Genomic DNA, 55,353 nt, shown 5'->3' on the forward strand with positions numbered 1-55,353 from the left:
GAGCCAGGATCAAACTCTCCGAAAAAGTACAAAACCGAAGTTTTGTTTTTCGTCAGCGTTTGACTGACTACCTATGAAGTATCATAGGATTTTTTTATAAAAACTCGAATTAACAGGTACGTTTTGTCTTGTTTAGTTTTCAAAGATCATCTTCGCCGTTCTTAGCGGCTTTAATAATATAACATTTCGCTTCATCTTATGTCAACAACTTTTTTCAAGTTTATTTCCCGAAGCGTTTGTGTTTGTCACTGTGTGTCAGCGACGATTAATAATATATCACGAAAACATTCTATTGGTCAACGCCTTTTCAGAACTTTTTTTAAAATAGTTTTATTGTGCATGTTAAACCCTTGTCCTGCATACAATCAAGTAACAATCTTGGACAAGGCAGGAGTGTTTGAATTGAGTCGATTATATGTGTTGCCTATTAAACGGCTGAAGCAAGTAGTCATTATTCTTGTAGCAGCCCTTGCAGCTGCAACCTTTTTTTATGTACAAAAGGCACCGCCGCTGTCTGTATTTAAAACAGAACAAGGACCCCGAGCGATTTATAAAGGAGAGACCTCATCAAAACATGCATCCCTTACGTTTAATATTGGCTGGGGAGATGAGAAGGCTGTTCCTATTTTAAATGTCCTCCGAGAGTACGATATAAAGAACGCCACTTTCTTTCTGTCTGCTTCTTGGGCTGAGCGTCACCCGGATATTGTGAAAAGGATTAAAGAGGATGGCCATCAAATTGGCAGCCTTGGCTATGCATATAAAAATTATAGCCAGCTTGAAGAAAACGAAATTAAGCGAGATCTTGTCCGTGCACAAAATACATTCCAAAAGCTTGGACTGGAAGACATTCAATTATTAAGACCGCCAACTGGGCAATTTAATGAAACGGTATTGAAAATTGCAACACAGTATGGCTATACCGTTGTCCATTACAGCATCAATTCTCAAGATTGGCTGAACCCGGGCGTCGACCAGATTGTTCATAATGTAAATGATCGAATGAAAAGCGGAGACATTATTCTCCTTCACGCCTCAGATTCAGCCACCCAAACCGCTCAAGCCTTACCAGCCATTTTAAAACACTTAAAAGACAAAAATTTAAGAAACGTCACGGTTGGCGAGCTTATCTCTAATACAAAAACAAAGTCAACTGAGGTTAAGTAGCTTTTGCTTTTGAAAACCGCGGCATAGCTAATAACTGAAACGCATTACAACCTAATAGCGGGAATAGCATTAAATACAGCCAGTCCTCTTCATTGACTCTAAGCGCCGGAAACCATTCTAACGACGTGATGACGACCATGAGAAACATTGCAGAAATAAATGTTTTCTTAGAGGACTGCTGCTGTTTAAAATAAGACACGATCAATGCAAACACACCGATAAAAACAGGCAGCCACAAGTATGGAAGAAATGATTCATTCTCCCCGAAAAACAAAAACCGCAAATAAGCTAAATCAAACAGCACGAAAATCACAAGGAATAACTGAATTGTATTCCATAAAGAATGCGACCTGAAAATCTCCAGCGCAAACCGGTGCACTGTCAAAAAGACAACAAACCCCATCTGACTGATTACACTAAAGATCATCCCCACACCAATAAACCAAAATAACACTGACGCAATCTCTAAAATCTCAAACGATACAAACAGCTTCTGATATTTCCCCCACTCCAGCGCAAAACCTACCACGCTTGTAATGACCGCTCCAACAGCCAGCACAGAGAAGAAAAAACGAACTAAATCCCGACTTTTCATTGAATTGACCCAACCCCTATTTTTGTTATGTATAAATTCACGTGAAACATTCATATTAAAAGTAAGACATGTAATGAAAGGAGCCACAGTATGTCAAAAGGCATCTTGCGTATAATGAGCTGTTTTCTTCTTTTATCTCTAACAGCTTGTGCTCCCAAAACCCAATCCTCATCTAATATGGACTATGACGAAACGAAAAAAATGGTCGTCGATATTTTGAAAACAGATGACGGTAAAAAGGCCATTCAACAGTTATTAAATGACGAGGCAATGAATGAAGCTTTGGTAATGGATGAACAAACTGTGAAAAAAACAATAGAGAAAACACTAACTTCTGATAAAGGCAAAGAGTTCTGGAAGAAGGTCTTTGAGGATTCTAAATTTGCCGAGACTTTCGCAAAATCCATGCAGCAACAGCATGAAAAGATGTTAAAACAATTGATGAAGGACCCTGACTATCAACAGATGATGATGGATATTCTCAAGGATCCTGAAATGGAAAAGAAATACGGTGAACTGGTCAAAAGCAAAGAGTTCAGAAAGCACTTAGAGAAAGTCATCACAGAAACATTAAGCAGCCCTCTCTATAAGAAGAAATTCGAAGATGAGCTAAAAAAAGCAGTCTCTGAAAGCAGCAATGATTCCGGTTCACAAGGAAGCGGCAGTTAAACATCACCCGAGTGGCACAAGGTCCACTCGGGATTTCATTATGCTTTTACTGCTAATTGTTCAATGACTTTATTGGCAATGCGTTGATACACTTCCCCTGTCGGATGACTCGCATCATAGACGGAAGGTGCAAAATCGTCCTCATTCCAATCAGGCTGTCTTAAAGGGATTTGACCAAGGACTGATACTCGCAGCTCCTCCGCCAGCTTGTCCCCGCCGCCCTTTCCAAAGACATATTCCTTCTCACCTGTTTTTTTGCTTTCATAGTAACTCATATTCTCAACGACCCCTAGCACCTCGTGATCTGTTTGCAGTGCCATTGCACCTGCTCTAGCAGCAACGAAAGCCGCTGTTGGATGCGGTGTCGTCACAATGATTTCTTTACAGCTCGGAAGCATCGTATGAATATCAAGTGCCACATCACCTGTTCCAGGCGGAAGGTCTAATAGTAAGTAATCTAATTCTCCCCACTCTACTTCGTGGAAGAAGTTATTTAGCATTTTACCAAGCATCGGTCCTCTCCAAATGACCGGTGCGTTTTCTTCAACAAAAAAGCCCATTGAAATCACTTTGACGCCAAAGCGTTCCACAGGAATAATCTTTTCCCCTTTAACTGTCGGTCTGACGGTGATTCCCATCATATCCGGTACACTAAAGCCGTAAATATCAGCATCGATCAGTCCCACTTTTTTCCCTAGACGAGCCAGTGCCACAGCCAGGTTAACGGAAACAGTTGATTTCCCAACGCCGCCTTTTCCACTCGCAATCGCTAAGAACACAGGCGGATTTTTAGAGTTGAGCAAATTTTCTTCCTCATCCTGTGACGGCATAAACTTTTCAAGCGTTTCTTGAGGCAGTTCTTCAAAACGAAGTCCTACAGTGTTCGCGCCGGCTGCTTTTAAAGCTTGTACGATGTCTTGCTGCAGCTTCATCTGCTCAGCAGTGCCTGTCTTGGCAATCGCCACTTTTAAGCTCACATGTTCTTTTTCAGGCTTTAGGCTGATTTCCTTGATGGCATCCAGCTCACCAAGCGGTATATGAAGGAAAGGTTCGTCCATCTTCCCAACTAGTTTTCTCACATCATCTTGTCCGATCATAGCAGAACCTCACCCTTTATTGAATTCGTTTACAATCCAAGTATATCATACATATCCTTACAATGTCTGTCCTCTTTGCCTGCGATAAACAGGAAAAAGCCCCTTATTCAGGCGGCTCTTTTTGCTCTGTTAAATATCTGAGAATGCCTTTATAAATCGAAGCAGCAATTTGATCCTGATATTTAGGAGTCGCCAGCTGACCAGCCTCTTTTGGATTCGATAAAAATCCGATTTCGACAAGCGCTCCTGGCTTCGTGACATTTTGCATTAAATAAATCCCATTGATTCGCTTCGCCTTGCGATCTGTGTTTTCAAGGTTGTTGCGCAATTCATCTTGAATGAACTTCGCTGCTTTTTCATTCTCTTCATACTTTCCGTAAAAGAACGTCTGTGCCCCGCTCCATTTGTTCGATGGAATCGCATTTAAATGAATGCTTAAATAGAGATCCGCTTCAGATTCATTGATGACTTTCACACGGTTTCTCAAATCCTCCGCTTTCTTTCGGGCATAACCCTTTGTATTCTTTGATGATAAATCAGAGTCATCCTCCCGGGTCATGAGAACAAGCGCTCCCTGCTCCTGCAAATAGTCTCTTATCTTCATGGACACATCTAGTGCAATCTCTTTTTCGAGCAGCTCTCCTCCTACAGCCCCGCCATCTGGACCGCCGTGCCCCGGATCTAAATAGATGATCTTGCCGCTCAAAGGCAAGTTCCACGATTTCCACGAATCATCATTTAGAAACTGAAATCTGAATAAGAATAAGAGGACAATAAACCCGATTAAAAACCCTGTCCATTTCAGCTTTCTTTTCATCCCTGTCCCTCCCATACACCATTATTTTATAGATATGGGACAAGGGCTGGAAATATGCTTAGTGCAGTCGAAGCTTATGCCTTTTTTCTGATTCCCGAAAGCCTTCCTGCCACCATTTACTTAAAAATTCCTTCGCAAATGGATACAGACACGACATCTTACGCTCCATTCGGAACATATTCCCCCACGATTGCAAACACCCTGCTAGCTCCTCAACCAGCTCATCTTCTTCATGAACTGACCGCTTTTTTATATCATCGAATGATTCACCATACTTACTCGACTCACCGTATCTCCCACCTGCTAAAAAAGCCTCAATGGCGAAATCAATACAGCCATCACTCATAATCCCAGCTGGATCATCTGCAAATGGGAACAGCTTCTTCGTGAATTTCTCGGAAGCGACCGTCACCTGTTGAAGAGACAATGTACGCAACAGCTTCTTTTCAAGCGTGACATCTCGTTTTGTTTTCAATTGATAAAATGAAAGAACTTCTGCCATGGACTGAACTCCTTTTTTTCTTTGTATTGTTCGTTGGTTTGAACAAAACATGCAGTTCAGTAAATGGAAATCAGTGAGCTAACGGATTGGAAAATTGTGATAAAATGAACATATATATAGAAAGAATAGAAAAGGGGCAAAATTCATGAAGAAATGGATGTATATCCTATTGCTACTAACAGTCGTCTTGTCTGGTTGCAACAGTCAAGCAACCGAGCAAAAGAGCGACATAAAAGAAATAGAAGACATATCATTAAAACAGCTTTCCAAACACAAAAATTCTTATATTGGAGACAATGGAGCAGTCGGCGCTATTTTATCAGATCTTCCAGGTAACGTGATTCGCGAGTATGAAATCGTAGATGAAAAAGCGCTAAAAGTGACATACGGTGTGAAAGAAAATACCAATGATACAGAAGAACAATTTGATTCATTTTGGTTTGATAAGAAGGATACCATTGAAAAAAACTACTTATATAATGCATTGGCACTTTTTATTCTTATCGATAACGTGGAGCAAGTGACACTCAAGATGAACGCTAAAGACGAGCCATCCGTCACGTTTAAAAGAAAACAGCTACAAAAAAAGCTGCCTCAGTCTTTTAAAGTGTACAAAGACGATACAGCGCTTTGGCAAAAGGAACTGGTTGATGGAGTTGTGAAGTCAAAAGATAAACGTCTAGATGTATACAATGCGTTTCCCATCAAGAAATAATAAAAACAGAGGGCGTCACCCTCTGTTTTTTGATAATTATGTAGTAAAAGCTTGAATCAATCGTTGTCGAAAGTTTTGATCTGCTACTACGGTAAGTATAAATTCATCGAACACTTCCCCCATCCAGTGAGAATTCTCCGCTTTCAGGTCATTGATGAATAGAGAAATCGATATAGTTGATGTATCCGTTTTTCGATATAAAGCAGCAGTGACAACAAACAACGTCGATCCACCTTTATACCAAATATATTGATCTGTTTCCGTCTTCAATATTTCTCCCAGCACAATTTGGCTAAAAAGACGCTTTTCTTCTGTTGTTAACAGCTCATCCTGTAGACGTTTCATAAAATGTGCATATTGATTCGTTGTAGACCTTGTCATCTTTTGCGTCAGTAAAGATTGAATACGCAAGCTTAACAAGTTCTTTTTCATCAATGTTTCTTCTAACGCCTTTTTATGCTCCGGGTCATTTTTCATGATATGAAAAATCTCAATCATCAGAGATTTGTATTGTTCATCAGTTACATCGCTTATTTGCTTTAATGCATCCTGCTCATGATCAGATACATAGGCTGGCCACAAAACCTTGGGTGTCAGCGGCATGAGTTCATCATGTTCTGTAAGACCTGCTTGTTTCATCTGATTATTGATCTTCTCTAAGCCCAGCAGGTCAATCAAATAATCAGTACAAGCATTCGAACTGAATTGCATCATCCCTTTGGCAACATCTAATAAAGTTGCATGCTCAGAAAAATCGTTGACCTCCAGCCAGTATGTGTGAGCACCGCCATCGGTTCTATCAATATAAAACCGCTCTATATCAGACAATGTCACTTTTTCATCTAGCTTGATGTCATCGCTGGATACAGCTTTAACAAAATGAAACAAAACCATTAATTTCATCGTACTTGCAAGTGGTGTTTTTTGATTACCATTCCATTCTAATACCACATCTTCATTTTCAATAATTGTTACTGATACGTTCTTTTTGTTTTTCCTGACAAATGTCAAAAGATCCTCTTTTGTTTTCTTCAAATGTTTCTCCTTTCCAAACCACTATAGATTCTCGTCTCCAATATAACAAAAATTTGAAACAAAGGCACAAAAAAGCAAAGGGTTGTGAATACCTTTGCTTCTTGGTGTGTTTATTTACGAAGAAGCTGCAGCTTCATCCCATCATGCGTAGCTTCAAATCCCAACTTTTCGTAAAAACGGCGTGCTTCTGGCCTCTGTTTGTCAGTTGTCAGCTGGATCATATGACACCCGCTGTCACTTGCTCGTTGAATGGCCCGTTTGATCAACAATGTGCCAATTCCTTTCCCTCTATGAGTCGAGGCTGTACGAACTCCTTCTATTGAAGCTCTCCATCCTCCTTGATACGTTAGAAATGGAGTCATTGTTAATTGGAGAACCCCGACTACCTCTTCCCGATCACAAGCCACGATTAGTTCAATATTGGGATCCGCTTCGATCGAATGAAAGGCATTGAGATAGCTTTCTAATAATGGACGAGTGTAGCGTTCTCTCTTTTGGCCTAATTTGTCATCTGAAAGCATCAAAACGATGTTGTCGAGGTCTCCTTGGACGGCTTCTCTAAATGTCAATTGATTCAGATTCAATGAACACACCTCCTATCACGGAATGGAAGCCTTTATTCATTTGCCAAAATACCAATTGATCGCGTTCTCATATAAAATTTTATCCACCGCTTCCTCATCAAACATCCGTTGAATCAACTCAACATCACCGTATTCAAATGGACGTTTCGCCCTTGTAGATGGAAGGTCTGTACCAAACATCAATGCATCAGGATTCGTTTGATAAATGGACGTCAATGCATGTTCCACGTTTAAATCGACTCGCCCAAAACCAGTTGCTTTTACCCGAACCCCTTTATCAACCAGCTTGAGCAAATGCGGCAAACCTTCTTCAGATAAGCCTAAATGATCAATCGAAATAGCCGGTAGCTGTTCAAGCGTAGGTGAGATGTCAGGGAGATGCTTAGCGTCTATGTAGAGCTCACTATGCCAGCCCACCAGCTCATACACCCTTCTCGCAAAATAGTCGAGCTTTGAAATATCCTCCGAACCGCCCCGCTTCACATTAAAACGTAAAGCTTTGACCCCATGTTGATCCAAATGAACAATCTCATCGTCAGTTGCTGTAAAAGGTAATTGTGTCACACCGCAAAAAGTCGGTCCCATTTCATCTAGTGCTTTCAACAAATAGCCTTGATCAAAACCCTGAAATGACCCTGACACAATCGCTCCACCTACAATCCCCAAATCAGCCGTCTCTCTCCTATAATCATTCACCACATAACTCGGCGGTGTATATCCTTGGTTTTCTTGAATGGGAAAATTAAAATCAATGATATGGAAATGTGCATCAAAGATCCTCATGCCCGCGCCCCTCTTCTGCTTATTTGACCTGATTATATCAATAGAGAAAGCCAAGGGATATTTGGAATGACGAATTACTTCATATCATGAAAACTTATCAAGTTTTCCATTCCTCTCGTAAGATGGCATAATAAAACTCATCCCACCACTCATTTCCTTGTGGTATACATTTTTTAAAATATCCCTCTCTCCTCATACCCATTTTCTCCATCACTCTCCATGACGGCACATTTTCAGGCTGACAAGTGGCAATGATTCGATGTAAATTCATTGTGTGAAAACCATGATGTAGGACAGCAAATGCAGCTTCTGATGCATAGCCTTTGTTTTGATATGCAGAGTTGAAGACCCAGCCAATTTCATATGTGTGCTCACCAAAGTAAGGATGAAACACGATATGCCCGATGCATGTATGATCTTCTTTTAATAGAACAGCAAAATTCTTGGCCGTCTTAAGACGATTATTTTTGACAAATTCCTGCGCCTCTTCTCTAGAAAAAACACCTTCTGGCATATACTTCATCACCGCTAGATCAGATGTATATGCATAGACATCCTGCCAATCATCCTCAATAAACGGTCGAATGAGACATCTTTCTGTTGTTAGATTCATAAATGCCATCCCCCTTTAACATCATTTGTTAAACAGAAACCTGACTATGATCCTATTTTATATGTTTCCAGACAGAAAAAAACACAAATAAAAAAGCACCAGCAGGATGCTGATGCTTTTCATATAGGGTTTGTCTGTACAAACCTTTGTAAAACGTCCATACAATATAAAATTGATTAACGTTTTGAGAACTGAGGTGCGCGACGTGCGCCTTTAAGACCGTATTTCTTACGCTCTTTCATACGAGAGTCACGAGTAAGAAGTCCAGCACGTTTAAGTGGTGTACGGTACTCAGGATCTACTTCTAGAAGAGCACGAGAGATACCGTGACGAATTGCTCCAGCTTGACCAGAGAATCCACCACCGTGAACATTTACAAGAACATCGTAGCTGTTAGCTGTTTCTGTGATGTTCAAAGGCTGTTTCACGTCTTCGATTAAAGCAGCGAATGGAATGTATTCAGTAATTTCACGATTATTAACGACGATACGGCCTTCACCTGGAACTAAGCGAACGCGCGCTACAGAACTTTTACGACGACCTGTACCGTAATATTGAACCTGTGCCAAATTGTTAACCTCCCTTATAATTAACCGCGAAGTTCGTAAACTTCAGGTTGTTGTGCTTGATGTGGATGCTCAGAACCACGGTACACATTTAATTTTTTGAACATTTGACGACCTAGTGGACCCTTTGGAAGCATACCTTTGATAGCAAGCTCCAACATTTTTTCAGGGTAGTTTGTACGCATCTCAAGAGCAGTTCTTTGTTTCAAACCACCTGGGTGCATCGTATGACGGTAGTAAATTTTGTCCGTCAATTTCTTACCTGTTAATTCAATTTTCTCAGCATTGATGATGATCACGTGATCACCTGTGTCAACGTGTGGTGTATAAGTTGGTTTGTGCTTACCGCGCAAAAGTGATGCTACTTCAGTAGAAAGACGACCTAGAGTCTTACCTGCCGCATCAACCACTAGCCATTTGCGCTCAATTGTGCTTGCGTTCGCCATTGGTGTTGTACGCATGAGTTTCCCTCCTAAATAAATCAATGAATTTTCCTGAATCAAATGCTACGTTCTATTTCAAAACACAGATAAGTCTTCCGGGGCTTATTTGTGGGGTTGAAATACATACCATATGATATCTTATAACTTTCTGCTTCCTGTGTCAAGAACATGTTACACCTGGTTTAGTTGTCATAGAAAACTTCCCATAAATACAGTCCGTGACTGGGCGCAGTCTTGCCTGCCGCTTCGCGATTTCGGGCGGCAAGCATGGCTTTTATCTCCTCAGGGTGAAATTTACCAGAACCAATGTCAAGTAACGTGCCGGCTATAATTCGCACCATGTTGTATAAAAAGCCATTCCCTCTCACACGCATTTCAAGCCCGTCTGAGACGTTTTTCCACTCAAGGGCGTAAATCTCCCTCACCTTGTCTTGAACCTCTGTATTGGCCGCACAAAAGCTTGTGAAATCGTGTGTGCCAATGAGGTGCCCAGCAGCTTCTCTCATTTTGTCGACATCCAGCGGATAAGGATAGTGACAGGCATACTGTCTCGTAAACACATTTTGGTGCGTTTCCGTTGAGACCCTATAACGGTACTCCTTCGACACAACACCAAATCTGGCATGAAACGACTCATCCACTTCTTCAGCCTTTAGAACACGAATGTCATCTGGCAGCAAGCTGTTGAGGGCAAACGGCCATCTCTCCATCGGGATGGCAAGCGGGGTGTCAAAATGGATGACCTGCCCCTTTGCGTGAACGCCACTGTCTGTCCGGCCAGAAGCCACAATCGGAATCAGTTCGTCTTGTTTATGCATTCTAGCAAGGGCAGATTCAATCTCCGTCTGAATGGTTCGCTGTCCTGGTTGCACTTGATACCCTTTAAAATGTGTCCCATCGTATGATACGGTACATTTTACTTTCATCTAGGCATCACCTAATTTCTAAGCAGCACAAGGAGTGCTGTTAACAGGATGAATAAAAGCAACGTGAACGTGTCTTTCATGCCCCAGACAAGCTGACGGTATTTCGTACGCCCTTCTCCCCCGCGGTAGCCTCTCGCTTCCATAGCGGTCGCCAATTCCTCCGCACGCTTAAACGCACTGACGAAAAGCGGGACAAGCAATGGAACAATCGCTTTTAAACGATCTTTCACGGGTCCGCTTGTAAAATCAACACCTCTTGCCATTTGTGCTTTCATGATTTTGTCTGTTTCTTCGAGTAAAGTCGGAATAAATCGAAGAGAGATAGACATCATAAGAGCAAGTTCATGAACAGGTAGCTTGATTTTACGGAAAGGATGCAGCAGCTTCTCCATACCGTCTGTCACTTCAATAGGTGTTGTGGTCAACGTCAGAAGTGTTGTCATCATGATGAGATAGACAAAACGGAGTGAAATGAAAATCCCCTGTTTTAGACCTTCTTCATAAATATTCAGAAAACCAAAGTGAAAGAGCAAAGCGCCATCCTTTGTCATGAAGATATGCAGAATAAAGGTAAACAGAACAATCCAAAGGATGGGTTTCATTCCTTTGAGAATAAAGTACAGCGGCACCTGAGACACCATCACCACAAGAATAGTGAAGACACCTAAAAGCCCGTAAGTGATGTAGTTATTCGCAAAAAAGACAATAAAGACAAAAAAGAAAATTGATAACAGCTTTGTCCTTGGATCAAGACGATGGACAAAAGATGTACCCGGCACATATTTGCCGATAATCATACTATCCATCATGATGTCGTGTCCTCCTGATATAAAGCTGTTAAGGCTTCTGCCATTTCATCCATGGTCAGAAGCGGTCTTGGAAACGTCATCCCAAGCTTTTCTTCGACAGCCTGCTGGAATTTGATCGTTTCCGGGAGGTCCAGTCCGAAAGAAGACATGTCTGTACGATTGGCAAATAGCTCCCTCGGCGTACCTGTCGCCTTCACTGTTCCTTTGTGCATCACAATCATTTGATCCGCATAATGAGCGGCATCTTCCATACTGTGTGTCACAAGGATCGTCGTCAGGTTGGCTTTTTGATGAAGCTCATAGAACATGTCCATGATTTCTTTACGTCCGCGTGGATCTAATCCCGCAGTCGGCTCATCAAGCACAAGCACTTCTGGCTCCATCGCTAGAACACCTGCAATCGCCACACGTCTCATTTGACCACCGCTTAATTCAAAGGGTGATCGAGATAACAAGGATTCAGGAAGGCCTACAAGCTTCAGCATCTCTTTAGCCTTGGCTTCTGCCTTTTCTTTTAGAACGCCGAAATTCATCGGACCAAAACAGATATCCTTCAGAATCGTCTCCTCAAAGAGCTGATGTTCAGGAAACTGAAACACGATACCTACCTTTTTGCGAAGAGATTTCAGTTCCTTCTGCTTTTTATTGGCTTGTAAGACTGTATCTCCAAGCGCAATGCTCCCCTTTGTTGGTTTGAGCAGTCCATTTAAATGTTGCAGCAATGTCGACTTGCCAGAACCCGTATGACCGATGACAGCAACATAGCTGCCTTCTTTGATGGAAGCATTGACATCATACAAAGCGAGACGCTCAAACGGCGTTTTCATTTGATAACGATGCTCTAATTCTTTGATCGTAATGTCCATAGCTCTTTCACCAATCCTTCTTGTGTCAAATGGGCATTTGCAAGCGGCACACCTTGCTGCTTCAATTGCTTACTCAACCGGTAGGAAAATGGCAGATCAAGTCCAATCTGAACCAGCTGTTCATCTAGTTCAAATACTTCCTCTGGTGTTCCCTCGGCAAATTTCTTCCCGCCATTCATCACAATGACACGGTCTGCCTTCGCAGCCTCGTCTAAATCATGTGTGATGGAAATGACCGTGACCGTTCCTTGTTCCTTCAGTAGTCTGACGGTTTCTAACACTTCTTCACGGCCAATCGGATCAAGCATTGATGTTGCTTCATCCAAGATCATGATGTCAGGGCTTGCGGCAAGTACACCAGCGATCGCTACTCTCTGCTTTTGCCCGCCTGATAGATGGTGCGGCTCTTGATCAAGAAACTCCTGCATATTGACCTGTTTGACAGCCCAATCTACACGCTCTATCATCAATTCCCGCTCAACCCCGTTATTTTCTAAACCAAAAGCCACATCATCACGAACCGTTGAGCCAACGAATTGGTTGTCTGGGTTTTGAAAGACCATGCCGACCTTTTTGCGAATATCCCAAACACTTTCTTCTTTCAGCTCAATCTCACCAACCTTGACCGTTCCTGCATCCGGTAAAATGAGCCCATTCAGTACACGGGCAAGTGTGGATTTACCTGAACCGTTGTGGCCAACAATGGCAAGCCATTCATTTTGATTCACATGCAATGACACTTGGTCTAAAGCGGGCTTGTCCGCATCTTTGTGATAACGAAATACAATGTCTTTTACGTCAATTAATGTCTTCTCCATCTCTACCGGACCTCCTCTCAGCTCAACCTCTACTTTGCCTATTGCTAAAAAGCCGTAGTATCTAAAAAAGGGCATAGATCCAGTTATGAACTGTCCCGCCCTTTCTTAGATACACGATATGTGATTAAACTAATTCAATGACAGCCATTGGTGCGCCATCGCCGCGACGAGGTCCAAGCTTCATGATACGAGTGTATCCACCTTGGCGATCTTCGTAGCGAGTTGCAACGTCAGCGAATAATTTTTGAAGTGCATCTTGGTTTGTTTCAGCGTTAGCTACTTCGTTACGAATGTAAGCTGCAGCTTGACGGCGAGCATGAAGATCTCCGCGTTTGCCAAGAGTGATCATTTTTTCAACTACAGAGCGAAGTTCTTTCGCACGTGTTTCAGTTGTTTCGATGCGTTCGTTGATGATCAAATCAGTCGTTAGGTCACGAAGCATTGCTTTACGTTGTGCACTAGTGCGTCCTAGCTTTCTGTATGCCATGTGATGTCCCCTCCTTAATTAGAGATGCTGTATGAATAAAAAACACACGAAAATCCTAGTTCACAATGAAACTAGTCAATCGTCCTTACGAAGACCCAGTCCAAGTTCTTCTAGTTTCGCTTTCACTTCTTCAAGAGATTTACGTCCAAGGTTACGAACTTTCATCATATCCTCTTCTGTCTTGTTAGCAAGCTCTTGAACAGTGTTAATACCCGCACGCTTCAAACAGTTGTAAGAACGAACAGAAAGATCAAGCTCTTCAATTGTCATTTCAAGCACTTTTTCTTTTTGGTCTTCTTCTTTTTCAACCATGATTTCTGCATGCTGAGCTTCGTCAGTTAACCCAACGAAAATATTTAGGTGTTCAGTTAAAATCTTAGAACCTAGAGCGATCGCTTCTTTCGGTCCTGTGCTTCCATCAGTCCATACATCTAGTGTTAATTTATCATAGTTTGTGATTTGCCCAACACGGGTGTTCTCCACTTGATAAGTTACACGAGATACAGGTGTATAGATTGAGTCGATCGGAATCACGCCGATAGGCTGATCGTCTCTTTTGTTTGCATCAGCAGGATTATACCCGCGACCTCTTTGTGCAGTCAAACGAACACGGAAGCTCGCATTTTTGCCAAGAGTTGCGATGTGAAGATCTGGATTTAAGATTTCAATATCGCTGTCGTGTGTAATATCAGCAGCTGTTACAGTTCCTTCATCTTGTACATCAATTTCAAGCGTCTTCTCTTCTTCAGAGTAGATTTTGAGTGCAAGCTTTTTAATGTTTAAGATAATCGTTGTAACATCTTCAACCACGCCTTCGATCGTTGAGAATTCGTGTAAGACACCATCTATCTGGATCGATGTTACAGCTGCACCAGGAAGTGAGGATAAAAGGATACGACGAAGGGAGTTCCCTAAAGTGGTACCATATCCACGCTCAAGTGGCTCTACGACAAACTTGCCATACTTGGCATCGTCGCTGATTTCAACCGTTTCGATTTTTGGTTTTTCAATTTCGATCATCTAATAAAACCCTCCTTCAAAACGTCGAAACCTCGAATAGAATCATATGAGATTCCATCCGAAATTCCTCATTGTTTAGTCCCGTATGTGCTCAGGCAACGAGTCGTGTATTCGTCTCATAAATAACTGTATCATAACCCATTATTGACAGGGACACAAAATCTATACAAACAAATTACACGCGGCGACGTTTTGGTGGACGGCATCCGTTATGAGGAACTGGAGTTACGTCTCTGATTGCAGTAACTTCAAGACCTGCAGCTTGAAGCGCACGAATTGCAGCTTCACGACCAGAACCAGGACCTTTAACAGTTACTTCAAGTGTTTTAAGACCATGTTCGATAGAACCTTTAGCAGCAGTTTCAGCAGCCATTTGTGCAGCGAAAGGAGTAGATTTACGAGAACCTCTGAATCCTAATGCACCAGCACTTGACCAAGAAATTGCGTTTCCATGAACATCAGTAATCGTTACAATCGTGTTGTTGAAAGTGGAACGGATATGAGCGATTCCAGCTTCAATATTCTTTTTCACGCGACGTTTACGCGTATTTTGTTTACGAGCAGCAGCCATTCTTTAACTACCTCCTTTACTTATTTTTTCTTGTTAGCTACAGTACGACGCGGACCTTTACGAGTGCGCGCGTTGTTTTTTGTGTTTTGTCCACGAACAGGAAGTCCTCTACGATGACGGATTCCGCGGTAGCTTCCGATTTCAATTAGACGCTTAATGTTAAGTGAAACTTCACGACGAAGGTCACCTTCTACTTTAAGTTTGTCAATGATATCACGGATTTTACCTAGTTCGTCTTCAGTTAGATCGCGAACGCGAGTGTCTTCAGAAACACCTGCTTCTTTAAGGACTTGTTGAGCCGTCGTACGACCAATTCCAAAAACATATGTTAAAGAAATGACAACACGCTTATCACGTGGAATATCTACACCAGCAATACGAGCCATGATTTGGGCACCTCCTTGTTATTAGCCTTGTTTTTGTTTATGTTTTGGGTTTTCACAGATCACCATTACTTTTCCTTTTCTGCGAATCACTTTACATTTTTCACAGATAGGTTTAACAGATGGTCTCACTTTCATGTGTTTCCAACCTCCTTCTTCCGGAGTTGCTTTATTTGTAACGGTACGTAATTCTACCACGAGTTAAGTCATATGGAGATAATTCTACCGTAACTTTGTCTCCAGGTAAAATGCGAATGAAGTGCATACGGATTTTTCCTGATACATGAGCCAAAACTGTATGACCATTCTCTAGTTCAACTTTGAACATTGCATTTGGCAAAGTTTCTGCTACAGTACCTTCCACTTCAATTACATCGTCTTTCGCCATTCAAGTGTTCTCCCTTCTTCAAATCAGTAACTTGCTCTCTGATAAATGTCCAAATGAGATGTTCTCAATTGTCCATCTATCACCCGACCTGTTTTGAATATACTGTTCTGAACTTCCGGAGATACGCAATCATAAAAGGTTAAATGATTGATATTTTTTCTTAGGAGAATGAATTTACGCTTTTCTCCGTCTGCGATTAGTACATGGCAGCCATCGAACACGCCGATGACAACTGTATACTGATCTTGTTCTTTCCTTGGACTATACAGACAACCTGCCCGATTTGGGCCTGAAAGGCTTCAGTGAAGACCTAAATCTTAGTCAGTATATCAAAACCTGTATCTGTAATCGCAATCGTATGCTCAAAGTGAGCACACTTTTTCCCATCAACCGTTACAACCGTCCAGTTATCAGCCAGTGTTTTCACATATCGGCTGCCTGCGTTCACCATCGGTTCGATGGCCAACACCATTCCAGGTTTGAGCCGTGGGCCTTTGTTCGGCGGACCATAATGAGGAATTTGAGGGTCCTCATGAAGATCCTGTCCGACCCCATGTCCAACATATTCTCTAACAACTGAGAAATTCTCACCTTCAACATACGTTTGTATGGCATGGGAAATGTTTGACAGACGTTCACCTGGCTTTGCTTCCTGTAAGCCCTTATATAGAGATTCCTCTGTGACTTCCAGTAGTTTGCGGTCCTCATCACTGATTACCCCAACTGGATAAGTCCAAGCAGAGTCACCATGATAGCCATTTAACTTTGCGCCGATATCGATACTAATGATGTCTCCATCACGTAAAACCCGTTTACCAGGAATACCGTGAACGAGTTCTTCATTCACCGAAACGCAAATGCTCCCGCGAAAACCATTATACCCTTTAAAAGATGGGATTGCACCCTGCTTTGTAATAAAACGTTCGGCAATTTGATCCAATTCTTTTGTCGAAATACCTGGTTTTATGTGTTTCTTCAGCTCTTCATGAGTCAGTGCGACAATGCGTCCAGCTTCTCTCATAATCTCAAGCTCGCGAGGAGTTTTACAGATAATCATTTATTTAATCCCCCAAGCAGGTCCTTGATATCAGCGTAAACATCGTTAATGTGCTTCGCACCATCAATGTTTGCAAGATATCCTTTTTCTGAATAGAAGTTCAGTAAAGGTTCAGTCTGCTTTAAGTTCACTTCAAGTCTTGTCGAAACGGTTTCTGCATTATCATCTGCACGTTGATAAAGCTCGCCTCCACACTTGTCACAAACATTTTCTTTAGCAGGTGGATTGAATACTAAATGATATGTTGCTCCGCAATCTTTGCAAATTCTTCGGCCAGTCAGACGCTCCATCAAAGCATCTTTATCGACTTTAATATTAATGACATAATCAATCGTTCTGCCAAGGTCCTTTAGAATGTCTTCTAAAGCTTCAGCCTGAGCGACTGTTCGCGGAAATCCGTCCAGAAGAAAACCTTGTTCACAATCATTCTTGCCAAGTCTTTCTCTAACAATACCGATTGTGACCTCATCAGGAACAAGCTCTCCTTTATCGATAAAGGATTTTGCTTCGAGCCCAAGTTGTGTCTCCTCTTTCATAGCAGCACGGAACATATCTCCTGTTGAGATATGAGGGATCCCATAATCATCAACAATTCGTTCTGCCTGAGTGCCTTTACCAGCACCCGGAAGCCCCATTAAGACTAAGTTCATTTCGGATTTCCCCTTCCTTACTTAGAGAGGTTGGGCAGGAGCCCAGCCCTCTGTTTTATTTCATAAATCCACGGTAGTTTCGTTTCACTAATTGGCTTTCAAGCTGTTTCATTGTTTCAAGTGCAACACCTACAACAATGAGAAGACTTGTGCCGCCAATTTGTGCAGCGGAAGGTAATCCAGCGAATTGAATGAAAAAGATAGGAAGTATTGAAATCACGGCTAAGAAAATGGCGCCCACAAACGTGAGTCGGTACAAAATGCTCGTAATTCTATCTTGAGTCATTTTCCCTGGACGAACTCCCGGGATATAGCCACCCTGCTTTTGCAGATTTTCAGCCATTTGTTCAGGGTTTACTTGGACAAAGGCATAAAAATATGTGAAAGCAACAATCAGTGCTACATAAATCGTCATACCGATTGGCTTAGTATAGTCAAAGTTGTTAGTTATCCAGGTTGTCACATTATTTGTTCCGAAGAACGATGCGATCGTCTGCGGAGTAATAATGAACGAAACGGCAAAGATGACTGGAATCACCCCTGCTGGATTCACTTTCAATGGAAGGTGCGTTGCTTGACTAGCAGACATTTGTGCACGGCCAGTTCCTTTTGAATACTGAATCGCAATCTTTCTCACTGCCATTTGAATGTAAATAACACCGATAACAATGACAAGAATAGCAATCACAATAAGGGCAATTTTCAGGATTTGCATGAACAGCTGTCCATCTCCACCTACAAATTGCTGAGCGTACACTTGCTTTAATGTTTGAGGGATACCTGCGATGATACCGGCAAAGATAATAATCGAAATACCGTTACCAACACCGTGAGCAGTAATCTGCTCTCCCAGCCACATTAAAAATGCTGTTCCCGCAGTGAGTACGACCGCAATTAAGAGATACGTTGAAACACCTGGGTTTTCAATCAGCATGCCTCCTGCCATATTGTTAAATCCATATGACATTCCTAACGCCTGGATAAATCCTAGAACAATTGTAAAATACCTTGTGAATTGTGCTAATTTTCGGCGGCCAACCTCTCCTTGCTTTGACCACTCAGTAAACTTCGGTACAACATCCATCTGCAAGAGCTGGATGATGATCGAAGCAGTGATATACGGCATAATCCCCATTGCAAGAATGGAGAATTGGAAAAGTGCCCCGCCCCCAAACGTGTTGAGGATTCCGAAAACACTCATTTGATCCTGTGCCTGGAGAACTTCGGCGTTCACATTAGGCACAGGGATGAAAGCACCTATACGAAAGACGACTAACATTAAAAGTGTAAATATAATCTTATTCCGTATATCTTTCACACGCATAAAATTGGAGATTGTCTTAAACAAGTTAGATCACCTCGGCTGTACCGCCAGCAGCTTCAATCGCTTCTTTAGCAGAAGCAGAGAATTTATTGGCTTTTACAGTTAATTTTTTTTCTAATTTACCGTTGCCAAGAATTTTTACTCCTGCTTTTAACTTGCTTATTGCACCAGTCTCTAGAAGAAGTTCAGGAGTGACTTCCGTTCCTTCGTCAAAACTGTTTAATCTGTCTAAGTTGATTACCGCGTAATCTTTACGGTTGATGTTTGTAAAACCACGTTTTGGAAGGCGTTGGAATAAAGGCATTTGACCACCTTCGAATCCAGGGCGTACACCGCCGCCAGAACGAGCGTTTTGACCTTTATGACCTTTACCAGAAGTTTTACCGTTACCTGATCCAATACCACGACCAACACGGTTGCGTACTTTACGTGAACCTTCTGAAGGCTTCAATTCATGAAGTTTCATTTGGGCACCTCCTTATCGATTAAAAATGTTTTATTGTTCTTTAACAGAAACTAAATGAGACACCTTGTTAATCATGCCGCGGATCGCTGCATTGTCTTCATGTACGACTGTTTGGTTTGTTTTCTTTAGACCAAGAGTACGAACAGTGACACGCTGATCTTCCGGGCGACCGATTACACTGCGTTTGAGGGTAATTTCTAATTTATTTGCCATTATTGTTCCCTCCTTATCCTAACAGGTCTTCTACAGATTTTCCACGAAGCTTCGCTACATCTTCAGCACGTTTAAGTTCACTTAAACCTTGAAGTGTTGCGCGGATCATGTTGATCGGTGTATTAGAACCTAGAGATTTAGAAAGGATATCAGCTAGACCAGCAAGCTCAAGTACCGCACGCACTGGGCCTCCAGCGATAACTCCTGTACCTTCTGAAGCAGGCTTCAATAGAACGTTTCCTGCACCGAATCGACCGATGATTTCATGTGGAATTGTAGTTCCAACCATTGGTACTTCAATTAAATTCTTTTTCGCGTCTTCAACAGCTTTGCGGATCGCTTCTGGTACTTCTTGTGCTTTACCAGTACCGAATCCTACATGACCGTTTTTGTCACCGACAACAACTAAAGCTGCAAAACGGAAACGACGTCCACCTTTAACAACTTTCGCTACCCGGTTAACCGTAACTAAGCGTTCTTCTAACTCTAATTTGCTTGGGTCAATACGACTCATTCGGATGTGTCCCTCCTTCTTTTATTAAAATTTAAGTCCAGCCTCACGAGCAGCTTCAGCTAGAGCTTTTACACGTCCATGATATAAGTATCCTCCGCGGTCAAATACCACGTTAGAGATGCCTTTTTCAACAGCACGTTTTGCAACAAGTTCGCCAACTTTAGTAGCAGCTGCAGCGTCAGAACTATTCTCGATCTTTAACTCTTTATCAAGAGTAGAAGCACTTACAAGTGTTACACCGTTAACATCATCAATTACTTGAGCGTAGATGTTCTTGTTAGAACGGAAAACGTTAAGGCGAGGTCTTTCAGCAGTACCTGAAAGTTTCGCACGAACACGAGCGTGTCTTTTAAGACGAGTAGCGTTTTTGCTAGTTTTCGTAATCATCCGAGTCACTCCTTTCTTCACATTAAGCGATCTTACTTACCAGTTTTTCCTTCTTTACGGCGAACGAATTCACCTTCGTAACGAATTCCTTTACCTTTGTAAGGCTCTGGAGCACGGACAGCGCGGATGTTAGAAGCTAGAGCTCCTACACGCTCTTTATCGATACCTTTAACGATTACTTTCGTTTGAGATGGAACTTCTACTTCAACTCCAGCCTCAGGAACGATTTCAACTGGGTGAGAGTATCCAACGTTAAGAACAAGTTTGTTTCCAGATTTAGCTGCACGGTAACCGACACCGATTAGTTCTAAACCTCTTTCGAAACCTTTAGATACACCTTCAACCATGTTTGCAATTAAGCTACGTGTTGTACCATGTAATGCACGGTGTTCTTTATTTTCAGACGGACGGCTTACAGTTAAGACGTTGTCCTCAATTTTAATTTCCATATCAGGGTGAAATGCACGAGTTAGTTCACCTTTTGGTCCCTTTACTGTCACTGTGTTATCGTTGTTTGTCACAGTTACTCCTGAAGGGATCTCGATTAGCTTTTTACCTATACGAGACATACCAAGCACCTCCATTCATCTTAAACTTTTTTTACCATACGTAAGCAAGTACTTCTCCACCAGCTTGTTTAGCACGGGCTTCTTTGTCCGATAAAACACCTTGTGATGTAGAAATAATTGCGATTCCAAGTCCGTTAAGTACACGTGGTACTTCATTTGATTTCGCATATACGCGTAAACCAGGTTTACTGATTCTTTTAAGACCAGTGATAACACGTTCGTTGTTTTGGCCGTATTTAAGGAACAAACGGATAATTCCTTGTTTGCTGTCTTCGACGTACTCAACGTCACGGATAAAACCTTCACGCTTTAAGATTTCAGCAATTTCTCTTTTGATTTTTGAAGCCGGTACTTCTAGCTTCTCATGACGTACCATGTTCGCATTGCGAATACGAGTCAGCAAATCTGCAATCGGATCTGTCATAACCATTATTTAATAACCTCCTTCCCATTTATGGGGATTACCAGCTGGCTTTTTTAACGCCAGGAATTTGTCCTTTATATGCAAGTTCGCGGAAACAAATACGGCAAAGTTTAAACTTGCGAATTACTGAATGTGGACGTCCACAACGTTCGCAGCGCGTATACTCTTGAACTTTAAACTTTTGTTTGCGTTGTTGTTTCGCAATCATAGACTTTTTAGCCACGATTTCGCCTCCCTTTCATTGATTATTTCTGGAACGGCATACCTACTTGAGTTAATAACTCACGTGCTTCTTCGTCCGTGTTGGCAGTCGTAACGATAACGATATCCATACCGCGGACTTTTGTTACTTTATCGTAATCAATTTCTGGGAAGATTAACTGTTCTTTAATACCAAGCGTGTAGTTTCCACGACCGTCGAAAGATTTCTTAGAAATCCCGCGGAAGTCACGTACACGTGGTAAAGATACAGAAATAAGTTTATCAAGGAAATCGTACATGCGCTCTCCGCGAAGTGTTACTTTCGCACCGATTGGCATTCCTTCACGTAGACGGAATCCAGCAATAGACTTCTTCGCACGAGTAACGACAGGTTTTTGACCAGCGATAAACGTTAATTCTTCAACAGCAGTATCGATTGCTTTAGCGTTTTGAACGGCGTCACCAACACCCATGTTGATCACGATTTTTTCGATTTTTGGCACTTGCATTACTGATTTGTATTCAAACTTAGAAACTAATGCAGGTGTAATTTCTTTTACATACTTTTCTTTAAGGCGGTTCATGAGAAAGACCTCCCTTCCTTATTTACTATTTATCTAGAACTTGCCCAGATTTTTTCGCTACACGGACTTTCTTTCCGTCCTCAACTTTATATCCAATACGTGTCACTTCACCCGTTTTAGGATCAAGCGGCATTACGTTTGATACGTGGATCGGCGCTTCTTGTTCAGAAATTCCGCCTTGAGGGTTAGCTTGGGTTGGTTTAGAGTGTTTTTTCACAAGGTTAATACCTTCTACTAAAACACGGTCCTTTTTAGGGAAAGCAGCAAGGATGACACCTTGTTTACCTTTATCTTTACCAGAGATAACCACTACTTTATCGCCCTTTTTAACATGCATTTAATCGCACCTCCTTGAGTCGCGGATTGTATTCATTAAAGTACTTCTGGTGCTAAAGAAACAATTTTCATATAGTTATTTTCACGAAGTTCACGTGCTACTGGTCCGAAGATACGAGTTCCACGTGGGCTCTTGTCGTCACGGATGATGACACATGCATTTTCATCAAAACTGATGTAAGATCCATCGTTTCTGCGAGCTCCGCTCTTAGTACGAACGATAACTGCTTTCACAACTTCACCTTTTTTGACAACGCCTCCTGGTGTTGCTTGTTTAACCGTACAAACAATGACATCACCGATGTTAGCCGTTTTACGTCCAGAGCCACCAAGAACTTTAATCGTTAGTACTTCGCGTGCGCCAGAGTTGTCAGCTACTTTTAAACGAGTCTCCTGTTGAATCATTAATGTTACCTCCCTTCGGAAAAAGAAATCCGAACTTTATTAGATAATAACAGCTTCTTCGACAACTTCAACTAGACGAAAGCGTTTAGTCGCAGATAATGGACGAGTTTCCATGACCTTTACGATGTCTCCGATTTTTGCTTGGTTGTTTTCATCATGTGCTTTGAACTTTTTAGAGTATCTTACACGTTTGCCATAAAGTGAATGCTTTTTGTATGTTTCAACTACAACAGTGATGGTTTTATCCATTTTGTCAGAAACAACACGACCTTGATACACTTTACGTTGGTTACGTTCGCTCATGTTTGCGGGGCCTCCCCTCTAATTATTATTTATTAGCAGCGATTTCTCTTTGACGAATCACAGTTTTCATGCGTGCGATTGATTTACGCACTTCACGAATGCGAGCAGTGTTTTCAAGCTGCCCAGTCGCTAATTGGAAACGAAGATTGAAAAGTTCTTCTTTAAGAGACTTTACTTTTTGTTCAATTTCAGCAGTGGTAAGGTCACGAATTTCATTAGCTTTCATTTGATTCACCACCAATTTCTTCACGTTTTACGAACTTCGTTTTAATTGGCAATTTGTGAGATGCAAGACGAAGAGCTTCACGAGCAACTTCTTCAGACACACCAGAAATTTCAAATAAAACTTTGCCCGGTTTTACTACAGCTACCCAGCCTTCTGGAGCACCTTTACCGGAACCCATGCGGACCTCTAGAGGTTTAGCTGTGTATGGCTTAGAAGGGAAAATTTTGATCCAAACTTTACCGCCACGTTTCATGTAACGAGTCATAGCAATACGAGCAGCTTCGATTTGACGGTTAGTGATCCAAGAAGCTTCAAGAGCTTGGATACCGAACTCACCGAAATGTACTTCAGTACCGCCTTTTGCACGACCACGCATTTTTCCACGATGTTCTCTGCGATACTTCACGCGTTTTGGCAATAACATATTATTTTCCTCCTTCCGCAGTATTCTTCTTAGTTGGAAGGACTTCTCCACGATAGATCCATACTTTTACGCCAAGCTTACCATAAGTAGTATCAGCTTCAGCAGTAGCATAGTCGATGTCAGCACGAAGTGTGTGCAATGGAACAGTACCTTCACTGTAATATTCAGAACGAGCAATATCTGCACCGCCAAGACGACCAGAAACCATTGTTTTGATTCCTTGTGCTCCAGCACGCATTGTGCGTTGGATTGTTTGTTTTTGTGCACGACGGAATGAAATACGATTTTCAAGTTGACGAGCGATGTTTTCAGCAACTAGCTGAGCATCAAGATCTGCTCTCTTGATTTCAAGAATGTTGATGTGTACACGTTTGCCAGTTAGGCTGTTAAGAGCTTTACGAAGTGCTTCAACTTCAGATCCGCCTTTACCAATTACCATACCTGGTTTAGCCGTGTGGATTGTGATATTTACGCGGTTTGCAGCACGTTCGATTTCTACTTTAGAAACAGACGCGTCAGACAAACGCTTGCTGATGAATTCACGGATTTTCAAGTCTTCATGTAAGAAGTCAGCGTAATCTTTTCCTGCGAACCATTTAGATTCCCAATCACGAATGACGCCAATACGAAGACCTACTGGATTTACCTTTTGACCCACGGATTATCCCTCCTTCTTTTCTGATACAACGATTGTAATGTGGCTAGTACGTTTGTTAATTGCGCTCGCACGACCCATAGCACGTGGACGGAATCTCTTAAGTGTTGGACCTTCGTCAACGAATGCTTGAGTAATCACTAGGCTGTTAGCGTCCAACTCGTAGTTGTGCTCAGCATTTGCGATAGCAGATTTTAATACTTTTTCAATAATTGGTGAAGCAGCCTTAGGTGTAAGGTTTAAGATAGAAACTGCTTCTCCTACTTGCTTACCTCGGATCAGGTCCATTACTAGACGTGCTTTACGAGGAGCAATACGGACTGTTCTTGCGACAGCTTTAGCTTGCATTTAAAAGCCTCCTCTCATTAGCGTCTTGTTTTTTTATCGTCACTAGCATGACCTTTGTAAGTACGGCTTGGTGCGAATTCGCCCAATTTGTGACCTACCATATCTTCAGAAATGAAAACAGGTACATGTTTGCGTCCGTCATAGACAGCGATTGTGTGACCGATGAATTGTGGGAAAATTGTAGAACGACGAGACCAAGTTTTTACGACTTGCTTTTTGTCAGTTTCATTCAATTTCTCGACTTTAGCCATCAAATGATCATCAACAAATGGTCCTTTTTTTAAGCTGCGAGCCATTGTGGAACCTCCCTTCGTGATTGAACTACGGTCCTAAATGAACCGTAGACAACCCCGTTACTTGTTTTTACGACGACGTACAATGAATTTATCAGACTTGTTGGTTTTCTTACGAGTCTTGAATCCAAGAGTCGGTTTACCCCATGGAGACATTGGTGATTTACGTCCGATTGGAGCGCGTCCTTCACCACCGCCGTGTGGGTGATCGTTAGGGTTCATTACAGAACCACGAACTGTTGGGCGTACGCCTTTCCAGCGAGAACGTCCAGCTTTACCGATGTTGATTAGTTCGTGTTGTTCGTTTCCAACTTGACCGATAGTCGCACGGCAAGCAGAAAGGATCATGCGTACTTCACCAGAGTTCAAACGTACAAGAACGTATTTACCTTCTTTACCTAGAACTTGAGCAGAAGTACCAGCAGAACGAACTAATTGTCCACCTTTACCTGGTTTTAATTCAATGTTATGCACAACTGTACCAACTGGGATGTTGATAAGTGGAAGAGCATTACCTGGTTTGATGTCAGCTTCTGGTCCAGAAGTAACTTCAGTACCAACTTGGATTCCTTTCGGAGCAAGAATGTAACGTTTCTCACCATCTGCATAGTTTACAAGAGCGATGTTCGCTGAACGGTTTGGATCATACTCGATTGTAGCAACGCGTCCAGGTATACCGTCTTTATCACGCTTAAAGTCGATGATACGGTATTGACGTTTGTGACCGCCACCTTGATGACGAACAGTCAATCTACCTTGGTTGTTACGTCCGCCTTTTCTGTGAAGCGGTGCAAGCAACGATTTTTCTGGTTTGTCAGTCGTGATTTCAGCAAAATCTGAAGTAGTCATGCCACGACGACCATTACTGGTTGGTTTATACTTTTTAATCGCCATTTTGAATTTCCCTCCTTCTTTTTAAGATTTACGCTTCAAAAATTTCGATTTCTTTGCTGTCAGCAGTTAATTTCACGATCGCTTTTCTGCGACGGCTAGTCATACCAGTGTAGCGTCCAACGCGTTTTGATTTACCTTTGTAGTTTTGAACGTTGACTTTCTCAACTTTCACTCCAAAGATTTCTTCAACAGCGTCTTTCACTTCTGTCTTGTTAGCTCTGACATCAACTTCGAACGTATACTTCTTCTCTGTCATTAGATCAGCAGAACGTTCAGTAATGATAGGGCGCTTTAGAACATCACGAGGATCTTTCATTATGCAAGTCCCTCCTCTACTTTTTCAACCGCTGCTTTAGTGATCAGAAGTTTGTCGTGGTTGACAACGTCAAGAACGTTGATACCGTTAGCTTCAACAACTGTTACTCCAGGGATGTTACGAGCAGATAAAGCAACTGTTTCGTTTGCATCCGCAGTGACGATCAACGCTTTCTTCTCAACAGATAACCCTTTAAGGATGCCTGCGAATTCTTTCGTTTTCACTGCATCAAGAGTAAGATCTTCAAGAACGATGATGTTGTTGTCGATTACTTTAGAAGACAATACTGACTTGATAGCCAAGCGGCGAACTTTTTTAGGTAATTTATAAGAATAGCTGCGTGGTGTTGGACCGAATACGATACCGCCTCCGCGCCATTGTGGTGAACGGATAGAACCTTGACGAGCACGACCTGTACCCTTCTGTCTCCAAGGTTTACGACCTCCGCCACGTACTTCAGAACGAGTTTTTACTTTGTGAGTTCCTTGACGTAAGGAAGCTCTTTGCATAAGAATAGCATCGAATACTACGCTTTCGTTTGGCTCAATTCCAAACACAGAAGCGTTTAATTCGATTTCACCGTTAGTAGAACCGTTTTGGTTAAATAATGCTACTTTTGGCATGACTTGTTTCCTCCTTTCCTAAGAGAGTTATTTAGTTTTAACTGCACTCTTTACAGTTACTAGAGATTTTTTAGCTCCTGGTACGTTACCTTTGATCAAAAGAAGATTGCGTTCTGCATCAACTTTAACGATCTCAAGATTTTGGACAGTGATTTGCTCTCCGCCCATACGTCCTGGAAGAAGTTTACCTTTGAATACTCGGTTTGGATCAACAGGTCCCATTGAACCAGGACGACGGTGGTAACGTGAACCGTGAGTCATTGGTCCGCGTGATTGTCCGTGGCGTTTGATAGCCCCTTGGAATCCTTTACCTTTTGATGTTCCTGTTACATCTACGATATCTCCATTTGCGAAAATATCAACTTTGACTTCCTGACCAACTTCATACGCATCTAACTCCACACCGCGTAATTCTTTTACGAAGCGCTTAGGAGCAGTTTCCGCTTTAGCAACGTGGCCTTTCTCTGGTTTGTTAGAAAGCTTCTCACGTTTGTCGTCAAAACCGATTTGGATTGCTTCATAGCCATCCGTGTCAGTAGTCTTCTTCTGAAGAACAACGTTAGCAGCAGCCTCAACAACAGTTACAGGGATAAGATCACCGTTTTCTGCGAATACTTGCGTCATACCAATTTTTCTACCTAAGATTCCTTTGGTCATTCGTCACACCTCCTATAATATGTGTTTTCTATTTGAATTAAAGTTTGATTTCGATATCTACACCGGATGGTAAATCTAAACGCATAAGTGCATCAACTGTTTGCGGAGTTGGATTCACGATGTCGATTAGACGTTTGTGAGTACGCATCTCGAATTGCTCACGAGAATCTTTGTACTTATGCACCGCACGAAGGATTGTGTAAACTGATTTTTCAGTTGGAAGCGGAATTGGACCAGATACACTAGCACCAGAACGCTTAGCCGTTTCAACAATCTTCTCAGCAGATTGATCAAGAATTCTATGATCATATGCTTTTAAACGAATACGAATTTTTTGTTTTGCCATTATTTTCCCTCCTTTTCGCCTACTTACGTTAGACAGTTCTCCGTGAGAAAAACCTGATCACCTTGCCATGGCAAAGCGGCCGGGTGTGTCAGCAACCTCTCACTTCATCGCAGTCAAAGACCAACATGCACTATTGTACCAAATTGGCCTGCGTGTTGCAATAATAAATCGGATAAATTTATGATTTGCACACTTTTCATATTATACAGGGGTTCAGCCTATAAATCAAGCTTTCCCTGAAGATGATGTGTAGCTGTCTTCCTGACGATACGAATAAATTCTTCTGGCTCTTCAATATGCGGAGAATGCGCAGATTTTTTAAAAGTAAACCACTCTTTTATTGGTGCTGTAAGTTGATCAACATATGGTTTTGATACAGCAGCTGGTGTAATCATGTCATGTTCCCCAATGATAAAGTAGCAAGGTATTAATATAGAAGAAACTCGGTATTGAATGCTTTCGTTCATCAGCTCATCCCACAGCATATCTTGGCTATACTTCTGTCCCATAAGGAATTTCCACTTATCTTTTAGCTGATAATGCTTACTAACGAGAAATGCATACAGCATTTGAAAAATGGGCTTCCACCTATGCGTGAGCCCTACTTTTGCGAACTCTTTATATAGTGAGAACAAAGCATGAGCAGAGGTGCGTTTCCAAGGGGGTGGTGTCAGCAATCTTAGACATCGAGTGAAGAAATGCTTGCCTTGATATTTTTTTAGAAGAAGTTCGTACGATACAATATCCTCTTTTAATACATCAACCACCTGACTAATTCCATAATAGGCATGATACAAATCTGGGCGTTTATGTACAGCTTGTATGGCGATTAATGATCCCCATGAATAACCTGCAATGTATATTTTCGCTTGATCAGTATAGGAAAGTAGTTTTTCTGTAAGCTCAATCGTATCCTCTACGAATTGCCCAATGGTCATAGAAGACTCAGGAATGTTTTTTTGATAAGACAGTCCTGCACCACGCTGGTCCCAATGGACAACAGTGAAGTCTTGATCAAGTTCCTTATGAAAGGAATCGATATAACTCATTTGAGCTGAGCCTGGGCCACCGTGTAAAAATAATAAAACAGGTTTTGTTTTTTCCGCTTGATCTTCTTTTATCATAATCCATTGATCAAGCCCGCCAATCAGCCATTTTTTCAACATTGTCTTCGCCATTCCAGTGATCCTCTCGGTTCCATTTAGATTCTATAGCTTATAGTAGCCGTTATGCACTGGAAAAGCAAAAAAAGAGACCCTTTTGCAAGGAGTCTCTTTTAACAGTTATTACTTAATGATAGTAGAAACGACACCAGAACCTACAGTACGTCCACCCTCACGGATAGAGAAACGAGTTCCTTCTTCGATAGCGATAGTAGAGATAAGTTCAACTTCCATCTCAGTGTTATCGCCAGGCATTACCATTTCAGTACCTTCTGGAAGATGTACGATACCAGTTACGTCAGTTGTACGGAAGTAGAACTGCGGACGGTAGTTAGTGAAGAATGGAGTATGACGTCCACCCTCTTCTTTAGAAAGTACATAAACTTCAGCTTTGAAACGGCTATGTGGAGTGATTGTACCTGGTTTAGCAAGTACTTGACCACGTTGGATATCTTCACGAGATACACCACGAAGTAGTGCACCGATGTTGTCACCAGCTTCAGCATAGTCAAGAAGTTTACGGAACATTTCAACACCTGTAACAGTTGTTTTACCGTTTTCTTCTTGAAGACCGATGATTTCAACTTCGTCACCGACTTTAACTTGTCCACGCTCAACACGACCAGTAGCAACTGTTCCACGACCAGTGATTGAGAATACGTCCTCAACTGGCATCATGAATGGCTTCTCAGTGTCACGCTCTGGAGTTGGGATGTACTCATCAACCGCATCCATAAGTTCGAAGATTTTTGCTTCGTAATCAGCATCACCTTCAAGAGCTTTAAGAGCAGAACCTTTGATAACTGGTACATCGTCACCAGGGAAGTCATAGTCAGAAAGAAGGTCACGAACTTCCATTTCAACAAGTTCAAGTAACTCTTCATCGTCAACCATGTCACATTTGTTAAGGAATACTACGATGTAAGGAACACCTACGTTACGAGAAAGTAGGATGTGCTCACGTGTTTGTGGCATTGGACCATCAGCAGCAGATACTACTAAGATCGCGCCGTCCATTTGAGCAGCACCAGTGATCATGTTTTTAACATAGTCAGCGTGTCCTGGGCAGTCTACGTGTGCATAGTGACGAGTTTCAGTTTCATACTCAACGTGTGCAGTTGAGATTGTGATTCCACGCTCGCGCTCTTCTGGAGCACCATCGATTTGGTCATAAGCCATAGCTGTACCTTTACCAGATTTCTTATGAAGAACTGTTGAGATAGCAGCAGTTAGAGTTGTTTTACCATGGTCAACGTGTCCAATTGTACCAATGTTAGCATGCGATTTGGAACGGTCGAATTTTTCTTTAGCCATTCTAAAAATCCTCCTTAAAGGTTCATTGTATTTGGTATGAGTGATAGAAAGTGAAGAGTTACCTCCCACTTTCTGATCTTCAATAGTAGTTATACTTTAGTTTAAAGGCAAAATCAATTATTCACCTTTATTTTTTTTGATGATTTCTTCACTGATGCTCTTAGGCACTTCTTCGTAGTGATCCATGTGCATAGTGAAAGTACCGCGTCCTTGTGTGTTAGAACGGAGTGCAGTTGCATATCCGAACATTTCAGAAAGTGGAACCATAGCGCGAACAACTTGAGCGTTACCGCGAGCTTCCATACCTTCTACACGTCCACGACGAGATGTGATATCACCCATGATGTCTCCCATGTATTCTTCTGGGATAACGACTTCTACTTTCATCATTGGCTCAAGTAGAACTGGGTTACATTTGCTGACAGCATTTTTCAATGCCATAGATGCAGCAATTTTAAACGCCATTTCGTTAGAGTCAACATCGTGGTAAGATCCATCGAATAATTTTGCTTTGATGTCGATTAATGGGAATCCAGCTAATACACCATTTTCTAGTGAATCTTCAAGACCTGCTTGAATTGCTGGAATGTATTCACGTGGAACAACCCCACCGACGATTGCATTTGTGAATTCGAAGCCTGCGCCTTCTTCGTTTGGTTCGAATTCGATCCAAACGTGTCCGAACTGACCGCGTCCACCAGACTGACGTACGAATTTACCTTCAACTTTTGCACTAGAACGGAATGTTTCACGGTACGCAACTTGAGGAGCTCCTACGTTAGCTTCAACCTTGAACTCACGCTTCATACGGTCAACAATGATATCAAGGTGAAGCTCACCCATACCAGAGATGATCGTTTGACCAGTTTCAGTGTTTGTTTGTGTACGGAATGTTGGATCCTCTTCAGCTAGTTTAGCTAAAGCGATACCCATTTTATCTTGGTCAGCCTTAGATTTAGGCTCGATTGCTACATCGATAACTGGCTCTGGGAATTCCATAGACTCAAGGATAACAAGATTTTTCTCGTCACAAAGAGTATCACCAGTAGATGTATCTTTAAGACCAACAGCTGCTGCGATATCCCCTGCATATACAGTAGAGATTTCTTCACGGCTGTTTGCGTGCATTTGAAGGATACGTCCAACACGCTCACGCTTGTTCTTAGAAGAGTTCTTCACGTAAGAACCAGAATCAAGTGTTCCAGAGTATACGCGGAAGAAAGTTAGTTTCCCAACATAAGGGTCAGTCATAACTTTAAATGCAAGAGCTGCGAATGGTGCGTCATCAGTAGACTCACGTACAACCTCTTCATTTGTATCTGGCAATGTACCTTTGATTGCAGCAACATCAGTTGGTGCAGGAAGGTAGTCAAGCACAGCGTCAAGTACAAGCTGAACACCTTTGTTTTTGAAAGCAGATCCAACAAGAACTGGGTAGAATTCAACATTCAAAGTTCCTTTACGGATTGCAGCTTTCAATTCAGGAATTGTGATTTCTTCACCCTCAAGGTATTTTTCCATAAGCTCTTCATCAAGCTCAGCGACAGCTTCAATCAAGCTGCTGCGAAGCTCTTCAGCTTTGTCTTTATACTCAGCAGGGATTTCTTGTGCATCAGAGCGAGTTCCAAGGTCATCTTCGTAGAAGTATGCTACGTTTTCTACAAGGTCGATGATTCCTTCGAATTGATCTTCAGCGCCGATCGGCAATTGAATTGCATGAGCGTTCGCTTGAAGACGATCTCTTAATGTGCTTACAGAGTAAAGGAAGTCCGCACCGGTTTTATCCATTTTGTTAACGAATACGATACGAGGTACTCCGTAAGTTGTTGCTTGGCGCCAAACTGTTTCAGTTTGAGGCTCTACACCTGATTGTGCATCAAGAACAGCAACCGCACCATCAAGTACACGCAAAGAACGTTCAACTTCAACAGTGAAGTCTACGTGTCCTGGTGTATCGATGATGTTTACACGGTAACCTTTCCATTGTGCTGTAGTAGCAGCAGAAGTGATTGTAATACCACGTTCTTGCTCCTGCTCCATCCAGTCCATTTGTGAAGCTCCTTCGTGAGTTTCACCAATTTTATGGATACGACCAGTGTAGTACAAGATACGCTCAGTCGTTGTCGTTTTACCGGCATCGATGTGAGCCATGATACCAATATTACGAGTTTTGTCTAAGGAGAACTCTCTTGCCATTGGGTAATTTCTCCTTCCTTATTAGGGAATAGTTTTTTTAGTTTGGTATAAATCCTACCAGCGGTAGTGAGCGAATGCTTTGTTCGCTTCTGCCATTTTGTGTGTATCTTCACGTTTCTTAACAGCAGCACCAGTGTTGTTAGCTGCGTCAAGGATTTCGTTAGCAAGACGCTCTTCCATCGTTTTTTCTCCACGAAGACGAGCGTAGTTTACTAACCAGCGAAGACCTAAAGTCGTACGACGGTCTGGGCGAACTTCTACAGGAACTTGGTAGTTAGCTCCACCTACACGACGTGCTTTAACTTCAAGAACTGGCATGATGTTTTTCAAGGCTTGTTCGAAAACCTCCATCGCTTCATTACCAGTACGTTCTTTGATGATATCAAATGACTTGTAGAGAATAGTTTGTGACTTTCCTCTTTTACCGTCGATCATCATTTTGTTGATCAAACGAGATACAAGTTTAGAATTGTAAATTGGATCTGGCAAAACGTCTCTTTTTGCTACAGGACCTTTACGTGGCATCTGAATAGCCTCCCTTCTCTTTTAAAAGGATTTCTATCTGTCTTTCATCTCAATTTCATTGTCAGCTGCCTGACTCCACTGAACTGAACTCAACTTCTAAAAACCCTTATGTTTGTTTATATTATTTGCTTTGTTTAGGGCGTTTTGTTCCGTATTTAGAACGTCCTTGCATACGACCGTCAACTCCGGCAGTATCAAGCGCACCACGAACGATGTGGTAACGTACACCCGGTAAGTCTTTTACACGTCCGCCACGGATAAGTACTACACTGTGCTCTTGTAGGTTATGTCCGATACCAGGAATGTAAGCTGTTACCTCAATCAGGTTAGACAAACGTACACGAGCATATTTACGTAGTGCTGAGTTTGGTTTTTTCGGTGTCATTGTACCGACACGAGTACAAACCCCGCGCTTCTGTGGAGATGTTACGTTAGTGTGCTCTTTTTTGAAACTGTTGTATCCTTTGTTAAGTGCAGGAGACTTTGAGTTTTCAACTTTACTCACGCGTCCTTTGCGTATTAGCTGATTAATTGTAGGCATGTTGTTATTCCTCCCTTCATTACTTTTTTTATAACCCACATACCCAGGTGGTTCATCAAAAGGCAAAAAACAATGCTTTTGCATTTTAAGCATGCAAAAACAAAACAAGTACGCTATAACATAATGGCAACAGCTGCTGCCCCAACTTCAATTCCGCAGGCCTTGCCGAGCTTTTTCATGGAATCTACCACTAAAATGTCTACACCCTTCTCTTGCGCTAGTTTCATTACACTAGCGGTTAAAGCAGGATCAGCATCTTTCGCTACGACGATTTCCTTCACTGAATCTCGTTTCAGAGCTTTTACTGTTTGCTTCGTACCAATAATAATGGATTGAGCCTGTGATACTTTATCATAAGACATCGAATATCCTCCAAAGTAACAGGTTTTATTTTGAGCACCTTGGTTATATTATCATCATGGCAGAAGGATGTCAATATCGTTTGACAGATTATCTTGACATCCTTCACCATTTTTTGATGATTTTTATAGAAATCTTAAGAGAAAGATTACTCTACAGGAACCATATCGTCAGACGGCTGCACTTGTGAAACCGGCTTAACTTTACGGTAGTTTGGCATTCCAGTTCCAGCAGGAACAAGTTTACCGATGATGACATTCTCTTTCAAGCCAAGCAGTTCATCACGTTTTCCTTTGATCGCCGCATCTGTTAGGACACGAGTCGTTTCTTGGAAGGATGCTGCAGACAAGAATGAGTCTGTTTCAAGCGATGCTTTTGTAATACCAAGAAGAACTGGACGGCCTGTTGCAGGACGTTTGCCTTCGAATAGTACTTTTTTGTTCGCTTCTGTGAATTGGTGTACATCAAGAAGTGTGCCTGGTAATACATCTGTATCCCCTGCATCAGCGACACGCACTTTACGAAGCATTTGGCGAACCATTACTTCTACGTGCTTATCTCCGATTTCTACCCCTTGCATACGGTATACTTTTTGTACTTCATGAAGCAGATATTCTTGAACAGCTGTCATATCAGTTACTTTAAGAAGTTCTTTCGGATCGATTGAACCTTCTGTCAGTACTTGACCACGAGTGACTTTGTCACCTTCAACAACTTTCAGACGTGCATTGTAAGGAGCTGTGTAAGAGCGAGTTTCAACTTCGCCTTGAACCACAATTTCCTGTTGCTTGTCACGAACATCGTTAATTTCAGCAACGACACCATCAATTTCAGAAATGGTTGCCTGCCCTTTCGGATTACGCGCTTCAAATAACTCTTGGATACGAGGTAAACCTTGAGTGATATCGTCTCCTGCTACCCCGCCGGTGTGGAACGTACGCATTGTAAGCTGTGTTCCTGGCTCACCGATCGATTGTGCAGCGATGATTCCAACTGCTTCACCGACTTCAACGTCAGTACCAGTTGCAAGGTTACGGCCGTAGCATCGTTTACATACACCATGAGGCGTGTTACATGTAAATGCAGAACGGATCCATACTTCCTCGATTCCTGCTTCAACTACTTCAAGTGCTTTATCTTCATCAATTAGTTCGTTTTCGCCAACAATGACTTCGCCCGTTTCAGGATGAATAATTGGTTTTCTTGCAAAACGTCCGATCAGACGTTCTTCAAGTTTCTCAATAATTTCATTTCCTTCTTTAATGGACTTCGCCAAGATTCCACGGTCTGTACCGCAATCTGTTTCACGGATGATAACATCCTGTGCAACGTCAACGAGACGACGCGTGAGGTAACCTGAGTCAGCTGTTTTAAGAGCTGTATCGGCAAGACCTTTACGCGCTCCGTGAGTGGAAATAAAGTATTCCAATACTGTTAAACCTTCACGGAAACTAGATTTAATCGGAAGTTCAATGATACGTCCAGCCGGGTTGGCCATCAGACCACGCATACCAGCCAGCTGAGTGAAGTTAGATGCGTTACCACGCGCTCCAGAGTCACTCATCATGTAGATAGGGTTGACTTCATCAAGGGACTTCATCAGTTTACCTTGGATGACATCTTTAGAAGAACTCCAGATCGAAATGACTCTCTCATAACGCTCTTCTTCAGTAATCAAACCACGTCTGAATTGCTTCATGACGTTATCTACTTTTGCTTGCGCTTCTTCGAGGATTTTTTGTTTATCGTCTAGTACCACGATATCAGATACACCAACCGTAATACCGGCTTTAGTAGAATATCTGAAACCAAGATTTTTCATGCGGTCAAGCATTTTAGATGTCTCAGTGATATGGAATCTCTTAAAGATTTCCGCAATGATTTTACCTAAAATACCTTTTTTGAACGGTGCATTGATTTCTTGTTTCTCGATCGCAGCTTTGACATCCTCACCTTTTTCAAGGAAGAAGCGGTCAGGCGTTTTTTCTTCAATATTGCTCTTAGTCGGTTCATTCATGTATGGGAATGATTCCGGTAAGATTTCGTTAAAGATCAATTTTCCAACTGTTGTAATCAACAATTTAGAACGCTGTTCATCAGTGAATGTAACGTTCTTCAACGAGTTAGCTGCAACAGCTACACGTGTATGAAGATGCACATACCCATTTTGATAAGCTAGAAGGGCTTCGTTCGTATCTTTGAATACCATACCTTCTCCGATAGCACCTTTACGCTCAAGTGTAAGGTAGTAGTTACCTAGCACCATATCCTGAGATGGCGTAACAACAGGTTTTCCATCTTTCGGGTTCAAAATGTTTTGAGCAGCAAGCATTAAGATACGAGCTTCAGCTTGAGCTTCAGCAGATAATGGTACGTGAACCGCCATTTGGTCACCATCAAAGTCAGCGTTGTAGGCAGTACATACAAGTGGATGCAAACGAATTGCGCGTCCTTCCACAAGTGTAGGTTCAAACGCTTGAATACCAAGTCTGTGAAGAGTTGGTGCACGGTTTAGTAAAACTGGATGCTCACGAATTACTGATTCTAAAACATCCCAAACTTCCGGCTGCACGCGCTCAATCTTACGTTTCGCGCTCTTAATGTTGTGAGCTAATCCTTTTTCAACAAGCTCCTTCATCACGAATGGTTTGAATAGTTCAAGAGCCATTTCTTTCGGAAGTCCACACTGATACATTTTCAAATGTGGTCCAACGACGATAACGGAACGTCCAGAATAGTCAACACGTTTACCAAGCAAGTTTTGACGGAAACGTCCTTGTTTCCCTTTCAGCATGTGAGAAAGAGATTTCAATGGTCTATTTCCTGGTCCTGTTACTGGTCGGCCTCTACGTCCATTATCAATCAAGGCATCGACAGCTTCTTGAAGCATACGCTTCTCGTTCTGAACGATGATGCTTGGCGCGCCAAGATCTAATAAACGTTTCAGACGGTTGTTACGGTTGATGACACGACGATAAAGGTCGTTCAAGTCAGAAGTAGCAAAACGTCCGCCATCAAGCTGAACCATTGGACGTAATTCTGGTGGAATAACCGGAAGTACATCAAGGATCATCCAAGACGGTTTGTTTCCTGAGTTACGGAAAGCTTCCAACACTTCAAGGCGTTTGATCGCACGTGTACGACGCTGTCCTTGAGCTGTTTTTAGCTCTTCTTTGAGTGTATCTACTTCTTTCACAAGATCGATATCTTGAAGAAGTTTGTTAATTGCTTCTGCACCCATAGCTGCTTGGAAGGTGTTACCGTATTTATCTAAATAAGCACGGAATTCTTTCTCAGAAAGAAGTTGTTTCTTCTCAAGCGGTGTGTTGCCCGGATCAGTCACGACGTAAGAAGCGAAGTAAATCACTTCTTCTAACGCACGTGGTGACATATCTAGAACAAGACCCATACGGCTTGGGATACCTTTGAAATACCAAATGTGGGAAACTGGGGCAGCCAGTTCGATATGCCCCATTCTCTCACGACGGACTTTTGCCCGTGTTACTTCTACACCACAACGGTCACATACAACACCCTTATAACGAACGCGTTTATACTTTCCACAATGACATTCCCAGTCTTTTTGCGGTCCGAAGATACGTTCACAAAAGAGACCATCTTTTTCCGGTTTCAGTGTACGATAGTTAATCGTTTCAGGCTTTTTCACTTCACCAAAAGACCAAGAACGGATTTTATCAGGTGATGCGAGACCGATGTTCATATACTCAAAATTGTTCACATCTAGCAAGGGGCCTACCTCCCTTTTAATCTTCGGGTTATACCCTAGTCACTTGCTCTAATCGTTTCTGCTATTCTTTTGTGACTGCGTCACGTTCAAGATCGACAGGTGCGAGGTCTGCAGCATCTTCGTCATTAGATAACGCTAATCCGTCTGCTTTCTTCGTTTCCTCATCGTCTTCTAAATCTCTCATTTCTATCTCTTCTTCATCGCCAGATAGGATTTTCACATCCATACCTAAACTTTGAAGTTCTTTAATTAATACTTTGAATGATTCAGGGACACCTGGTTCAGGTACGTTATCCCCTTTGACGATCGCTTCGTATGTTTTCACACGACCCACAACGTCATCCGATTTTACAGTTAAGATTTCTTGAAGTGTATATGCTGCACCGTAAGCTTCAAGTGCCCATACTTCCATCTCTCCGAAACGCTGTCCACCAAACTGTGCTTTACCGCCCAGTGGCTGCTGCGTAACAAGTGAGTATGGTCCAGTTGAACGTGCGTGAAGTTTATCGTCAACCATGTGAGCCAGTTTGATCATATACATGATTCCAACAGATACACGGTTGTCGAATGGTTCACCAGTTCGACCGTCATAAAGGACTGTTTTCGCATCACGGGACATACCTGCTTCTTCAAGCGTTTCCCAAACATCTTCCTCACGAGCACCATCAAATACTGGTGACGCAATGTGGATGCCTAGGTAACGTGCAGCCATACCCATATGAAGCTCAAGTACCTGACCGATATTCATACGAGATGGTACCCCTAGAGGGTTTAACATGATATCAATCGGTGTTCCATCTGGAAGATACGGCATATCTTCTTCTGGAAGGATTTTGGAGATAACCCCTTTGTTACCATGTCGTCCGGCCATTTTGTCACCTTCAGAAATTTTACGCTTCTGAACGATGTATACACGGACTAACTGGTTAACACCTGGTGGTAATTCATCTCCATCTTCACGGTTAAAGACTTTGACATCATGGATGATTCCGCCGCCACCGTGTGGTACACGTAGAGACGTATCACGCACTTCACGAGCCTTTTCACCGAAGATTGCATGTAGAAGACGTTCTTCAGCTGTTAGTTCTGTTACACCTTTAGGCGTTACTTTCCCGACAAGAAGGTCTCCGTCTTTTACTTCTGCACCAATACGGATGATTCCACGCTCGTCAAGGTTGCGTAAAGCATCTTCCCCAACGTTTGGAATATCACGCGTAATTTCTTCTGGTCCAAGCTTTGTATCACGAGCTTCTGATTCATATTCTTCAATATGAATAGAAGTGTAGACGTCATCTTTTACAAGGCGCTCACTCATAATGATCGCATCCTCATAGTTGTAACCGTCCCAAGTCATGAAGCCGACCATGACGTTACGTCCTAGAGCCAATTCACCTTTTTCCATAGAAGGACCGTCTGCAAGGATTTCTCCTTTGACGACTTCATCTCCAACACTTACAATTGGGCGCTGGTTGTAGCAAGTCCCTTGGTTAGAGCGGACAAATTTCAGCAAGCTGTATTTGTCTAGGTTTCCTTTGACTTGTTGTCCGTCAACGTCTTCATAACGGCGAACCCAAATATTCTTCGCTTCAACACGTTCTACAACACCTGGGTAACGGCAGATCACAGCAGCACCAGAGTCTTTACCTGATACATACTCCATACCTGTACCAACAATCGGTGATTCCGGCTGCATCAAAGGCACAGCCTGACGTTGCATGTTCGCTCCCATTAGAGCACGGTTAGAGTCATCGTTTTCTAAGAATGGGATACATGCTGTCGCTGCAGAAACAACCTGCTTCGGCGAAACGTCCATGTAGTCAACGCGGTTTCGAGGAACAACGGTGTTTTCCCCTCTAAAACGAGCAATGATATTATCATCGATAAACGAACCATCTTCACCTAATATAGCGTTCGCTTGTGCTACAACGTAGTTATCCTCTTCATCAGCCGTTAAGTAATCGATTCTCGGCGTCACTTTACCTGTTTCAGGGTCAACCCGGCGGTAAGGTGTTTCAATAAAGCCGAAGCGATTCACTTTCGCAAATGAAGATAGAGAGTTGATCAAACCAATGTTTGGACCCTCTGGTGTTTCAATCGGACACATACGACCATAGTGAGAATAGTGAACGTCACGAACTTCCATTCCTGCACGCTCACGTGTCAAACCACCCGGTCCAAGCGCTGACAGACGACGTTTGTGCGTCAATTCAGCAAGCGGGTTTGTTTGATCCATGAACTGAGAAAGCTGAGAGCTACCAAAGAACTCTTTAATAGAAGCGATCACAGGACGGATGTTGATCAGCTGCTGAGGTGTGATCGTATTCGTGTCTTGAATCGACATTCTTTCACGAACAACACGCTCCATTCTACTTAAACCAATACGGAATTGGTTTTGCAGAAGTTCACCTACAGAACGCAGACGACGGTTACCCAGGTGATCGATATCATCTGTGTCACCTACTCCATGAAGCAGGTTAAAGAAGTAACTGATTGAAGCAATGATGTCAGAAGGCGTGATGTTCTTCACAGCTTCCTCTACATATGCATTACCAATCACGTTGATCACTTGCTCGCCTTCTTGATCAGTTGGTGCATAAATCTTGATAGATTGAAGTTCTACTTCATCCTCTACTACGCCACCGTTTGGATAAAGCTTTCTAAATCCGATGCCGTTTTCTAAGTATGGAAGAACTTTATCAAGCACTCTTCTATCTAAAATTTGACCTTTTTCTGCTAGGATTTCACCTGTTTCAGGATCAACTAGCGTTTCAGCCAATTTTTGATTGAATAGTCTATTTTTAATATGAAGCTTCTTATTAATCTTGTAGCGTCCAACATTTGCTAAGTCATATCTCTTCGGATCAAAGAAGCGAGAGTCTAGCAAGCTTTTCGCATTTTCAACAGTTGGCGGCTCTCCGGGACGAAGACGCTCGTAGATTTCGAGAAGTGCTTTATCGGCATTCTCTGTATTGTCTTTTTCCAACGTGTTGCGTAAGTATTCATTCTCGCCAATGAGGTCAAGAATCTCTTGATCAGAGCTGAAGCCGAGAGCACGCAAAAGAACCGTAACCGGCAACTTACGTGTGCGATCGATGCGTACATAGACTACATCCTTCGCATCAGTTTCGTATTCTAACCATGCGCCACGGTTTGGAATGACAGTCGCAGTAAAACCTTTTTTACCGTTTTTGTCTACTTTACCACTGAAATATACACTTGGAGAACGTACTAACTGAGAAACGATTACACGTTCCGCACCATTAATGATAAAAGTACCTGTGTCTGTCATGATTGGGAAATCACCCATAAACACATCTTGGTCTTTTACTTCTCCAGTTTCTTTGTTAATTAAACGAACTTTTACTCTTAGTGGAGCAGAGTAAGTTACATCACGTTCTTTTGATTCTGCTACAGGATACTTAGGATCCCCTAGGCTGTAATCAATGAATTCAAGAGAAAGGTTACCAGTAAAATCCTCAATTGGGGATATATCTTGAAACATCTCTCTAAGACCCTCATCAAGAAACCACTGATAAGAAGAGGTTTGAATTTCAATGAGATTTGGTAATTCTAACACTTCGCTTATGCGTGCGTAGCTTCTGCGCTGGCGGTGTCGTCCATACTGAACTAGTTGACCTGTCAACTGATTCACCCCTCAAATCATGCGTATTATATGTGTAAAAAGTATTTCTGTCTTTCAAATGTCAGTAAAGAAATACTTTTACAAGACAAAAGAAAAAAGGGTTTCTAAAATAAGAAAACCACATCCAAAAACAAATACCGATTTTATTAGTTTTCCCAAGTATGCATAATTTATACAAAATAGTTGTTTTTTAAGCCTATCAAGCAAAATATACACATTGGCATTTTATAATGTTAACACAGCTAGGAAACTGCGTCAAACTTTTTTAGCTTTGATAATATAGTAGCCCTTTTTTTTCATAACGACCGTCACTTCTCCAAAAAGTTGCTCTAATTTCTCAATCGCAGATGGTCCACCTTGTTTTTTCTGAATAACCACCCACAACTCACCTTCCGGCAATAAATGATCAGCACTTTTTTCAAAGATCGCATGTACTACTTTCTTCCCTGCCCGTATTGGGGGATTGGTCAGTATAGAGGCAAAAGCAGCTGATGAATGAACATTCGAGAACAAATCACTTTGATAGATGCGGACATTATCAATGCGATTATGCTTAGCGTTTTCCTTTGAAAGTTCGACTGCTCTTTCGTTCACATCAATCATATGAATGGTGCGGCCTGTCATTTCGTTTGCTAACGATAAGCCGATCGGTCCATAACCGCAACCGACATCTAAGACGTCGCCATCCAAGTCAGGTTCTTCAAAAGCTTCAATTAAAAGCCTCGAACCATAGTCGACTTCTTTCTTAGAAAACACTCCACTGTCACTTGTAAAAGTAAAGCTACGGTTTCTCAAGGTGAAGTCCCATGTCTGTTTATTACTTTTCACTGATGGCTTTTCCGTATAATAGTGGTCACTCATGGTGAATAGACCTCCTCTGGATTCAATCGTTTCAGGAGATAAGAAAAGAAAAAGCCCGCCAGTAAAAGCGAGCTTTCCCAAAAGATTAGGCGAAGATTACTTAACTTCTACAGAAGCGCCAACTTCTTCAAGCTTAGCTTTAAGTTCTTCAGCTTCTTCTTTAGCAATACCTTCTTTAAGTGGTTTTGGAGTGTTGTCAACAAGTTCTTTAGCTTCTTTCAAGCCAAGACCAGTGATTTCACGAACCACTTTGATAACTTTGATTTTTTGGTCTCCAGCACCAGCAAGTACTAGATCAAAATCAGTTTTTTCTTCAGCAGCAGCACCGCCACCAGCAGCTACAGCTACAGGAGCAGCAGCAGTTACGCCAAATTCTTCTTCGATTGCTTTTACTAAGTCGTTTAACTCAAGTACAGTTGCTTCTTTAACTGAAGCAATGATTTCTTCGATATTTAAAGCCATTTGTAATTCCTCCATTTTAAGTTTTTTTACGTCAAGTACGCATTAAGCGCCTTGTTCTTCTTTTTGATCTGCAACTGCTTTAGTAGCAAGAGCAAGGTTACGAACTGGAGCTTGAAGAACGCTAAGCAACATAGATAGTAAGCCTTCGCGAGACGGAAGTTCCGCAAGAGCCTTCACTTCTTCTACAGTCGCTACGTTTCCTTCGATAACACCAGCTTTGATTTCTAAAGCTTCGTGGCTTTTCGCAAATTCGTTGATGATTTTCGCAGGTGCGATAACATCTTCGTTACTGAATGCGATAGCGTTTGGACCTGTTAAGAAATCGTTTAAACCCGTTAGTTCAACTTGTTCAACTGCACGGCGAGTCAAAGTATTTTTGTAAACTTTGAATTCTACGCCAGCATCACGAAGCTGTTTACGAAGTTCAGTCACTTCAGAAACTGAAAGACCGCGGTAATCTACGATTACAGTAGACATACTGTCTTTAAATTTAGAAGTAATTTCATCAACGACAACTTTTTTAGTATCGATTGCATTGCTCATGGTTACACCTCCTGTACATTCTTTGTGTAACACTTATACCGATCAGGCCATCACGTTCCTAACGAACGGTTCTCCATATAAAAAGCCTCCATTAAGACATGGAGGCTGTATATACAAGCATACGTTAACGTAAGACTGTGACATATACACCTCGGCGGGTTAATTAAGCCATAAGGCCCCTGCTGTCTACGGTATAAATGATTATTCTATTTTACAACATTTTGATATTATCAAAACGGTTGTGACAAGTCAAGAATTATTTTGCAGAGAAAGAAGATGGGTCCACTTTCACGCCAGGGCCCATAGTAGATGTAACAGAAACGTTTTTCACGTATACACCTTTAGCCGCTGCAGGTTTTGCTTTAAGGATTGTGTCATAGATTGTTGCAAAGTTCTCAACAAGCTTTTCGTCCTCGAAAGAAACCTTTCCGATTGGCGCGTGGATGTTACCAGCTTTATCAACGCGGTATTCTACTTTACCAGCTTTGATTTCATTGATTGCTTTTTCTACTTCGAAAGTTACAGTTCCTGTTTTAGGGTTTGGCATAAGACCTTTTGGTCCAAGTACACGACCGATCTTACCAACTTCACCCATCATGTCAGGTGTCGCAACGATTACATCGAATTCGAACCAGCCTTGTTGGATTTTAGTGATGTAATCAGAATCTCCAACGTAGTCTGCTCCAGCAGCTTCTGCTTCTTTTGCTTTTTCGCCTTTAGCGAACACAAGAACGCGTTGAGTTTTACCAGTTCCGTTAGGAAGTACAACTGCACCGCGGATTTGTTGATCGTTTTTACGAGGGTCTACGCCCAAACGAAAAGCAACTTCTACAGTCGCATCAAATTTCGCTGTATTTGCTTTTTTTGTAAGAGAAACAGCTTCAGCTACATCATACGCTTTAGTACGTTCGATTAGCTTAGCAGCTTCTACATACTTTTTACCTTTTTTAGCCATTATAAAAATCCTCCTTATGTGGTTTTAGCGGAATAACCTCCCACGAATAAGGGTTGCGAACTTGTCAAAACCAAACTCGCAACCCAACAAGACAAAAAATTAATCTTCGATGACAATACCCATACTGCGTGCAGTACCTTCAACCATGCGCATAGCTGATTCAACGCTAGCAGCGTTTAAGTCAGGCATTTTTGTTTCCGCGATTTCGCGTACTTTATCACGCTTAACAGTTGCCACTTTATTACGGTTAGGTTCACCAGAACCAGACTCAATACCAGCTGCTTTTTTAAGTAAAACTGCAGCAGGTGGAGTTTTAGTAATAAATGTAAATGAACGGTCTTCAAAAACCGAAATTTCAACAGGAATGATAAGACCAGCTTGGTCAGCTGTACGAGCGTTAAACTCCTTACAGAATCCCATGATATTAACACCGGCTTGACCTAGTGCAGGTCCAACTGGTGGAGCTGGGTTAGCTTTTCCAGCAGGAATTTGCAATTTAACAACTTTTACTACTTTTTTAGCCACGAGACACACCTCCTTAAAGTCCGTGATGTGGTAATAGGGGAATCCCCCTCCCACTCAACAACTTCATTCTTTATATGAATGACGAAATAACTAGCTAGCGATCTTGAGCGAACTCAAGACGTACCTTTGCTATATTACCACTTCTATACACTCATTTCAAGCTCTTTTAAATTACAATTTATCGATCTGTGTGAACTCAAGTTCCACAGGAGTTTCTCTACCAAACATATTAACGAATACTTTGACTTTGCTTTTATCATAATCAATCTCTTCGATAGAGCCTGTGAAGTTAGCAAATGGTCCATCGATGACCTTGACTGTTTCTTTAAGTTCAAAGTCAATTTCTGTCTTGCGCTCTTCAAGTCCCATTCTCTTCAGAATGGTTTCCGCTTCGCCAGGTAATAACGCTGTCGGCTTAGAGCCTGATCCAGCTGATCCAACGAATCCTGTCACACCTGGTGTATTACGAACGACATACCAAGAATCGTCAGTCATGACGATTTCTACTAGCACATATCCAGGGAATACTTTCTTTTTCACTACTTTTTTCTTACCGTTTTTAATGTCCGTTTCTTCTTCTTCTGGTACAACAACGCGGAAAATTTTATCCTGCATGCCCATTGATTCAACACGCTTTTCCAAGTTCGCTTTCACTTTGTTCTCATAGCCAGAGTACGTATGCACAACATACCAATTCTTTTCCATTTTCGTTCAGGACTATTTAGTCCTTCCCTCCCCACATTTCGTAATGTCTATTTGACGAATCTCGAGTACCGGTAAATATTTTCAAGCAATTGAAAAAACCCGTAAAACGGGTTTTTTGGCAAGTCATATTATGATCTATTATAGCACGTTCAGCAGACCATTATTCAAGTATTAATGAATTAATTCGATTAATTGTGAGATTCCTATATCAAGAAAAGAGAAAAAGATGGCAAAAAATACGACTGTTAAAATAACAGTGATCGTGTAGCGGACCATTTCGTTTTTCTTTGGCCAGCTGACCTTTTTCATTTCTTTCCCGACACTTTTTAAGAAACTGATAATACGCATGTAAAAGACCTCCACAGATTAAAGAACGCAAATCCTACTTCGTTTCTAAATGTGTTTTATGTGAATTACAAGTCTTGCAATATTTCTTAACTTCTAATCTTTCAGCTGCTGAAGCAACACTTTTCATTGTCGTATAATTGCGGCTTCCGCAGTCTTTACAGGCTAGAGTAATCTTTTTCCTCATATTTACACCTATTTTCTCGACATCATTTCCTTAGTACCTTATCACAGTGTCGAAAAAGCTGTCAATATAGGTTTGATTAGAGACTGATCTCGCGCAGCTCTAAATATTTCTCTAATTTTCTCTTTACTCTTTGGAGTGCGTTATCAATTGATTTCACATGACGGTTTAAATCTTCAGAAATCTCCTGATAGGACCTACCATCAAGATAAAGCACAAGTACCTTTCTTTCCAGCTCGCTTAGTAATTCACCCATTTTCATTTCAATATCATCAAATTCTTCTTTGCTAATGATTAAATCTTCTGGGTTAAGCGCTTTAGCACCGGAAATGACGTCCAATAATGTTCTGTCCGATTCTTCATCGTATATCGGCTTGTCTAATGATACATAGGAATTTAACGGGATATGTTTTTGGCGAGTAGCTGTTTTAATTGCGGTGATAATTTGGCGGGTAATACATAATTCTGCAAAAGCCTTAAATGAAGTAAGCTTGTCCTCTCTGAAATCGCGGATAGACTTATAAAGTCCGATCATCCCCTCTTGGACAATGTCCTCTCGATCCGCTCCAATCAAGAAATAAGATCTTGCTTTCGCACGTACAAAATTGCGGTATTTCGTTATTAAATAATCTAGCGCATCACTATCTCCGACATGAACCCTTTCAATGACTTGTTCATCTTCCAACTGGCAAAATTGCTCTCTGATGGACTTACCCTTGCTGTTGTTTAGATTCACTTCGATCCCCCCGACCGCACCTAGATAGAAATATTATACAATAATGGTTGAAATATCGTCAAGCTATTCCAAGTTTCCCCGCCGCCATTTTTCAAACGTTTTCAATACATCTTCTGACAATTCAATTTTGGATGCTGGTTTATCAGAAGTAATCTTTTTGACACGTGTTTCAATCTTTCGTTCAATCACTTCTATCTCTCTTAAGAGCTCTCGTGCTGACTTACGAAGTGCACCCTGTCCAAAAATTGCCCATTGTTCTGTATAATCAGAGGTCGCCACATGAATTTGCGTCCGAATGTTATTCAAGTCTTGTGCCAGTTTTTCAATCCGCTCATCAGCCGTTTCATTTTCTCTTGTAAAGATGACCTCTACTCGGTGGTTTGTCCGCTTCTTTTCGATTCCTTTGACCATATGGGCATCGAATACGACAATGACTCGATACCCTGTATATGCTTGATATTCTGCTAAATGTTGAATCAGCACGTCTCTGGCTTCTTCAAAGCTGTTTTCTTTTAAGTGCTGCAAACGAGGCCATGCACCTATCATGTTGTATCCATCGACTAAGAGGATGTCCATCTCTATTCTCCTAACGGATAACGTTTTCGATACACTTCATACATCAATAGACTAGCGGCAACTGATGCATTTAATGAAGTGACCTGCCCGGCCATTGGCAATTTAATCAAGAAATCACATTTTTCCTTAATCAATCGGCCAATTCCTTTTCCTTCACTGCCGATGACAAGAGCGAGAGGCATCGTGCCGTCAAATTGTCTGTAGTCCTGCTTCGCAGATGCATCTGTTCCTGCGACCCAGATTCCTCTTTCTTTCATTTCATCAAGAGCTCTGGAAAGATTGGTTACTTTTGCGACCGGGATATGTTCAATGGCTCCAGTAGATGCTTTCGCAACAGTTGTCGTCAAGCCTACCGCTCGTCGTTTTGGAATGACGATTCCATGTGCACCAACAGCATCGGCCGTACGCATGATCGACCCTAAATTGTGCGGATCTTCAATTTCATCTAAGATGATGAAAAATGGTTGTTCATTCCGCTTTTCAGCAATTTGATACAGATCGTCCAATTCTGCATATTCATATGCTGCTACTTGTGCAACGATTCCCTGGTGCTGACCTGTTACCATCTGATCAAGCTTTTTCCTCGGAACATACTGAATGGTGATATTTTGCTTTTTCGCGAGTTCAATGACCTGCTGGGCTTGTCCTTTTACAGTGTTTTCTGCCATCCAGAGCTTATATAACTCCCGATCTGACTTCAGTGTTTCAATCACTGCATTTTTCCCAATCACATAATCATGTTGCTGACTCATTTGTCTTCCTCCCTGACGTTCCGATTTCAATCGCCTGACTAATCAACTCTTCTAAGCGTTCGTCCTGCTTCTCGATAAATAAATAACCCATGAGCGCTTCAAACGCTGTACTATAACGATACGTTTGAACGTCTGTGTTTTTAGGCACTGTGCCTGATTTTGCATTTCTTCCTCTTTTCAGCACCGCTTCTTCCGCTTCTGTGAAAAAGCCCTTCTGCTGAAGCTCAAATAAAATAGCGGCCTGAGATTTAGCTGAAACGATCTTACTTGCACGTTTATGAAGCTCATTTGGTTTGGTCGCCCCCGTTTGGAGGAGGTGATGCCTCACGTATACTTCAAAAATGGCATCACCCATATAAGCAAGCGCAAGTCCGTTCAACTGTTTTCCGTCTTTCAGCTTTTCAAAATTCAACATGACCTATTCTCCTCTTTTCCAGCGCGTACCTTGAGGAGTGTCCTCCAATACAATATTCATGCTCTTTAACTGGTCACGAATTTGATCAGACAATGCGAAGTCACGATTCCTTCTAGCTTCATTCCGCTTCTCAATTAATGCTTCTACCTCTTCGTCAAGCGTGTGCTTTTCTTCTAGTGAGAAGCCGAGGACGGATGTGATTTCTTGGAACAAGCCAATAAATGCCTTGATCACTTCCTCAGAAGTATGATCATTTTCCATATAGTAATTCGCTTGTTTCGCTAGTTCAAATAAAACAGAGATGGCATTTGCCGTATTGAAGTCATCATTCATTTCAGAAATAAATGTCGCACGCTGCTCTTCAATCTTTGTCAGCCATTCCGTGTTATCCTCTGTTAAATTGGTACTGCTCTCAAGGCGATGATGTAGATTTGAATAAGATGTTTTGAGTCTGTTAAATGCACTCTTTGTACTTTCCAATAAGTCAATGGAGTAATTGATTGGATGACGATAGTGAACCGACAGCATAAAGAAACGAAGCACATCTGGATCTTGTTCTTTAATAATGTCATGTACGAGCACAAAGTTCCCAAGTGATTTTGACATTTTTTCATTCTCAATATTAATATACCCGTTATGCATCCAATACTTCGCAAAAGGTTTTCCTGTCAAAGCCTCAGATTGAGCAATCTCATTCTCGTGATGAGGGAACGTTAAATCCTGTCCGCCAGCATGAATGTCAATCGTATCGCCTAAATACTTTTTGACCATCGCAGAGCACTCGATGTGCCAGCCTGGCCGCCCTTCTCCCCACGGGCTATCCCAAGAAATCTCCTGATCCTTTGCGGCCTTCCATAATGCAAAGTCGAGTGCATCCCTTTTCTTTTCACCTACACGAATACGGGCACCTGTCTTTAATTCATCAATCGATTGGTGAGACAGTTTTCCGTAGCCTTCAAATGAGCGTGTGCTGTAATACACGTCACCATCTGCTTCATAGGCGTAGCCTTTTTCAATCAATGTGGCGATAAACGCAATGATATCATCCATATTTTCTGTCACTCGCGGGTGAAGGTCTGCTTTTTTGCAGCCTAATGCACTGACGTCCTCAAAGTATGCTTGGATAAATCGATCAGCAATCGTTGGGACATCCTCGCCTAATTCATTTGCTGCTTTGATGAGTTTATCATCCACATCAGTAAAGTTGGATACGAAATTCACATCATAGCCGCTATATTCTAAATACTTACGTACCGTGTCATATACAATGGCAGGTCTTGCATTCCCGATGTGAATGTAGTTATACACGGTTGGTCCGCATACATACATTTTGACCTTTCCTGGTTCAAGTGGGACAAACTCTTCTTTCTTACGTGTCAATGTATTATAAATATTGATTGTCATGATTGTTCTTCCTTTCTGCTCAATGAAGCCAGTTCACGTTTTAGCTTTTCCATTTCTCGCTCCAATTCTTTGAAACGATCAGAAACGGGATCTGGCAAATCTTGATGATTGAGATCACGATTGATTTTCTTTCCATTTTGAACGACCACTCGCCCAGGTATACCTACAACAGTAGAATGGTCTGGTACGTCTTTTAACACAACAGACCCCGCACCAATTTTGGACCCTTTTCCTACGGTAATGGAACCGAGCACCTTAGCACCAGTCGCAATCAGCGCATCGTCCAAAATAGTTGGATGCCGCTTTCCCTTTTCTTTCCCTGTTCCCCCTAATGTCACGCCTTGGAAAACAGTGACGTTATCGCCAATTTCACATGTTTCCCCAATCACGACGCCCATGCCGTGATCAATAAAGAACCGCCGGCCGATGGTTGCTGCTGGATGAATCTCAACCCCTGTGAAAAACCGGCTGACCTGAGAAATGATCCGCGCAAGAAAATACAGTTTACGCTTGTAAAATGCATGCGCAACACGATGAGCCCAAATCGCATGAAGCCCTGAATAGGTTAGCACTACTTCAAGATAGCTTCTAGCAGCAGGATCTTGATCAAACACAGTATCAATATCTTCTTTCAGCATTTTGAAAAACACATGCTCCCCCCGTTCTTCCCCATCAATCTCTCTTAGGACTTGCTCTCTTTTTTGGACAAATAAAAAACGCCTCTGCCATATGACAGAGACGTTTTGAAAACGCGGTTCCACTCTGTTTAGAAAGCCCTCATTTCGCAGCCTTCTCAACTTCATCCCATAACGGAGGGTACCGCCCTTGCATACTAACATACGTGTTCCTCAAGGGTCTTGAGGGTGCATTTCCAACGTCTGCCCATAAGTCTCTTTCAGCCGGTGAAGACTCTTTCTGTGATAGGCGAAAACATTGTACTTCTCCCTCGCAACGATTTTCCTTATATTTGTTTAATGCGGTTTAATACCGTCTCTTTACCTAGTAGTTCAATACTTTGCGGAAGCTCTGGGCCATGCGTTTGTCCAGTGACAGCCACACGAATTGGCATGAATAGTTTCTTACCTTTATGCCCTGTTTCTTTTTGCACAGCTTTAATGGCAGCCTTGATTTCATCAGGTGTGAAAGACTCAAGACGTTCAAGCTGACCTGCAAACGAAGCCATCACTTCTGGTACTTGCTCTTCTGCAAGAACTTCCTTTGCCTCTTGATTATACTCAATTTGTTCCTTAAAGAACAACTCTGTTAACTCAACAATTTCTGCTCCGTAGCTCAATTGCTCGTGGTATAGAGAAATGAGTTTGCGCACCCACGTGTTTTCTTCGTCTGTCAGCTGCTCGCTTACCTTGCCTGCCTTTTGAAGATGTGGAAGTGTAAGTGCCACAACTTGATCAAGATCAAGTGCTTTCACGTATTGGTTATTGACCCATTTTAGTTTATGCATATCAAATAGAGCTGGTGACTTAGAAAGTCGATTGACATCGAAAATATCGATGAACTGCTCTTTTGTAAATAGTTCCTCTTCGCCAACTGGAGACCACCCAAGTAGTGCAATGAAGTTAAACAAAGCTTCTGGTAAATAGCCCAAGTTCTTATACTGTTCGATGAACTGGATAATTGATTCATCACGTTTGCTTAATTTCTTGCGGTTCTCGTTTACAATCAGCGTCATATGTCCGAACAGCGGAACATCCCAGCCAAATGCATTGAAGACCATAATTTGTTTAGGTGTATTCGAGATGTGATCCTCACCACGAAGAATGTGAGTCATTTTCATCAAATGATCATCCACCGCTACAGCGAAGTTATACGTTGGTGTACCATCTTTCTTCACAATAACAAAGTCACCGATGCCGTCTGTTTCAAATGAAATCTCGCCTTTGACCATATCGTCAAATTTGATGATTTCTCCTTTAGGCACTCGGAAGCGGATGCTTGGCTCTCTTCCTTCAGCAATCAGCTTGTCCTCTTCTTCTTTTGATAAATGACTGCATTTACCAGAGTATCGAGGCATTTCACTGCGGGCAATTTGTGCTTCACGCTCTTCTTCTAGTTCTTCAGCCGTACAATAGCACTTATACGCCAAGTCTTTCTCTAGCAGCTCGTCATAATATTTTTTGTAAATATCATTACGCTCTGATTGTCTGTAAGGACCGTAGCCCCCATCTTTATCAATGCTCTCGTCCCAATCAATCCCGAGCCACTGCAAATGGCGAAGCTGGCTTTCTTCTCCGCCTTCTACATTACGCTTTTGATCCGTATCCTCGATTCGAATAATAAATTTGCCGCCTTGGCTGCGTGCGAACAAATAGTTGAAAAGAGCCGTTCTAGCATTCCCAATATGTAAATGACCAGTTGGACTCGGTGCATAACGAACACGCACTTCATTTCCCATGAGTTTAACTTCCTTTCATCTGCATCATGTTGTCTGACACCAATTTTTTATAAACGTATTTTATCATCAAAACCCATTCTCATCAAAATGGATTTTACTTTTTCTGAAGAAGTACGGTTGCTTGAGAGGCAATTCCTTCGCCTCTTCCTGTAAATCCAAGTTTCTCTGTCGTTGTTGCTTTGACATTCACCTGTGTGACATCTGCCTCAAGGGCTTCTGCGATTTTCTCACACATTGGCTGAATGTAAGGTGCCATCTTTGGTTTTTGCGCCATGATCGTGCAATCGATATTCACCAGTGTATAGCCTTTTTCTTTTACAAGCGCCCACACGTGCTGAAGTAATTTAAAAGAGTCTGCATCTTTAAACTCCGGATCCGTGTCTGGGAAATGTCTGCCGATATCTCCTTCTGCAATCGCACCTAGGCAGGCATCCGCCACAGTATGAAGCAGTACATCCGCATCTGAATGCCCAAGTAGACCCTTTTCATAAGGGATCGTCACACCGCCAATAATAAGAGGTCTTCCCTCTGTTAATTGATGTACATCAAAACCTTGTCCTATTCTAAACATGTTCTAGTACCCTCTTTCCGCATCCATAATTGCCTTGGCAACCAATAAATCATCCGGTGTTGTCAGTTTAATATTGGTATAGTCTCCTTGGACAATATACACACTCTCACCGTGTAATTGTTCCACAAGACTGGCGTCATCTGTTCCAAGAAAGCCTGTCCGCTCCGCATGTTCATGCGCTTCTTTTAAAATAGAATGACGAAAAGCTTGTGGGGTCTGGACTGCCCACAAGCTCTGACGTTCAATGGTTTGTTCCACTTTGCCTTCTTGAACGCGTTTGATTGTGTCTTTCACTGGTACCGCTACGACTGCGGAGCCTTTTTCAATCGCTGCTTTAACGAGCAAGTCAATCTGTGTATGCTTAATAAAAGGCCTTGCGCCATCATGAACAAGCACGATGTCCGCATCTTGCACAGCCTTCAATCCTTCGTATACACTTTGCTGCCGTTCTTCACCGCCAGTGACAAGTGAAACAGGCGTTTGAAAAGCGTGTACCTTCAGTAGCCTTTCAAAGTCACGACGCTCTTCTTCATTGATCGCTAAGATCATGCGTCTGCATTGTGAATGAGCGTCAAACACCTTCAGTGTGTGGATGATGACCGGCATTCTTTTCAATTCAATAAAAAGTTTATTGCGGCCGGCCTTCATTCGCTTCCCCTGCCCCGCAGCCGGAATAACTACTTCATAATACATGTTCGTTCTCCCTTTAGAGCGCCTTCTCCAGAAGTTTTGGCTTCGCAAAAATCATTCTTCCAGCAGCAGTTTGCAGCACACTCGTGACGAGCACATCAATGTCTTTTCCAATATAATTGCGTCCTTCTTCGACCACAATCATCGTACCGTCATCTAAGTAAGCAACACCTTGGTTATGCTCTTTCCCGTCTTTGATGACCTGTACCTTCATTTCTTCCCCAGGCAGTACAACCGGTTTGACTGCATTGGCTAGATCATTGATGTTTAACACTGCTACTTTTTGAAGTTCGCATACTTTATTTAAATTAAAATCATTTGTCACAACAACACCTGAAGTTAACTTAGCGAGTTTCACAAGCTTGCTGTCAACCTCTTGAATATCTTCAAAGTCACCTTCGTAAATTTCAACTTTAATATCCAGTTCTTTTTGGATACGATTTAAAATATCAAGACCTCTTCGGCCTCTATTTCTCTTTAATACATCAGAAGAGTCTGCAATATGCTGTAATTCCTCGAGTACAAATTGAGGAATGACCATCACACCTTCTAGGAATCCAGTTTGACAAATATCTGCGATTCTTCCATCAATGATAACACTTGTGTCTAAAATTTTCAGCTTTTTATCTTCTATTTCAGGTTCATCATCAGCTGCTCCTTTTTTCTTTGTGACCTTTGCAGATCGAGAGAACAGCCCCATCATTTCATCCTTCTTCTTAAACCCTACCTGAAATCCAAGGTATCCTAAAAAGAAAGCCAGGAAAATCGGAATAATGGTACCAAAAATATGATATGGGATATTGTTTAGCGGGATCACGTTTACAATAAGATATGCTAGAATAAGTCCAAATACTAAACCGAAACTTCCAGATATAAGATCAGGAAGAGGCGCCTTCAATAGAGAATCCTCGATCCATTTCACCCAATTAACCACATAGCCTGTGCACCATTTACCAATGATAAAGAACACAGCGGCTCCTATTAGTGCTGAAGAGTAAGCATTTGTTATGAAAGGTATGTCCTTCACATTTAACAGCAGAAATAACTCTGGAATGATAAAAATCCCTACAACTGCACCGAAAATGATAAAAAACGCCTGAACGATTCTTTTTAACATACCTTCACCTCCTTTATTTTTCATCTGTCAATCCACCTTCATCTGACATTGATATATGCTTAAGTTTCCTATCATCATGAACAGAAAACAAAACCATCATTAATATACCCATATTCATCCATTTTTAACCGTATTTAAGAAAAATTTCTCTTTTTATAGCTGACGGTCGATATAATGTTTTTCTTGCAGTCTTTTTAATCCTTTTTTTATCTTTTTCGCTCTTACTTCTCCAATTCCTTCTACTTCATCCAAATCTTGTACATCTGCTTCCATAATTCGATCTAGCACACCAAATGCTTCGACCACGTTTTCAACGATCGGCATAGGCAATCTAGGGATTTTATGAAGTAATCTGTATCCTCTTGTGTACACATATTCGTCAATATTTGTAGATGCTGGATAGCCGAGTAACTTGTACAAAATAGAGTCATCTAAAAGTTCAAAGCTCGACATATCTTGGAGCTGTTTCAGCAGCACATATGGATCTTTGATCTTTTCTTTCACGTAATCTTTAATAAATAAAGCCGCTTCCTGCTCCAT

The 55,353-nt window shown here is 41.9% G+C and carries 74 protein-coding genes and 2 other annotated features (1 of these 76 only partly in view); of the genes, 3 read left to right on the top strand and 71 right to left on the bottom strand.

Annotated elements, in window-relative coordinates; genetic code table 11:
- The first annotated feature begins 402 nt into the window (after positions 1-402).
- Entirely contained in the window at positions 403-1,167 is a 765-nt protein-coding gene (gene pdaB / locus KVT11_RS18395; RefSeq protein WP_017366469.1) for a polysaccharide deacetylase family sporulation protein PdaB, read from the top strand.
- On the opposite strand, the gene KVT11_RS18400 is transcribed toward pdaB, so the two are convergent.
- Entirely contained in the window at positions 1,160-1,762 is a 603-nt protein-coding gene (locus KVT11_RS18400; RefSeq protein ID WP_008345196.1) for a KinB-signaling pathway activation protein, read from the bottom strand. The two genes, pdaB and KVT11_RS18400, sit on opposite strands and share 8 nt — an antisense overlap.
- A 90-nt stretch (positions 1,763-1,852) precedes the next feature.
- Between KVT11_RS18400 and gerD the strand changes: the two genes are divergently transcribed.
- Positions 1,853-2,431, top strand: coding sequence for a spore germination lipoprotein GerD (gene gerD / locus KVT11_RS18405; RefSeq protein ID WP_007496366.1), 579 nt, complete (start codon positions 1,853-1,855; stop codon positions 2,429-2,431).
- 38 nt (positions 2,432-2,469) lie between these two features.
- Here the strand turns inward: gerD and KVT11_RS18410 are convergent, their stop codons facing one another.
- From KVT11_RS18410 to KVT11_RS18420, 3 genes are all read right to left on the bottom strand, one after another.
- Complete coding sequence (locus tag KVT11_RS18410; protein WP_079919469.1) at positions 2,470-3,528, bottom strand: Mrp/NBP35 family ATP-binding protein; 1,059 nt, start codon at positions 3,526-3,528, stop codon at positions 2,470-2,472.
- Positions 3,529-3,631: 103 nt separating this feature from the next.
- Entirely contained in the window at positions 3,632-4,345 is a 714-nt protein-coding gene (gene cwlD / locus KVT11_RS18415) for an N-acetylmuramoyl-L-alanine amidase CwlD (protein WP_017359175.1), read from the bottom strand.
- A gap of 58 nt (positions 4,346-4,403) precedes the next feature.
- Complete coding sequence (locus KVT11_RS18420) at positions 4,404-4,847, bottom strand: YbaK family protein (protein WP_035703915.1); 444 nt, start codon at positions 4,845-4,847, stop codon at positions 4,404-4,406.
- A gap of 145 nt (positions 4,848-4,992) precedes the next feature.
- Here KVT11_RS18420 and KVT11_RS18425 point away from each other — a divergent pair, with 145 nt between their 5' ends.
- The gene (locus KVT11_RS18425) at positions 4,993-5,562 is read left to right on the top strand and encodes a DUF4825 domain-containing protein (RefSeq protein ID WP_210552287.1); all 570 of its coding nucleotides are present in this window, start codon (positions 4,993-4,995) and stop codon (positions 5,560-5,562) included.
- Between the two features lie 36 nt (positions 5,563-5,598).
- Here the strand turns inward: KVT11_RS18425 and KVT11_RS18430 are convergent, their stop codons facing one another.
- From KVT11_RS18430 to disA, 67 genes are all read right to left on the bottom strand, one after another.
- Positions 5,599-6,597 carry a serine hydrolase gene (locus tag KVT11_RS18430; protein WP_210552286.1) on the bottom strand — a complete coding sequence of 333 codons (999 nt, stop codon included), beginning with the start codon at positions 6,595-6,597 and terminating at the stop codon, positions 5,599-5,601.
- 110 nt (positions 6,598-6,707) lie between these two features.
- Positions 6,708-7,181, bottom strand: coding sequence for a GNAT family N-acetyltransferase (locus KVT11_RS18435; protein ID WP_210552285.1), 474 nt, complete (start codon positions 7,179-7,181; stop codon positions 6,708-6,710).
- Positions 7,182-7,217: 36 nt separating this feature from the next.
- Positions 7,218-7,964 carry an amidohydrolase family protein gene (locus KVT11_RS18440; RefSeq protein ID WP_116307706.1) on the bottom strand — a complete coding sequence of 249 codons (747 nt, stop codon included), beginning with the start codon at positions 7,962-7,964 and terminating at the stop codon, positions 7,218-7,220.
- A 97-nt stretch (positions 7,965-8,061) separates the two neighbouring features.
- Positions 8,062-8,577 (bottom strand): GNAT family N-acetyltransferase, encoded by a 516-nt coding sequence (locus tag KVT11_RS18445; RefSeq protein WP_116307703.1) that lies wholly within the window; start codon positions 8,575-8,577, stop codon positions 8,062-8,064.
- A 176-nt stretch (positions 8,578-8,753) separates the two neighbouring features.
- Positions 8,754-9,146 carry a 30S ribosomal protein S9 gene (gene rpsI, locus KVT11_RS18450; RefSeq protein ID WP_007496354.1) on the bottom strand — a complete coding sequence of 131 codons (393 nt, stop codon included), beginning with the start codon at positions 9,144-9,146 and terminating at the stop codon, positions 8,754-8,756.
- Positions 9,147-9,166: 20 nt separating this feature from the next.
- Complete coding sequence (rplM, locus tag KVT11_RS18455; protein WP_003217042.1) at positions 9,167-9,604, bottom strand: 50S ribosomal protein L13; 438 nt, start codon at positions 9,602-9,604, stop codon at positions 9,167-9,169.
- A gap of 164 nt (positions 9,605-9,768) precedes the next feature.
- Positions 9,769-10,512, bottom strand: coding sequence for a tRNA pseudouridine(38-40) synthase TruA (gene truA, locus KVT11_RS18460; protein ID WP_165378685.1), 744 nt, complete (start codon positions 10,510-10,512; stop codon positions 9,769-9,771).
- Positions 10,513-10,523: 11 nt separating this feature from the next.
- Positions 10,524-11,321, bottom strand: a complete 798-nt coding sequence (locus tag KVT11_RS18465) for an energy-coupling factor transporter transmembrane component T family protein (protein WP_008345215.1) — start codon at positions 11,319-11,321, stop codon at positions 10,524-10,526.
- Positions 11,318-12,187: an energy-coupling factor ABC transporter ATP-binding protein gene (locus KVT11_RS18470; RefSeq protein ID WP_116307701.1), complete on the bottom strand. Its 870-nt coding sequence runs from the start codon at positions 12,185-12,187 to the stop codon at positions 11,318-11,320. Before KVT11_RS18470 ends, KVT11_RS18465 begins: the two co-directional genes overlap by 4 nt.
- A complete protein-coding gene (locus tag KVT11_RS18475) occupies positions 12,163-13,005 on the bottom strand; it encodes an energy-coupling factor ABC transporter ATP-binding protein (protein ID WP_008345218.1) in 843 nt (280 codons plus the stop codon). Before KVT11_RS18475 ends, KVT11_RS18470 begins: the two co-directional genes overlap by 25 nt.
- A gap of 124 nt (positions 13,006-13,129) precedes the next feature.
- Complete coding sequence (gene rplQ, locus KVT11_RS18480) at positions 13,130-13,492, bottom strand: 50S ribosomal protein L17 (RefSeq protein WP_003216944.1); 363 nt, start codon at positions 13,490-13,492, stop codon at positions 13,130-13,132.
- 75 nt (positions 13,493-13,567) lie between these two features.
- Positions 13,568-14,512, bottom strand: a complete 945-nt coding sequence (locus KVT11_RS18485; protein ID WP_003217009.1) for a DNA-directed RNA polymerase subunit alpha — start codon at positions 14,510-14,512, stop codon at positions 13,568-13,570.
- A gap of 175 nt (positions 14,513-14,687) precedes the next feature.
- Positions 14,688-15,083: a 30S ribosomal protein S11 gene (gene rpsK / locus KVT11_RS18490; RefSeq protein ID WP_003217231.1), complete on the bottom strand. Its 396-nt coding sequence runs from the start codon at positions 15,081-15,083 to the stop codon at positions 14,688-14,690.
- Positions 15,084-15,103: 20 nt separating this feature from the next.
- Positions 15,104-15,469 (bottom strand): 30S ribosomal protein S13, encoded by a 366-nt coding sequence (gene rpsM, locus KVT11_RS18495; RefSeq protein ID WP_003217023.1) that lies wholly within the window; start codon positions 15,467-15,469, stop codon positions 15,104-15,106.
- Between the two features lie 21 nt (positions 15,470-15,490).
- Positions 15,491-15,604: a 50S ribosomal protein L36 gene (gene rpmJ, locus KVT11_RS18500; RefSeq protein WP_003156543.1), complete on the bottom strand. Its 114-nt coding sequence runs from the start codon at positions 15,602-15,604 to the stop codon at positions 15,491-15,493.
- Between the two features lie 31 nt (positions 15,605-15,635).
- Positions 15,636-15,854 carry a translation initiation factor IF-1 gene (gene infA / locus KVT11_RS18505; protein WP_003217190.1) on the bottom strand — a complete coding sequence of 73 codons (219 nt, stop codon included), beginning with the start codon at positions 15,852-15,854 and terminating at the stop codon, positions 15,636-15,638.
- A 310-nt stretch (positions 15,855-16,164) separates the two neighbouring features.
- Positions 16,165-16,911, bottom strand: a complete 747-nt coding sequence (gene map, locus KVT11_RS18510) for a type I methionyl aminopeptidase (protein WP_007496338.1) — start codon at positions 16,909-16,911, stop codon at positions 16,165-16,167.
- Complete coding sequence (locus tag KVT11_RS18515) at positions 16,908-17,561, bottom strand: adenylate kinase (protein ID WP_007496336.1); 654 nt, start codon at positions 17,559-17,561, stop codon at positions 16,908-16,910. The genes map and KVT11_RS18515 overlap by 4 nt, the downstream gene beginning before the upstream one ends.
- Before the next feature lie 55 nt (positions 17,562-17,616).
- The gene (secY, locus tag KVT11_RS18520; protein ID WP_007496334.1) at positions 17,617-18,909 is read right to left on the bottom strand and encodes a preprotein translocase subunit SecY; all 1,293 of its coding nucleotides are present in this window, start codon (positions 18,907-18,909) and stop codon (positions 17,617-17,619) included.
- A 1-nt stretch (position 18,910) separates the two neighbouring features.
- Complete coding sequence (rplO, locus tag KVT11_RS18525; RefSeq protein WP_003216888.1) at positions 18,911-19,351, bottom strand: 50S ribosomal protein L15; 441 nt, start codon at positions 19,349-19,351, stop codon at positions 18,911-18,913.
- A gap of 30 nt (positions 19,352-19,381) precedes the next feature.
- A complete protein-coding gene (gene rpmD / locus KVT11_RS18530; RefSeq protein ID WP_003217067.1) occupies positions 19,382-19,564 on the bottom strand; it encodes a 50S ribosomal protein L30 in 183 nt (60 codons plus the stop codon).
- A gap of 13 nt (positions 19,565-19,577) precedes the next feature.
- Positions 19,578-20,078 (bottom strand): 30S ribosomal protein S5, encoded by a 501-nt coding sequence (gene rpsE / locus KVT11_RS18535; RefSeq protein ID WP_007496332.1) that lies wholly within the window; start codon positions 20,076-20,078, stop codon positions 19,578-19,580.
- A 24-nt stretch (positions 20,079-20,102) separates the two neighbouring features.
- Positions 20,103-20,465 (bottom strand): 50S ribosomal protein L18, encoded by a 363-nt coding sequence (gene rplR / locus KVT11_RS18540; RefSeq protein ID WP_003216951.1) that lies wholly within the window; start codon positions 20,463-20,465, stop codon positions 20,103-20,105.
- A 32-nt stretch (positions 20,466-20,497) separates the two neighbouring features.
- On the bottom strand, positions 20,498-21,034 hold the full coding sequence (rplF, locus tag KVT11_RS18545; protein WP_008345395.1) for a 50S ribosomal protein L6: 537 nt from the start codon (positions 21,032-21,034) through the stop codon (positions 20,498-20,500).
- Positions 21,035-21,065: 31 nt separating this feature from the next.
- Positions 21,066-21,464: a 30S ribosomal protein S8 gene (gene rpsH / locus KVT11_RS18550; RefSeq protein WP_007496327.1), complete on the bottom strand. Its 399-nt coding sequence runs from the start codon at positions 21,462-21,464 to the stop codon at positions 21,066-21,068.
- Between the two features lie 31 nt (positions 21,465-21,495).
- Positions 21,496-21,681, bottom strand: a complete 186-nt coding sequence (rpsN, locus tag KVT11_RS18555) for a 30S ribosomal protein S14 (RefSeq protein ID WP_008356542.1) — start codon at positions 21,679-21,681, stop codon at positions 21,496-21,498.
- Between the two features lie 22 nt (positions 21,682-21,703).
- On the bottom strand, positions 21,704-22,243 hold the full coding sequence (gene rplE, locus KVT11_RS18560; RefSeq protein ID WP_003217159.1) for a 50S ribosomal protein L5: 540 nt from the start codon (positions 22,241-22,243) through the stop codon (positions 21,704-21,706).
- A gap of 25 nt (positions 22,244-22,268) precedes the next feature.
- Entirely contained in the window at positions 22,269-22,580 is a 312-nt protein-coding gene (gene rplX / locus KVT11_RS18565) for a 50S ribosomal protein L24 (protein WP_007496325.1), read from the bottom strand.
- 35 nt (positions 22,581-22,615) lie between these two features.
- Positions 22,616-22,984, bottom strand: a complete 369-nt coding sequence (gene rplN, locus KVT11_RS18570) for a 50S ribosomal protein L14 (protein ID WP_003216882.1) — start codon at positions 22,982-22,984, stop codon at positions 22,616-22,618.
- A gap of 39 nt (positions 22,985-23,023) precedes the next feature.
- Entirely contained in the window at positions 23,024-23,287 is a 264-nt protein-coding gene (gene rpsQ / locus KVT11_RS18575; RefSeq protein WP_003216906.1) for a 30S ribosomal protein S17, read from the bottom strand.
- A 25-nt stretch (positions 23,288-23,312) separates the two neighbouring features.
- A complete protein-coding gene (gene rpmC / locus KVT11_RS18580; RefSeq protein WP_003217155.1) occupies positions 23,313-23,513 on the bottom strand; it encodes a 50S ribosomal protein L29 in 201 nt (66 codons plus the stop codon).
- Positions 23,503-23,937, bottom strand: coding sequence for a 50S ribosomal protein L16 (rplP, locus tag KVT11_RS18585; protein WP_003225801.1), 435 nt, complete (start codon positions 23,935-23,937; stop codon positions 23,503-23,505). The genes rpmC and rplP overlap by 11 nt, the downstream gene beginning before the upstream one ends.
- Before the next feature lies 1 nt (position 23,938).
- Complete coding sequence (rpsC, locus tag KVT11_RS18590; protein WP_003217241.1) at positions 23,939-24,595, bottom strand: 30S ribosomal protein S3; 657 nt, start codon at positions 24,593-24,595, stop codon at positions 23,939-23,941.
- 3 nt (positions 24,596-24,598) lie between these two features.
- Positions 24,599-24,940, bottom strand: a complete 342-nt coding sequence (gene rplV, locus KVT11_RS18595) for a 50S ribosomal protein L22 (protein ID WP_007496316.1) — start codon at positions 24,938-24,940, stop codon at positions 24,599-24,601.
- Between the two features lie 17 nt (positions 24,941-24,957).
- Positions 24,958-25,236, bottom strand: coding sequence for a 30S ribosomal protein S19 (gene rpsS, locus KVT11_RS18600; RefSeq protein ID WP_003216920.1), 279 nt, complete (start codon positions 25,234-25,236; stop codon positions 24,958-24,960).
- A gap of 57 nt (positions 25,237-25,293) precedes the next feature.
- Positions 25,294-26,127, bottom strand: a complete 834-nt coding sequence (rplB, locus tag KVT11_RS18605) for a 50S ribosomal protein L2 (RefSeq protein WP_007496314.1) — start codon at positions 26,125-26,127, stop codon at positions 25,294-25,296.
- Between the two features lie 28 nt (positions 26,128-26,155).
- A complete protein-coding gene (gene rplW / locus KVT11_RS18610) occupies positions 26,156-26,443 on the bottom strand; it encodes a 50S ribosomal protein L23 (RefSeq protein ID WP_003217016.1) in 288 nt (95 codons plus the stop codon).
- A complete protein-coding gene (gene rplD, locus KVT11_RS18615; RefSeq protein WP_007496312.1) occupies positions 26,443-27,066 on the bottom strand; it encodes a 50S ribosomal protein L4 in 624 nt (207 codons plus the stop codon). Before rplD ends, rplW begins: the two co-directional genes overlap by 1 nt.
- 27 nt (positions 27,067-27,093) lie before the next feature.
- Positions 27,094-27,723, bottom strand: coding sequence for a 50S ribosomal protein L3 (rplC, locus tag KVT11_RS18620; protein ID WP_007496311.1), 630 nt, complete (start codon positions 27,721-27,723; stop codon positions 27,094-27,096).
- Between the two features lie 37 nt (positions 27,724-27,760).
- On the bottom strand, positions 27,761-28,069 hold the full coding sequence (rpsJ, locus tag KVT11_RS18625; RefSeq protein WP_003156464.1) for a 30S ribosomal protein S10: 309 nt from the start codon (positions 28,067-28,069) through the stop codon (positions 27,761-27,763).
- Positions 28,070-28,287: 218 nt separating this feature from the next.
- A complete protein-coding gene (locus tag KVT11_RS18630) occupies positions 28,288-29,247 on the bottom strand; it encodes an alpha/beta fold hydrolase (RefSeq protein WP_116307699.1) in 960 nt (319 codons plus the stop codon).
- Between the two features lie 108 nt (positions 29,248-29,355).
- Entirely contained in the window at positions 29,356-30,546 is a 1,191-nt protein-coding gene (gene tuf, locus KVT11_RS18635; protein ID WP_007496302.1) for an elongation factor Tu, read from the bottom strand.
- Positions 30,547-30,663: 117 nt separating this feature from the next.
- Positions 30,664-32,742 carry an elongation factor G gene (gene fusA, locus KVT11_RS18640; RefSeq protein ID WP_007496301.1) on the bottom strand — a complete coding sequence of 693 codons (2,079 nt, stop codon included), beginning with the start codon at positions 32,740-32,742 and terminating at the stop codon, positions 30,664-30,666.
- 54 nt (positions 32,743-32,796) lie between these two features.
- Complete coding sequence (rpsG, locus tag KVT11_RS18645) at positions 32,797-33,267, bottom strand: 30S ribosomal protein S7 (protein WP_003216884.1); 471 nt, start codon at positions 33,265-33,267, stop codon at positions 32,797-32,799.
- Between the two features lie 121 nt (positions 33,268-33,388).
- A complete protein-coding gene (rpsL, locus tag KVT11_RS18650; protein WP_003216962.1) occupies positions 33,389-33,808 on the bottom strand; it encodes a 30S ribosomal protein S12 in 420 nt (139 codons plus the stop codon).
- A gap of 113 nt (positions 33,809-33,921) precedes the next feature.
- Positions 33,922-34,170, bottom strand: coding sequence for a 50S ribosomal protein L7ae-like protein (locus tag KVT11_RS18655; protein ID WP_008345416.1), 249 nt, complete (start codon positions 34,168-34,170; stop codon positions 33,922-33,924).
- Between the two features lie 146 nt (positions 34,171-34,316).
- The gene (gene rpoC / locus KVT11_RS18660; protein WP_057078723.1) at positions 34,317-37,916 is read right to left on the bottom strand and encodes a DNA-directed RNA polymerase subunit beta'; all 3,600 of its coding nucleotides are present in this window, start codon (positions 37,914-37,916) and stop codon (positions 34,317-34,319) included.
- Positions 37,917-37,977: 61 nt separating this feature from the next.
- Entirely contained in the window at positions 37,978-41,559 is a 3,582-nt protein-coding gene (gene rpoB, locus KVT11_RS18665; RefSeq protein WP_007496297.1) for a DNA-directed RNA polymerase subunit beta, read from the bottom strand.
- A gap of 255 nt (positions 41,560-41,814) precedes the next feature.
- A complete protein-coding gene (locus KVT11_RS18670; RefSeq protein WP_007496296.1) occupies positions 41,815-42,420 on the bottom strand; it encodes a class I SAM-dependent methyltransferase in 606 nt (201 codons plus the stop codon).
- 96 nt (positions 42,421-42,516) lie between these two features.
- Complete coding sequence (rplL, locus tag KVT11_RS18675) at positions 42,517-42,882, bottom strand: 50S ribosomal protein L7/L12 (protein WP_008345418.1); 366 nt, start codon at positions 42,880-42,882, stop codon at positions 42,517-42,519.
- A gap of 42 nt (positions 42,883-42,924) precedes the next feature.
- Positions 42,925-43,425 (bottom strand): 50S ribosomal protein L10, encoded by a 501-nt coding sequence (rplJ, locus tag KVT11_RS18680; RefSeq protein ID WP_003217048.1) that lies wholly within the window; start codon positions 43,423-43,425, stop codon positions 42,925-42,927.
- Positions 43,426-43,494: 69 nt separating this feature from the next.
- Positions 43,495-43,635 (bottom strand) — a sequence feature (ribosomal protein L10 leader region).
- Positions 43,636-43,681: 46 nt separating this feature from the next.
- Entirely contained in the window at positions 43,682-44,380 is a 699-nt protein-coding gene (gene rplA / locus KVT11_RS18685; RefSeq protein ID WP_007496292.1) for a 50S ribosomal protein L1, read from the bottom strand.
- 99 nt (positions 44,381-44,479) lie between these two features.
- Positions 44,480-44,905: a 50S ribosomal protein L11 gene (gene rplK, locus KVT11_RS18690; RefSeq protein WP_003216956.1), complete on the bottom strand. Its 426-nt coding sequence runs from the start codon at positions 44,903-44,905 to the stop codon at positions 44,480-44,482.
- A 171-nt stretch (positions 44,906-45,076) separates the two neighbouring features.
- Positions 45,077-45,610: a transcription termination/antitermination protein NusG gene (nusG, locus tag KVT11_RS18695; protein WP_003217197.1), complete on the bottom strand. Its 534-nt coding sequence runs from the start codon at positions 45,608-45,610 to the stop codon at positions 45,077-45,079.
- A 171-nt stretch (positions 45,611-45,781) separates the two neighbouring features.
- The gene (gene secE, locus KVT11_RS18700) at positions 45,782-45,958 is read right to left on the bottom strand and encodes a preprotein translocase subunit SecE (protein ID WP_008345422.1); all 177 of its coding nucleotides are present in this window, start codon (positions 45,956-45,958) and stop codon (positions 45,782-45,784) included.
- A gap of 34 nt (positions 45,959-45,992) precedes the next feature.
- Positions 45,993-46,142 (bottom strand): 50S ribosomal protein L33, encoded by a 150-nt coding sequence (rpmG, locus tag KVT11_RS18705; RefSeq protein ID WP_008356502.1) that lies wholly within the window; start codon positions 46,140-46,142, stop codon positions 45,993-45,995.
- 76 nt (positions 46,143-46,218) lie between these two features.
- On the bottom strand, positions 46,219-46,875 hold the full coding sequence (gene sigH, locus KVT11_RS18710) for an RNA polymerase sporulation sigma factor SigH (RefSeq protein ID WP_008345424.1): 657 nt from the start codon (positions 46,873-46,875) through the stop codon (positions 46,219-46,221).
- 63 nt (positions 46,876-46,938) lie between these two features.
- Positions 46,939-47,451, bottom strand: coding sequence for a ribosome-dependent mRNA decay endonuclease Rae1/YacP (rae1, locus tag KVT11_RS18715; RefSeq protein WP_007496285.1), 513 nt, complete (start codon positions 47,449-47,451; stop codon positions 46,939-46,941).
- Positions 47,452-47,453: 2 nt separating this feature from the next.
- Entirely contained in the window at positions 47,454-48,203 is a 750-nt protein-coding gene (rlmB, locus tag KVT11_RS18720) for a 23S rRNA (guanosine(2251)-2'-O)-methyltransferase RlmB (protein WP_008345427.1), read from the bottom strand.
- Complete coding sequence (locus tag KVT11_RS18725; RefSeq protein ID WP_008345428.1) at positions 48,187-48,618, bottom strand: Mini-ribonuclease 3; 432 nt, start codon at positions 48,616-48,618, stop codon at positions 48,187-48,189. The genes rlmB and KVT11_RS18725 overlap by 17 nt, the downstream gene beginning before the upstream one ends.
- Before the next feature lie 3 nt (positions 48,619-48,621).
- Positions 48,622-50,022 carry a cysteine--tRNA ligase gene (gene cysS, locus KVT11_RS18730; protein WP_008345429.1) on the bottom strand — a complete coding sequence of 467 codons (1,401 nt, stop codon included), beginning with the start codon at positions 50,020-50,022 and terminating at the stop codon, positions 48,622-48,624.
- Positions 50,019-50,672 carry a serine O-acetyltransferase gene (gene cysE, locus KVT11_RS18735; RefSeq protein WP_017366453.1) on the bottom strand — a complete coding sequence of 218 codons (654 nt, stop codon included), beginning with the start codon at positions 50,670-50,672 and terminating at the stop codon, positions 50,019-50,021. The genes cysS and cysE overlap by 4 nt, the downstream gene beginning before the upstream one ends.
- An 81-nt stretch (positions 50,673-50,753) precedes the next feature.
- Positions 50,754-50,983: a binding site (T-box leader), on the bottom strand.
- A complete protein-coding gene (gltX, locus tag KVT11_RS18740) occupies positions 50,984-52,435 on the bottom strand; it encodes a glutamate--tRNA ligase (RefSeq protein WP_008345431.1) in 1,452 nt (483 codons plus the stop codon). It lies immediately after the preceding feature.
- A gap of 94 nt (positions 52,436-52,529) precedes the next feature.
- On the bottom strand, positions 52,530-53,006 hold the full coding sequence (gene ispF, locus KVT11_RS18745) for a 2-C-methyl-D-erythritol 2,4-cyclodiphosphate synthase (RefSeq protein WP_007496273.1): 477 nt from the start codon (positions 53,004-53,006) through the stop codon (positions 52,530-52,532).
- 3 nt (positions 53,007-53,009) lie between these two features.
- Complete coding sequence (ispD, locus tag KVT11_RS18750; RefSeq protein ID WP_008345432.1) at positions 53,010-53,699, bottom strand: 2-C-methyl-D-erythritol 4-phosphate cytidylyltransferase; 690 nt, start codon at positions 53,697-53,699, stop codon at positions 53,010-53,012.
- A 13-nt stretch (positions 53,700-53,712) separates the two neighbouring features.
- Positions 53,713-54,813, bottom strand: a complete 1,101-nt coding sequence (locus tag KVT11_RS18755) for a PIN/TRAM domain-containing protein (RefSeq protein WP_003217214.1) — start codon at positions 54,811-54,813, stop codon at positions 53,713-53,715.
- Between the two features lie 153 nt (positions 54,814-54,966).
- On the bottom strand, positions 54,967-55,353 hold the end of the coding sequence (disA, locus tag KVT11_RS18760; RefSeq protein ID WP_007496267.1) for a DNA integrity scanning diadenylate cyclase DisA. 693 nt of this gene lie beyond the right edge of the window; the window shows 387 of its 1,080 coding nt (coding positions 694-1,080); the start codon falls outside the window, past its right edge — the gene reads right to left on this strand; it ends in the stop codon at positions 54,967-54,969.

The sequence above is a fragment of the Bacillus sp. GbtcB10 genome, from assembly GCF_019091365.1.
In the GTDB taxonomy this organism is placed as follows: Bacteria; Bacillota; Bacilli; order Bacillales; family Bacillaceae; genus Bacillus; species Bacillus altitudinis.

Bases quoted from the DNA above. Each gene is read 5' to 3' on its own strand.
- KVT11_RS18400 (WP_008345196.1), bottom strand. From the start codon at position 1,762: ATGAAAAGTCGGGATTTAGTTCGTTTTTTCTTCTCTGTGCTGGCTGTT.
- gerD (WP_007496366.1), top strand. From the start codon at position 1,853: ATGTCAAAAGGCATCTTGCGTATAATGAGCTGTTTTCTTCTTTTATCT.
- KVT11_RS18410 (WP_079919469.1), bottom strand. From the start codon at position 3,528: ATGATCGGACAAGATGATGTGAGAAAACTAGTTGGGAAGATGGACGAA.
- cwlD (WP_017359175.1), bottom strand. From the start codon at position 4,345: ATGAAAAGAAAGCTGAAATGGACAGGGTTTTTAATCGGGTTTATTGTC.
- KVT11_RS18420 (WP_035703915.1), bottom strand. From the start codon at position 4,847: ATGGCAGAAGTTCTTTCATTTTATCAATTGAAAACAAAACGAGATGTC.
- KVT11_RS18425 (WP_210552287.1), top strand. From the start codon at position 4,993: ATGAAGAAATGGATGTATATCCTATTGCTACTAACAGTCGTCTTGTCT.
- KVT11_RS18440 (WP_116307706.1), bottom strand. From the start codon at position 7,964: ATGAGGATCTTTGATGCACATTTCCATATCATTGATTTTAATTTTCCC.
- KVT11_RS18445 (WP_116307703.1), bottom strand. From the start codon at position 8,577: ATGAATCTAACAACAGAAAGATGTCTCATTCGACCGTTTATTGAGGAT.
- rplM (WP_003217042.1), bottom strand. From the start codon at position 9,604: ATGCGTACAACACCAATGGCGAACGCAAGCACAATTGAGCGCAAATGG.
- truA (WP_165378685.1), bottom strand. From the start codon at position 10,512: ATGAAAGTAAAATGTACCGTATCATACGATGGGACACATTTTAAAGGG.
- KVT11_RS18465 (WP_008345215.1), bottom strand. From the start codon at position 11,321: ATGATGGATAGTATGATTATCGGCAAATATGTGCCGGGTACATCTTTT.
- KVT11_RS18470 (WP_116307701.1), bottom strand. From the start codon at position 12,187: ATGGACATTACGATCAAAGAATTAGAGCATCGTTATCAAATGAAAACG.
- KVT11_RS18475 (WP_008345218.1), bottom strand. From the start codon at position 13,005: ATGGAGAAGACATTAATTGACGTAAAAGACATTGTATTTCGTTATCAC.
- rplQ (WP_003216944.1), bottom strand. From the start codon at position 13,492: ATGGCATACAGAAAGCTAGGACGCACTAGTGCACAACGTAAAGCAATG.
- KVT11_RS18485 (WP_003217009.1), bottom strand. From the start codon at position 14,512: ATGATCGAAATTGAAAAACCAAAAATCGAAACGGTTGAAATCAGCGAC.
- rpsK (WP_003217231.1), bottom strand. From the start codon at position 15,083: ATGGCTGCTGCTCGTAAACAAAATACGCGTAAACGTCGCGTGAAAAAG.
- rpsM (WP_003217023.1), bottom strand. From the start codon at position 15,469: ATGGCTCGTATTGCTGGTGTAGATATTCCACGTGATAAGCGTGTTGTC.
- rpmJ (WP_003156543.1), bottom strand. From the start codon at position 15,604: ATGAAAGTGAGACCATCTGTTAAACCTATCTGTGAAAAATGTAAAGTG.
- infA (WP_003217190.1), bottom strand. From the start codon at position 15,854: ATGGCGAAAGACGATGTAATTGAAGTGGAAGGTACTGTAGCAGAAACT.
- map (WP_007496338.1), bottom strand. From the start codon at position 16,911: ATGATTATCTGTAAAACTCCTCGCGAGCTTGAGATTATGAGAGAAGCT.
- KVT11_RS18515 (WP_007496336.1), bottom strand. From the start codon at position 17,561: ATGAACTTAGTCTTAATGGGGCTTCCGGGTGCTGGTAAAGGCACTCAG.
- rplO (WP_003216888.1), bottom strand. From the start codon at position 19,351: ATGAAACTTCATGAATTGAAGCCTTCAGAAGGTTCACGTAAAGTACGC.
- rpmD (WP_003217067.1), bottom strand. From the start codon at position 19,564: ATGGCAAATAAATTAGAAATTACCCTCAAACGCAGTGTAATCGGTCGC.
- rpsE (WP_007496332.1), bottom strand. From the start codon at position 20,078: ATGAGTCGTATTGACCCAAGCAAATTAGAGTTAGAAGAACGCTTAGTT.
- rplR (WP_003216951.1), bottom strand. From the start codon at position 20,465: ATGATTACGAAAACTAGCAAAAACGCTACTCGTCTTAAAAGACACGCT.
- rplF (WP_008345395.1), bottom strand. From the start codon at position 21,034: ATGTCTCGTATAGGTAAAAAGCTAATCGAGATCCCTTCAGGAGTAACT.
- rpsH (WP_007496327.1), bottom strand. From the start codon at position 21,464: ATGGTTATGACAGATCCGATTGCAGATTTGCTGACTCGTATTCGCAAT.
- rplE (WP_003217159.1), bottom strand. From the start codon at position 22,243: ATGAACCGCCTTAAAGAAAAGTATGTAAAAGAAATTACACCTGCATTA.
- rplX (WP_007496325.1), bottom strand. From the start codon at position 22,580: ATGCATGTTAAAAAGGGCGATAAAGTAGTGGTTATCTCTGGTAAAGAT.
- rplN (WP_003216882.1), bottom strand. From the start codon at position 22,984: ATGATTCAACAGGAGACTCGTTTAAAAGTAGCTGACAACTCTGGCGCA.
- rpsQ (WP_003216906.1), bottom strand. From the start codon at position 23,287: ATGAGCGAACGTAACCAACGTAAAGTGTATCAAGGTCGTGTTGTTTCT.
- rpmC (WP_003217155.1), bottom strand. From the start codon at position 23,513: ATGAAAGCTAATGAAATTCGTGACCTTACCACTGCTGAAATTGAACAA.
- rplP (WP_003225801.1), bottom strand. From the start codon at position 23,937: ATGTTATTGCCAAAACGCGTGAAGTATCGCAGAGAACATCGTGGAAAA.
- rplV (WP_007496316.1), bottom strand. From the start codon at position 24,940: ATGCAAGCTAAAGCTGTCGCAAGAACAGTCCGTATTGCTCCTCGTAAA.
- rpsS (WP_003216920.1), bottom strand. From the start codon at position 25,236: ATGGCTCGCAGCTTAAAAAAAGGACCATTTGTTGATGATCATTTGATG.
- rplB (WP_007496314.1), bottom strand. From the start codon at position 26,127: ATGGCGATTAAAAAGTATAAACCAACCAGTAATGGTCGTCGTGGCATG.
- rplW (WP_003217016.1), bottom strand. From the start codon at position 26,443: ATGAAAGATCCTCGTGATGTTCTAAAGCGCCCTATCATTACTGAACGT.
- rplD (WP_007496312.1), bottom strand. From the start codon at position 27,066: ATGCCAAAAGTAGCATTATTTAACCAAAACGGTTCTACTAACGGTGAA.
- rplC (WP_007496311.1), bottom strand. From the start codon at position 27,723: ATGACCAAAGGAATCTTAGGTAGAAAAATTGGTATGACGCAAGTATTC.
- rpsJ (WP_003156464.1), bottom strand. From the start codon at position 28,069: ATGGCAAAACAAAAAATTCGTATTCGTTTAAAAGCATATGATCATAGA.
- KVT11_RS18630 (WP_116307699.1), bottom strand. From the start codon at position 29,247: ATGGCGAAGACAATGTTGAAAAAATGGCTGATTGGCGGGCTTGATCAA.
- tuf (WP_007496302.1), bottom strand. From the start codon at position 30,546: ATGGCTAAAGAAAAATTCGACCGTTCCAAATCGCATGCTAACATTGGT.
- fusA (WP_007496301.1), bottom strand. From the start codon at position 32,742: ATGGCAAGAGAGTTCTCCTTAGACAAAACTCGTAATATTGGTATCATG.
- rpsG (WP_003216884.1), bottom strand. From the start codon at position 33,267: ATGCCACGTAAAGGTCCTGTAGCAAAAAGAGACGTTTTGCCAGATCCA.
- rpsL (WP_003216962.1), bottom strand. From the start codon at position 33,808: ATGCCTACAATTAATCAGCTAATACGCAAAGGACGCGTGAGTAAAGTT.
- KVT11_RS18655 (WP_008345416.1), bottom strand. From the start codon at position 34,170: ATGTCTTATGATAAAGTATCACAGGCTCAATCCATTATTATTGGTACG.
- KVT11_RS18670 (WP_007496296.1), bottom strand. From the start codon at position 42,420: ATGAGTGACCACTATTATACGGAAAAGCCATCAGTGAAAAGTAATAAA.
- rplL (WP_008345418.1), bottom strand. From the start codon at position 42,882: ATGGCTTTAAATATCGAAGAAATCATTGCTTCAGTTAAAGAAGCAACT.
- rplJ (WP_003217048.1), bottom strand. From the start codon at position 43,425: ATGAGCAATGCAATCGATACTAAAAAAGTTGTCGTTGATGAAATTACT.
- rplA (WP_007496292.1), bottom strand. From the start codon at position 44,380: ATGGCTAAAAAAGGTAAAAAGTATGTAGAAGCTGCTAAGCTAATCGAA.
- nusG (WP_003217197.1), bottom strand. From the start codon at position 45,610: ATGGAAAAGAATTGGTATGTTGTGCATACGTACTCTGGCTATGAGAAC.
- secE (WP_008345422.1), bottom strand. From the start codon at position 45,958: ATGCGTATTATCAGTTTCTTAAAAAGTGTCGGGAAAGAAATGAAAAAG.
- rpmG (WP_008356502.1), bottom strand. From the start codon at position 46,142: ATGAGGAAAAAGATTACTCTAGCCTGTAAAGACTGCGGAAGCCGCAAT.
- rae1 (WP_007496285.1), bottom strand. From the start codon at position 47,451: ATGGACATCCTCTTAGTCGATGGATACAACATGATAGGTGCATGGCCT.
- rlmB (WP_008345427.1), bottom strand. From the start codon at position 48,203: ATGAGTCAGCAACATGATTATGTGATTGGGAAAAATGCAGTGATTGAA.
- KVT11_RS18725 (WP_008345428.1), bottom strand. From the start codon at position 48,618: ATGTTGAATTTTGAAAAGCTGAAAGACGGAAAACAGTTGAACGGACTT.
- cysS (WP_008345429.1), bottom strand. From the start codon at position 50,022: ATGACAATCAATATTTATAATACATTGACACGTAAGAAAGAAGAGTTT.
- gltX (WP_008345431.1), bottom strand. From the start codon at position 52,435: ATGGGAAATGAAGTGCGTGTTCGTTATGCACCGAGTCCAACTGGTCAT.
- ispF (WP_007496273.1), bottom strand. From the start codon at position 53,006: ATGTTTAGAATAGGACAAGGTTTTGATGTACATCAATTAACAGAGGGA.
- ispD (WP_008345432.1), bottom strand. From the start codon at position 53,699: ATGTATTATGAAGTAGTTATTCCGGCTGCGGGGCAGGGGAAGCGAATG.
- KVT11_RS18755 (WP_003217214.1), bottom strand. From the start codon at position 54,813: ATGTTAAAAAGAATCGTTCAGGCGTTTTTTATCATTTTCGGTGCAGTT.